The sequence below is a fragment of the Paenibacillus rigui genome, assembly GCF_002234615.1.
Classification (GTDB): domain Bacteria; phylum Bacillota; class Bacilli; order Paenibacillales; family NBRC-103111; genus Paenibacillus_S; species Paenibacillus_S rigui.
In genome coordinates, this window is record NZ_NMQW01000002.1 from 230,686 (window position 1) to 288,356 (window position 57,671).

A 57,671-nucleotide genomic window follows, 5' to 3' on the forward strand; every position below is an offset into this window, starting at 1 on the left:
CCTTCTGTTTCTCCGAACGTTGTCTCAGCCTTTCCGAGACGATTCTAATTGCATAGCCGTCGCGGTTATCCTGCTCCGCCTGCAGCTGAAGCAGCTTCGGACCGGCGCCGGGGTTCAGACAGCCGTTGAAGTCCGTTATGACCTGAAACGTATTAGGGTAGGCTTCCTCTGTCACCGCGTCGGCATCTTCCCAGAAGCCGATCACTTCATGAGGCACTCGCAGGGTTCTTAACGTCTCATGAAACAAGGCGATACCCAGATGCGCTTGCTCCATTTTATCATACATGGACGCTGAACAATCAACCAATAAGCCAAAGACCGCATCCATTTGAGCGGAAGGATTGTTCTTTTTATAAAACAATCGCGGTAACGGCTCCCATGCGGCCCGGATGAGCTTTTTCCCCAGTCGTCCCGAGATGAGCTCCCCCCGGCGCGCAATCTGCTTTTGCTCCATTGTCATCTGGATGGTCCGCTTCAGCTTCGATACCATCGGACTAATCTTCAGAAGCACCTCCTGATAGCGCAGAAGCGCCTCCGCATCCGGCTTTTCGGCAGCACGGTACACAGGCACCGCCTTGCGGTTCAGCCTGCCGTAAGGCTCTCCAGGGCCTCCGCTCTCCCCTGTTTCCATGCGTTCTACTGCAGGAGGCATAGGCTGATTCGGCTCGTTCTGCTTCACGGCTTTGGACGAGCCCTGCACGATGCCTAACGCTTGGTCGCTGCTGTCGGACTCCCGAACATGATTGCTGATCAGGTCGGTCTTCGAGCCCTCCTCTATATCGAAGCGCAGCAGGCTTTCTTCCTGCTTCTCCGTCTCCCGGTGCCAGGTCGGAAGCCTTTCCCCTGGCTGCAGCGGCTCCTCCCGCTCCCCGTCAGCCGGGAGGACCGATTCCCGTTTAAGCTTCTTCTTGCGCTTTAATTCGCCTATGTATTCCCAGCTAAGCGGCTCTGCGGTGCCGTTCTCCGGCAGCATCGCGAAATAGCTGATTCGGCAGTCGCCGCCCAAGGCATCGGCCGCCTCCAGCAGCTCCACCACCAGGCGGCTGCGCTCCGCGACGTCCGCCGTGCTGTGCAGCGCTGCGTCCGCTGCGTCCCAGCGCAGCCGCTCCAGCGCGGGCAGCAGCTCCGGCACGCTGCCCGGCGCCTCGTTCTGCAGCGCTTCGCCGCCGGCCAAGGCTGCGGCCATCGCGCACAGCAGCGCATCGGCCGGCTCGCCGCGGTACCCGTGGGCGTCGCGCTTCGCGGCGAAGTGCTGCGCATACAGCCGGCTGCGCAGCTCCAGCGCACGCCGCGTGCCCGGCCGCTGGCGGAGGCACAGGTGCGCGAGCCGCGTTTCCTCGCACAGCGCAAACAGCTGCTTGGCCAGCAGAGGGCGCTTGAGCCCGTGGGTCCAGGCCAAATATTCGGCAATAACCCGGGAGTCCGTAAACCAGGCGCTGCCGATGCCTCGAAGGTACACGTCCGACTTCATCCCGGCAAGCTTGACAGCTTCCGGGTAATCGCTCCAGAAGGAGCTGACCGCAATCAGCCGGGCCCGGTCATCGTAAAAGGAATGGTAGGAAATCTCCAGCTTCAGCTCCTGCCAGCCCGTCAACGCCTTCCCCAGATCCAGAAGCTGCATACGCAAAAAAGCATCGACTTCATTCTCAAGAAAACGCATCGCTTTCTCCTATCCGATTATCCAAAGTACGTCTCCGCCAAATTGGCTACCAGCGCCTGCTCGCGTTCATCGTCCAGCTTGTCGTTAATCGCTCTCTGGATCGCGCGGAGCGGAGGTAAATAGGCAGCCAGGTCACACGCATCCAGCATCGCCCGGACGGATGCCGCTTCGTCAGACAACTGACCCGAACGGATTTGCTCCTGCAGATCGGCCGATAGCCGGACGAATCGTCTTAGCAGCTCATCATCCTTCAGCAAGGAGCGCTCCTTTAATAGCTCCAGCAGCTTATCCCCTTGCAGGTAAGGCACATCCATCACAACGAAACGGTTTTTCAACGCCTCATTCATCGGCACCGTGCCGACATAACCGATATTGACGGCCGCGATAACGCCGAAGCCTTTTTTGGCCCGGACCACCTCGCCGGTAAACGGATTCGTAATCGTTCTTCGATGATCAAGCACCCCATTAATTAAAGGAAGCGTCTCGGGCTTAGCCATGTTGACCTCGTCAATATAAAGCCAGTGCCCTTCCGTCATCGCTTTCACCAAGGGTCCCGGGATAAACCGAACGACAGACTGACCCGCCTCCTGGTCCAGCGTCTTGAACCCAACCAGCCCTTCTGCATCAAGGTCCACCGAGCAGTTGACCGAATGCATAGGCTGACCGAACAGGTAGGACAGCGTTTCGGCCAGGCGTGTTTTGCCCGAACCGGTCGGGCCCTTCAGAAGCACGTTTTTCCCCAACTGCATGGCGACAATCGCATCCCCCAGGATATGATCGTCCGACGGTCGGTAGCCATCGCTGCCAATCAGACTGAGCTGCTCGGCGTCGAGTGAGGTCATGCGGAAGTCCCTCCGCTCCAAAATCGTTTGCAATAAAGATTTGGGCAGCTTTGCCGTTGCCCAATGCTCTGATACCAGCGTCATAACAAAGTACCCTCATTTCTAAGCTTGCATTACAGTTTCCTATCGTTGTTATACTGTACTCCCGCGAATATTTCAACCTGATTTGCAAAAAAAAGAGCCTGGAAACGGAACAATTATCCGATTCATGGCTCTTTGGTGAATAGATGCCCTGTGCTTGGGCGAATGATGACTTATAGAGAAACATGCGAAATGGTTCGCTACGATGTATAATCATTTGATGGACTGCAGACACACCGCTTCATACATATACAAATCGTGTATTATGGAGCATACATCTCTAGCCTGACTCACAGGAAAAATGAGCGTTTGCATTTAGGGCTTACTTTTGTCAAGTAACTTATGTTAAACTATATGTAGAAGGAGATGGTGTCATGACCGATCATCAGCTTTGTCCTAAATTCGAAGCCGCTTTTGAAATTTTGGGTAAACGTTGGACAGGGTTAATTATTAAATCCTTATTGCCCGGTCCAAGGCGTTTTAAAGATATTTCCGAGATGATCCCCGGAATGAGTGACCGGATGCTCGCCGAGCGCTTCAAGGAGCTTGAAGCCTGTGGTCTCATTCACCGCCATGTTTATCCGGAAACGCCTGTACGTATTGAATACGAGCTGACCGAGAAAGGCAAGGCCTTGGAGCCTGTTATGAAAGAAGTACAGAACTGGGGGGAAAGCTGGGTGAATTAACCCCAGCTTTCTTCAGTCTTTATACCCCGTATCAAGCAAAGGTAACCGGGTCCGCAATATAGCTGACAGGATAGAAAAACATCGGTTGGCCGCATTGCGGGCATTTCATCCGTACCCCCGCCGTATTCCATTCATTCATCATCATCGCAAACGAAAAAGACGATTCATGGTTGATCGTCTGGATAACATCCGAATGATGCACATAGTCACAATGGGCTGTACTGCAGCATGCGCGTACTTTATAACAGCTGTTCATCAGGGATTTTCCTTTCCATAGGAACTGAAATGGACTTCCATTTCCAATCTATGGTATTCCCTGAGAATAGCTTTTTTATGCGTAAGGCATTCCGTTTATTGGCTCTGCTTCTTCTTTTGACCTCGTTGGTCCCTCATCACATGGAGCACCAATTCATCGAGCTCCCTGCTTTTTTGCAACACATGGGGATTGGTTAATTCACGACCCTGCCGAAAAACCAATTCGTTTAAAGCACCAATACATAAGCTGATTTCTCTGCTTATTTGATCTTTGACATCCATTGGGCTCCCCCCTTTTTTTCTTACAATCCGGTAACTTATAGTTTCATTATGTAAAAATATGTTTAGAAAAGTTGTAGAGCGTACATTGAAATTGTATTGTTTTTCCTCATACTTTTCTAACATAGCATGCAAGCTATTTACGCTTTGTTTCTTGGGAATTACCCTTGTTATAGACAGACTAAACTAACGTGCCAGGGAGGAATTCATGTCCACTGTATTGCTTATTGAAGACGATCAAAGTATTGCTGATATGATCTCCATCTATTTGTCCGAGGAAGGCTATGTGGTATACAGCGCCGCTGACGGAAAACAGGGATTACGGTTGTTTGAAAAACAGGGCCCTCACGTCGTCATCCTGGATATTATGCTCCCCGATACGAATGGAGTAGATCTGTGCAGACAGCTGCGGGCTGTCTCTGTGGTGCCTATCTTAATCATTTCCGCCAAAAGTGAGGTTTCCGAGCGTGTCAAAGCACTGATGCTTGGGGCTGACGATTTTTTGTGCAAACCGTTCAGCATTCGCGAGCTTGCCGCCAGAATTCAAGCCCTGCTCCGGCGGTCTACTAAGAGCAAAGTTGGATCTGTTCCGAATACGGATAGCAAGGAGCAGCACCGTTCGATCGTAGTTGATATGGACAAAAGATGCGTTTATTTGCATCGGGTGCCCATCGAGACAACGTATTCCGAATTTGAAATGATGAAATATTTTTGGCTTCATCCGGGCAAAGTGTTTTCCCGCGATGAGCTCTTAAGCAAAATTCGAGGGATCGATTCCCTCGTAACCGAACGTTCCGTCGACGTGCACATCACGAACCTGCGCAAAAAAATAGAGCAGGATCCGAAGGAGCCCAAGCATATCCAAACCGTCCGGGGCGTAGGATATAAATTCGAGCATTAGGCAGAAGTCGCTTAGTTCTTTCCGGCTTACAAGCAAAACTCCTGATCCGCATCATCGGTTAACAACTCAAGCAGCTTGAGGGCACCGTACCGGTCAGGAGTTTGTTGTTGTTGCTTATCTTCTTGTATTATGATCGCTTGGAAACACACGCTGGATCATCGTATTGAATTCGTTCATATACGCGGATACATCGACGCCGTTCTGAGCCTCTTTGGCATAAAATCGGATCCGCTGAACAAAGTTCGGATTAGCGGATACGAACACTTTTTGAACCGCCGGCTGGGTCATGTTGAGTACTTGCCCTGTGATCCGCGAGCTTAACGAGTAGGTCAACCCTCCAGGCTCCGACCAGTTGATGCGGTTGGCTCCCTTATCCGTGCCGAACAGGCCGATACCGCCCTTTGGCGTAATTTGATGTGCCATCATATCCGGATGCGCTTCCGTATCTACCTGATGTCCGTCCATCACCAAGGCAACGTAAGCATTCGTATTCGTTATCAGAACCTGGGCTTCACTTACTCCCGGCAGCTGGTCCAGGTGATTTGAAATTTCAGGGGCAAACCGGAACGTCTTGCTCAAATGGTGATTCGTCATATCCAGCTGTTGAAATGCTCCAGGGTTATCAGGCTTTACCGTACGCGCCTGTTCCTCAACATACTTGGATTTTACACCCAGTGAGTTATCCTCGTTGTTCCGGCTATCCCTGTCGAACAACGCATGCTGATCCGCTCGTTCGGCGCCGGCCCCCAAGTTTTTGTCCTGCTTCCCGTTACAGCCTGCCGCCAAGGCTAATAGGGCTGTGACCATGGCCACGCGCCAGCCCGCCTTTTTCCATAACTGCCTATGTACCATCCTTCGCATCCTCCTTATCCAAAATCACAGTTTCCACCCGTACCTTGTTAGGATGATTCCCGCGTAGGAAAATATGCGCTGGCGGTCATATAAAAAAAGAACTGCCTCGTAGAAGAAGACAGTTCTTGTGATTCCGGTTACTCCGATGATTCGCCTTTACCCAGCGTCCGGTCCAGCTCTTCCAGCAGCTTGCGAACCGCATCTTCAGATCTTTCTGACGATTGCTTGAACTTCAGCAGCTGCTCCTTGACGCTCATACCAAGCGCCTCGTGATCCGCCTCCTGCTCCGTGTAGGACGGATCGAACCACACATAATCGCCGTCCGGACCGTTGCGCAAGAAAGACTTATTCCATGCCTCCGGATACGTGTACGATTGTTCTCCAAAAATAATTCCAAGTACATCATCGCTGTCCAGCGGCATCAGATGGTGGAAGGTCTCCTCTCCTGTGCTCTCGGGTCCCAAGGCTGCGATCTGCTTGTGCAAATAGGCATAATGCAAATAATGCTCTCCCGTTTCCGTATCCTTCGCAACCTCGTACAGCTCTAACACTTCATCTGTAAGCGATTTGACGGTTTCCAGACGGTTCTGCAGAAGCTCGGAAGGGATTCTTTTCATCTCTTGAAAAGAGATTGTCATACGCTCCGCTCCTATTCTTTGAATGGTTCGTGATTTCTACTATAGATCACATACTCTTTTTCCGTGAGCTATGTCTGCTACAGGTTCCCTTTTCCACGGTTGACCGCAGGATCGTTAAGGCGAAGCGAGCGCCGCGGCAGCCGCCATTTGAACACGACGGACAGCATGCGCAATATGACCACAATCACGAACAATCCCAATAGATGATAGGATCCTTGGAACCAGCCCAAACCGATCATAAGACCTGCAACCATGCCCCACACCGCATAGATCTCATCGCGCAGCACAAGCGGCTTCCGCCCGGCCAGCACATCGCGGATGATCCCCCCGCCGATTCCCGTCATGACAGCGGCCACGATGACCGCACTGATCGGATGATTCATGTTGGCCGCGTAAAGAGCGCCTTGAATGGAAAATGCCGATAAACCAATCGCATCAAACAAGGATTCCCACGTTTTCCAACGCCGAATCCAACTGACCGGCACGATAAAAACCAGTCCCGCCGCAATGATGGCGATCTTCAAATACATCCCTTGCTCCCACAGCGTCGTTACCGGTACACCGATCAGTAAATTCCGGACAACCCCGCCCCCGAAAGCGGTAACCAATGCCAGCACGAATACGCCGAGAATATCATAATCCTCTTCCATGGCCACAACCGCCCCACTGACAGCAAAGGCTACGGTGCCAATAATACTAAATAATTGTAAGTTGATTTGCAGCAGCTCATCCATGTTCTACTTATTCAGCCCAGTCCAGCTTCACGACTTCTCCCGTACGTGATGATTCATAGATTGCTTCCAGCACCAGACTGTTAGTCAGACCGGACAGTGCGGACGTCAGAGGCTCTTTCCCCTCACGGATACACTCCAGAAAGTGACGGCTCATGCGTGCCCGTGAACCCTCATCCTCTTGCGGTAGCGCTAACTCCACATCGGCCGTACGATCAAACAATTCCGTATGCAGCTTGCCGGTATTGCCATGCAGGGATGCTCCGCCCTCGCTGCCCATCAAATAAATGTAAGGCTTGCTGTCCAGCATCTCCGTATGTGCGGCCCAGCTGACATCCAGCGACAAGGTACTGCCGTTGTCAAGCTTGATCAACGCCGTAGCCAAATCCTCGACATCATAGGAACCGGACCAGTTCGGCTTGCCCCAAGTCCCGATCCCCCGTTTTTTCGGACCGAACTCCGCATATGTAGTGCCGAATACGGATACCGGCTTCGGACTTCCCATCAAATGCAAGGAAAGATCCAGCATATGTACGCCGATATCAATCAGAGGTCCGCCTCCGGACAACGATTTCTGTGTAAACCAAGTGCCCCACCCGGGGATACCTTTACGGCGCAGCCAGCCGGTTTTTACATTATAAATATGGCCCAAAGCGCCCTTATCGATTTGTTCCTTCACCAGAAGGTTCATCGTTTCCCAGCGCATTTGGTGCGCAAGCATTAACGTTTTATTCGAGGAGCGGTACGCTTTCATAATGTCCTTAGCCGACGCGGCATTCAAGGCCATAGGCTTTTCCAATAGCACATGCTTGCCTGCCTGAAGCGCTTGTATCGCAATTGGAGCATGCATTTCGTTAGGCACTGCCACAACCACCGCATCGATATTCGGATCCTGAAGCAGCTGTTCATGATTGCTGTACACGTTAGGAATTCCGTACTCCTTCGCTCTTTGTTCCGCCAAAGGCAAATAGGCGTCTGTCACCGCCGTTACGGCTGCATCCGGCATTTTAACAAATTCACCGATATGGATGTTGCCGATATTGCCGGCGCCGATGACGCCGATATGAATTTTGCTGCTCATGGCCGTTCGTTCCTCCATCATTAAGTCAATTTTCATCGATCAAACTGTACAATACTATACCATATCGAGCCCGAATTTTGCCATAAGCCGACAAAAAAAGAACGGGAGGAACCGCCGTTTCTCCGGTCCTGCCGCCCTTACAATATGCCCATATCCTTGGCCTTTTGCGCCGCTTCTTTACTGCTCTTGCCCCCAAGCTTACGCAATATGTTGCCCACGTGCACCTTGACCGTGCGGATGGACACGACAAACTTATCGGCAATTTGCGTTTGGGTATGCCCTTTCTCAATCAGATCCAGCACTTGAATTTCCGTTGGCGTCAACAAATCGCGGAGCTCCTTGACCCGCACTTCATGCTCAAGCTTCTTTAACCGTTTGAACTCTTCCCTCATTTGAGCTGCCGCTGTAGGATGGATTGGGCTCCGATTAGCATAAGCGTTACGGATCGCCTGAGGAATTTCCGTAAAATTCGATTTCACCATATAATCTACGGCTCCAGCCTTGAACGCTTCGAATATCAGTTCCTTCTCTTCCATCGATGTGAGCATGATGACCCTTGCTCCTGTACATTGAACAATTTCGGCAGCCGCCCATATGCCTTCCGGGCTGTTCGACATCATAATGTCCATCAGCACGACATCCGCTTCCACCTGTTCAAGCAGCTGCACCGCATCGGCCCCGGATGACGCCTGGCCTACGATCTCCATGTCCGGCTGCTTGTTCAAATAACTGATTAGGCCCCTCAGCCAGTCTTGATCGTCCTCGGTGATCACTACCCGGATTCGGTTCATCCGCTGCCGACTCCTTTCCTTTTGGAAAAATTAATAAATACCGATGTGCCTGCCCCAGGCTTGCTGTGCACGGTCATCGTACCTTTATGCTTTTGAATGACATGATAGCTGTATGACATGCCCAGGCCGAAGTTCAGCTTCTGACCGGACTTGGTCGTATAAAAAGGGTCAAACATGCGCTTCAGCTGCTTTTTATCCATCCCCGTACCGGAATCTTTCATTTCAATACTGATGCTGCGCTTGGATTCTGTGAGCCGGACGATCAAACGTCCTCCTTGAGGCATCGCCTCGACGGCATTCGTCAATATATTCGAGAACACCTCTGCCAATTGGGCGCGGTCCCCCCATATGCTCCCGTCATATTGAAGTTCCTTCTCAAGCTCAATGTGCCGCAAGGACGGGGCGAGCATCAGCAAGCTTTGCTCCAACAGCTCCGAAGGCTTCAGCTCCTCCAGCTGCAGCTCGACCTCCTGCGTCTGTCCTTGTATACGATATATCATATCATATATATGCTGGGAGGCATTCAGAATGACATTGACGTCTTCAATCAGCTGCTCCGGATCGCTGCTGCCGGCTTCCGATTTAATTTTATCACCGAACAGGCGGATTTTGCCCACATCATTTTTGATGGCATGGTTTAATATACTCGTACCCGAGGTGATCGCCCTCAGTGTGTAATCAAGCTTTTGATTGCGGATCGAGATCTGCAGCCCCATAAACCCGTAACGCATGCTGGACACGAGGATCACCGCCAAAGTAAAGCCAATGACCGCCGCATTATAACGCCACCATTCGTAAAGCCCAAAGTAGCCCGGCAGCACATACATCGTAAACAAGGCAAACAGCAGCGTCGGTGCGGCAGCCAGAGAGGTTAGCATTCTCGCTTTTCGCAAAAAGGAGTTTTTCTCGATCACGGTTGCATGAATTAACAAACCGATCCCGCCGCAAATATAAGGTGCCGCCCACAGGGTTACATAACGGTAGGGGATCGGATCTCCCACTGCATGGGGAACTGCAAAGGACCCCGCTACAGGAACAAGCAATACCCAAGGATACCAAGTGCGAAAGCGTTCCTTTGTCAGCCATACCGGATGATAAACCGAAGCAAACATGACAAATGTGAAAGGCAGCCCATAGTAGCATACAAGAGAGCTTACACTTTCCGCCTTTGCCAGCATGACCGCGATCGGATCGGTTAACCACCCTTTTGCTTGAATGAAAGGGATCCAATCATCGGCAAGCACGGCTGACAAGCCACCGGAACCCCCGGTAAACGCAATGCTTGCAATCCAACGGGTGGTCGGGCGCTTCGGATCCGTTACCAAAAGCAGCAGACCGATCGTCCATAAGCCAATGAGAACAAACAGCATAAAGCTTGGACACATCCGTTTCTATTCAAAATGACGTAGCTATACTAAACCGTAATCTTGCTTTAGTAGAACGAGCTCCTCCAAGCAGCGCTCCGCCCACTCTTTGTAGGGGGACTGCTTCATGGCATCCATTTCCTCCTGAAGCGACCGGTCTAAGGAAGTCTTATAATCGGGAACGTCTCCCTCATAGGGCTGAATCGTGTACAGCGGCATTAAAGCAATTTCTCTAAAAGCCAATGCACGGCGTTGGTGAAAAAATGGCACATTCGGGTTCATCGGATTGTGCAGATCGCCTTGGCTCGGGTGCTTCACGACTGCCAAAATTTGAACGGCCGCCTTGGAGGGGGAGCTTTGCTCAACAACCTCTCCGATATACTCGCCTGTTTTATACTGTGCGGTTACCAAGCTTCCAATCGATAGTGAAACAGAGTCACTCATCTGTCTTCCTCCTGCTCTAGTATTGTGAATTAGCTAATTGCCCGTTGAAACCATCTTAGCAGCTCGTCTACTCCCTGCATCCGGTATTTTTTCTCAATCAGCTGGCGATTCTCTGCACGGACAATGCAAGGGACGCTTTCCACCTGCCAGCTGCGGGCCAGCGTCGGACAAAAATTCACATTGCACTTGACGATTGGCAGCTCGGGCTGCATCGCAATAACAACTTGAAGCATCCGCTCGGTTACTTTGCACGTTCCGCATAGCGGGGTATATAAATAAACGAACTTCAGCCCTTCTTCCTCATTCATCCAACGGCTCAGCTGCTGCTCCGTCCACTCCTCCATTCGCTGATTGCCCCCTTATTCCATTACTGCTGTAAAGCCTCAAGCCTCTCCAGGCTAAGCGTTAAATGATCGATTAAGCTGGGAATGTCGTCAATTTGACGTTCATCCAGCTTTCTTGCAAATTGAACAATCAGTCGGCTTGTCAGCGCATTCGCCTGCTCCCCATACGGCATAAGAACCGTTTGGGAGATAACGGGGCCTTCTCCCCAAATATTGCGCAGGGCCAGCTCGGCAGCGGCACAATCCCGCATCATCTCTTCAATACGGAATTCGAAGGTCAGCTCCAGGCTGCAGCCCGGCTGTTTGCCGGTCTCGGACAGCAGCTCCGCCGACAAATCCGCAAGGGACGCCTGCAGCATGAAGCTTCCTTTAACGGAACCCGTCGGCCGTAATACCGCAGCCATGCCAAAGGCTCTCGACATCGTTGACAGCTCAACGCGATCCGTTCGATGAACAATTTGCAGAGATCCGTTCATGTCCATATCATACATCGCGCCTTCAAACACAACCTTCAGGTTATCAAATATAGTCGGGTCAAACATCCTAATTCTCCTTTGTTCCTTCGAGATCCCCAAACGGGTATACTCATTTTTTCACTTGCTTCCGCATGGACAAATCAGTACAATGAAATCATCCAATGCAAGGAAGGTGTACCTATGTCAGACGTTACTCCAACGAACGAGTCCGGGCAAGAGCCTAAGAAAGTCAGCCTGGCTGATGCGATTAAGAACAAGCTGGCCCAGAAGAAGCAAGCGCAAGCCGACAACAAATCGGGTTCGCAGCAGCGCGCAGGTAACAGTGCCGTCATGAGAAGCCAGAATAACAAAAAGCCGAACAACCAACGTCGCCGTACAGGTGGCAGCTAACCGGTTGTTACAAAGAAGGATGAGCTTGAATTTCAGGCTCATCCTTTTTTTACTACATTACAATCTATAAGCTTCCGAGGTCATCGGATCAACGGCAGCACCTTTGAAGGGCACGAAGAAAACCGATGATCCGATGCAATTGTCAGACATTAAGCGTACATTTGCTCGCGTAATTGTTTGATATCTTCACTTTCCAGATACTCGTCGTACGTCATCATTTTATCAATCAGCCCGTTCGGCGTAATTTCAAAAATGCGGTTCGCCACCGTTTGAATGAACTGATGGTCATGGGATACGAACAGCATGGTACCGTCGAAATCGACCATTCCGTTGTTCAACGCAGTGATGGATTCCAAATCCAGATGGTTCGTCGGCTCATCCAGGATCAGTACATTGGCGCCGCTCATCATCATTTTGGACAGCATGCAGCGAACCTTCTCGCCCCCGGACAATACACTTGCTTTCTTCAACGCTTCTTCTCCGGAGAAGAGCATCCGTCCCAAAAATCCGCGAAGATAGGACTCATCCTGATCCTTCGAGTATTGACGCAGCCAATCCACCAGATTGATGTCGGTGTTGAAGTACTCTGAATTATCCTTAGGGAAGTAGGCTTGTGTCGTTGTAACCCCCCAAGAATATTCACCTGAATCTGCAGCCAGCTCATTCATCAGGATTTGGAACAAGGTCGTTTTGGCATGACCGTTCGGTCCGACCAACGCCACTTTGTCGCCTTTATTCAGCGTAAAGCTGATATTGTTCAACAACGCTTCGCCGTCCAGCGTTTTGTTCAATTTATCGACCGTCAAAATCTGCTTGCCCGCTTCACGCTCCGGCTGGAACTTGATGAACGGGTATTTACGCGTAGAAGGCTTGATATCCTCCAGCGTCAGCTTCTCCAGCTGCTTCTTACGGGAGGTCGCCTGCTTCGATTTGGAAGCATTCGCACTAAAGCGTTGAATAAACGCTTCCAGTTCCTTACGCTTCTCTTCCGTTTTCTTGTTGGCATCACGTACCAGCTTGAGCGCCAATTGACTGGACTCATACCAGAAATCGTAGTTGCCCACATACAGCTGCAGCTTGCTGAAATCGATATCCGCAATATGCGTACACACTTGATTCAAGAAGTGACGGTCATGGGATACAACGATAACAGTGCCTTCATACCGGGCCAAGAAATTTTCAAGCCAGTTGATCGATTCAATGTCCAAATGGTTCGTCGGCTCATCGAGCAGCAAAATGTTCGGGTTGCCGAACAAGGCTTGTGCAAGCAGGACGCGGACTTTCTCATTACCGCCCAATTCTTTCATTTTTTGCTCATGAAGCTCTCTTCCGATTCCCAAGCCGATCAACAGCTCAGCCGCATCGGATTCCGCCTGCCAGCCGTCCAGATCCTGGAATTCTCCTTCCAGCTCAGCAGCGCGCATTCCGTCTTCTTCAGAGAAATCCGGCTTCGCGTAGATTGCATTCTTCTCTTCCATGATCTCAAACAAACGGGCATGACCCATCATAACCGTTCTCAAAACTTCCACTTCATCATATTCAAAATGGTTCTGCTTCAACACCGCCATCCGCTCGCCTGGCGTAATGCTGACTTCCCCTTTGTTCGGCTCCAGCTCACCGGACAAAATTTTCAGAAAAGTCGATTTCCCGGCTCCGTTCGCCCCGATCAACCCGTAGCAGTTCCCCGGTGTAAATTTGACGTTGACATCCTCGAACAAAGCTCTTTTCCCATATCGTAACGTGACGCCAGTTACTGTAATCATCTATCGAACCTACTCTCATAAAATATTGCGATTTCCGCTAAAGCTTCCAATCACATATTATAACATAAAACAAGGGCTGATTCCCAATGGTTTTCATGAATTTGTGGAATGAAGCCGATACTAAACGGTATTGAAACATACCGCCGCTTTATTTGTTGCCGGCGATGGATTCCACAAGCTCGGACAGCTCCGTCCAACGCTCCATCGCTTGCTCCAGCTGACCGTTCAGCTGCTGCTCCTCGGCGTAAAGCTCCTGCACCTTGCCGTAATCGCTTCCGGCACGTTCAATTTGCCGCTTGACCTCGGCAAGACGCTCCTCGAGACCGGCAATTTTATCCTCGATCTCGTCCCATTCCTTCTGCTCCTTGAAGCTCAGCTTGCGTGCGCGCGTCGTTTCCCGGCGTTCCCCGGAGCCGCTTTCAGCGGAGGAGGCACCGTTTCCTTGCTGTGCCGACGGCTTGCGTTCCGCTTGAGCGTTCTGCTCCTCCAGCCGTGACGCTTCCATGTACTCTGTATAATTGCCCATAAAACGCTCCACGCGGCCGCCGCCCGCAAAAGCAAACAGATGATCTGCCGTGCGATCCAAAAAATAGCGGTCATGGGATACCGTGATGACAGCGCCCGGGAAATCTTCCAAATACTCTTCCAGAATGGTTAACGTCTGGATATCCAGATCGTTTGTCGGCTCATCGAGCAGAAGCACATTCGGCTCGCCCATCAGTGTCCGGAGCAGATAGAGTCTGCGGCGTTCTCCGCCCGACAATCTGCCGATTTGCGTCCACTGCAGTGCCGGCGGGAAAAGGAACCGCTCCAGCATTTGGGCAGCGGTGATCGCTTCGCCGCTAGCCGTGCGGATCACCTCGGCGGCTTCTTTAATATATTCGATCACGCGCTGCTTCTCGTCCATTTCCACCGCTTCCTGCGTATAATACGCGAGCTTGACAGTGGTTCCGATCTCAATGGTTCCCTCATCCGGCTGCAATCTGCCCGCGAGCATGTTGAGGAAGGTGGACTTCCCGCTGCCGTTCGGACCGATGATGCCGATTCGATCATCGGGCAAAACAATATAGCTGAAATCGTCGACCATCTTGCGTCCCTCGAACGATTTGGTGACTCCCTCGAGCTCGATTACTTTTTTGCCGAGCCGGCTTGCTCCAAGCGCCATCTCCAGCTGTGCCGATGGGCCGTCGACCTTCCGGTCTCGCAGCTCCACAACCCGGTCGATACGCGCCTTCTGCTTCGTTGTACGCGCTTTGGCACCGCGGCGAAGCCAGGCCAGTTCCCGGCGCAGCAGATTTTGCCGTTTGTCTTCCTCCGAGGCCTCACGCTCCAGCCGCTCCGCTTTTTTCTCCAGAAATGCGGCATAGTTGCCATCATAGCTGTACAGCTTACCGCGATCCAGTTCAAGAATGCGGTTTGTGACACGGTCCAGGAAATAGCGGTCATGCGTGACGAGCAGCAGAGCCCCCTTCCATTTGGATAAAAATTGCTCGAGCCACTCCACCGTCGCATGATCGATATGATTCGTAGGCTCATCGAGAATGAGCAGATCGGCAGGCTGAATCAGCACTCGGGCCATAGCGACCCGTTTGCGCTGACCACCGGACAAAACACCGACCTTCTGCGAGAAATCCGTAATGCCCAGCTTCGTGAGCACCATCTTGGCCGTTGTGTTCGCTTCCCATGCGTTGAGTGCATCCATCCGCTGCTGGACGGCAAACAAGCGGGCCTGGCGCTTCTCGTCCTCGGGCGCTTCCTGCAGCGCACCCAGCGCCGTTTCATAATCGCGCAGCGTCTGCATCAGCGGCGTATCTCCATAAAACACCTGCTCCAGTACGGTAGATTCCGTGTCGAATTCGGGATTTTGCGGCAAATACTCAACTCGAAAATGATTGGCATGCACCAGCTTACCCGAATCAACCGATTCCAGCCCGGCCAACGCCTTCAGCAGGGAGGACTTGCCTGTTCCGTTCACACCGACCAGACCTATCCGCTGCTTCTCGTTGATCTGGAAGGAGATATCGTCAAACAACACCTTCTCCCCATAGCTTTTTTGGAAATGCTCAACCGTTAATATATTCAATGATGACAACCCCTTTATTTCTTTGGTAAATCAAGCAAAAGCAAGGCTTACGATTCACAAGGTTCAGTTGCATAAGCCGCCAGAAGTGCGATCGTGTTCCAGAGCGCCTCGCTGTGTGTCCGTTCCATACTGTGGGATGCGTGAACGCCCGGACCGATTAATGCCGCACGAATGTTGCTGCCGCCTCTCAAAGCTGCCGAAGCGTCAGACCCATACTGAGGATAAATATCTACAGCATATCGAAGTCCATCGCGTTCCGCCAAACGGATCAACTGAGACGTCATCCGGTAGTCGTATGGGCCGGACGAGTCTTTGGCGCAAATCGACACATCCCATTCCGTGCATGATAAATCGTCCCCCATAGCCCCCATATCGACAGCCAACAGTTCATCGATCTCCGGAGGGAGGAATGCTGCGCCGTGCCCTACTTCTTCATAGGTACTGATGAACAACTTCAATGGATGGGCCGGTAGGATGCTCTCACGCTTCAACAGCTCCAGCAGTCCGTATAGTGACGCAACCCCCGCTTTGTCATCGAGATGGCGGGACTTAATGAAGCCATTGTCCTTGAATTGGGCACGAGGGTCGAAAGAGATAAAATCGCCGACGCCGATGCCGAGCTTTTTGACATCCTCTGCTGATTTTACATCCTCATCCAGCCGAATTTCCATGACCGCTTCCTCACGCTTCAATTCTCTCGCATCGGCATACACATGAACCGATGGCTTCGTTGTGAGAATTGTGCCGTCATAAGTTCGTCCATCCCGCGTATGTACACGGCAGTACTCGTTTTCTACGGCTCCCATCATATAACCGCCAACGGAAGTGAATCGCAGTGTGCCGCTTGCTTTAATCGAGCGAACTATTGCCCCAAGGGTATCGACATGAGCCGAAAGTCCAATGACGCGCGAATCATCCTTTCCGGGAACGGTAATGACGCCCCCGCCCTTTTTGGTAAAGCTCATCGAATAGCCGAGCTTCTCCGTTTGCTCCGCAATGAGCTTCATGATATCGTGGGTAAATCCGCTTGGACTTGGTGTAAGGAGCAAGCGCTCTAAAATCTCCAGCACATAAGTGCGGTTAATCCGGTTTTTCATCATTTACAGCTCCTATTCAGCTATTTGCTATCAGTCTTGTTTTCATGTAAGCTAACAGTTGAACAAAATCGAGGAGGTATTTACCAATGTCTGAAGCTTTGCCCCCAAAAACCTGTACCATTGATCGTCTAGTAACGAAAGACGACGACGTGGAAAAAGTGATTCGCGGTGAAAAAACGGCGACTCGCCGTAACGGTCGTTATGCCGATATCGGTGAAATTATGGAGCTGAAAGGTCAGAAGTTCGAAGTGTACAAAGTTTATCAGCAATCGCTCGGTGAATTGACGGATCAAGATGTTCAAGCCGAGGGCTTCGATAACCTGGAAGGCTACAAAAATTATATTCTCTCCATGCATGCCGGCATGCCGTGGCTTCCGCAAATGAAGGTATGGGTTCACGAATTCCGCGCTTTGTAATACAAAAAACAGTGTAGTCTTCAATGAAATGAATGCTACACTGTTTTATTCACCTTTTCAAGTTTGGAGGCCGTATCTCTTGTATCCTTGGCTCGTCTTTATACATGCGGTCAGTGCAGTTGTCTCGATCGGGCCATTTATTGTGCTCATACCATTGCTCACAAAACTGCGGACGGCAGAAGCTCAAGTCCTATCCTCTTACCTGGACACGTTTCATTTCGTCGTACGCTTATCCAAGCATTCCGGGCACGTGCTCGTGTTTTCCGGACTTTTACTCTTATGGCTTGGAGGCTGGCCTTGGGACACCCCATGGATTGCGGGTACATTCATCGTCCTGTTCGCTTCATTATTCTTCATGGCCCGCGCTTTCTCACCGACTATCCGCCGACTCCGGCAGCCCGATCATGACCGTGCTCCGCTCGTCCGTAAGCTATCAAAAGCACTGTACTTATATATGTTCATTTTATTCGTCATGTTATGGCTCATGATTATGAAACCGGCTTTATGGTGAACAAGTCACCGAAGCCGGTTTATTTGTGTGAAAAGATATTAAGACTGGTAATCGACGCAGATGCTTGTGCCATCCAGCACTTGCTTCATGTGAGCCTTCACTTCTACGTGGATCGGATGATTGTCGTACGTCTGCAAATCTTCGAAGGAATCAAATCGGGTGGTCAGGGCGATGTCATAGGATCTTTCCTGACGAAGCTCATCGATTCCTACTTCAATATGCTTCAAGACAGAAATTTTGCCTTCCATGTTCTTCAGTACTTGAGCCGTTGCCTGAATCGCTTCCGGACTGCGGTCCTTTAGTTTGAAAAATACGATATGAGTTACCATGGATCATCTTCCCCTTATCTGCTGTGAATTTGGAATATTGAAAAAGGACTATTGGTGAACGGGGTCATGAGACCAGGATTCGACGTCCCACACCTTCGTTACCCAATCCTCATAAAAATCAGGTTCGTGACAAACGAGCAGGATGGTCCCTTTGTATTCCTGCAAAGCCCGCTTCAGCTCTTCCTTAGCCACAATATCCAGATGATTCGTCGGCTCGTCAAACAAAATCCAGTTGCTTTCCCGCATGAGAAGCTTGCACAAACGAACCTTCGCCTGCTCACCACCGCTCAGCATACTCATCGGTCGTGTAATATGCTCATTCGTTAAGCCGCAGCGGGCTAAAGCGGCACGAACCTCGTGTTGATTCATATGGGAAAATTCATTCCATACATCATCGATCGGCGTCTGGTTCTGTGCTTTCACTTCTTGTTCAAAGTAGGCCGGGTATAAATAATCACCCAGGTACGTTTTCCCGCTGTAAGAAGGGATTTTGCCGAGAATGGTTTTGAGCAGCGTCGATTTGCCGACTCCGTTGCAGCCCACGATAGCAATCTTGTCTCCCCGCTCGATCGTCACATTCATCTTGGGTAAAAGAGCCCGGTCATAGCCGATTTCCAGGTCCTTGCCTTCAAAAACAGTCTTCCCGCTCGCACGGGTTTCCTTAAATACAAACGTAGGCTTGGGAGCCGTCTCGGGACGATCGATTCTTTCGATTCGCTCAAGCTGCTTCTCCCGACTCTTCGCTCGAGTGGAGGTCGAGTAACGCGCTTTATTCCGTTGAATGAAATCTTCCTGCTTCTTGATATATTCCTGCTGCTTCTCATACGCGTCAATATGCTGCTGCTTATTGATGTCGGCCATCTGTAGAAACTTCTCATAGTTTGCACTGTACCGTGTCAATTTGGAAAATTCCAAATGGTAAATAACATTGACCACTTTGTTCATAAATTCCGTATCATGGGAAATCAGAATGAAAGCATACGGGTAGTTTTGCAAGTAATTCGTTAACCACTCGATATGCTCCACATCCAAATAGTTCGTCGGCTCATCCAGAAGCAGTGCTGTAGGCTGCTCTAGGAGCAGCTTGGCCAAAAGCACCTTCGTCCGCTGCCCACCGCTCAGTTGGGATACATCACGGTCCAGTCCGATAGCGTTAAGTCCAAGACCGTTAGCCATCTCCTCGACTTTGACATCGAGTAAATAAAAGCCGCTGCTTTCAAGCCGATCCTGTATTTCTCCCATCTGCTCCAGCAATAATTCAAGCTGGTCCGGATCAGCTTCTGCCATCTGTTCCGTAATACGCATCATTTCCTTCTCCTGCTCATAGAGAGGAAGGAACGCATCCTTCAGCACATCGCGAATGGTTTGTCCCGGTGTCAGCTTCGTGTGCTGGTCCAGATAGCTATACTGAACGCGAGGCGTCCATTCGACCCGTCCTTCATCTTTTAGCAGCTGTCCTGTCAATATATTCATCAGTGTCGATTTACCTACGCCGTTGGCACCAACTAAGCCGACATGCTCACCGGCCAGCAATCGGAAGGATACTTGTTTGAATAGTACCCGGCCGCCGAAGCTGTGGCTTAGACCTTCTACAGTCAACAAACTCATTGCCTTATTATGTTCTCCTGTCATTTGATATCGAATAGACAGTTTATTATATCACTTTCTCCAGGTCACGGGGAGTAGCATGTGCAAATTTTTCATTCGATGCCAAATACGCTGACCTGCAGACAAATGGGAATGAAGCGGACGCAGCAGCATCACGCTGATATTGTCTATCGCTTGGCTGTCCAGCGCCGAATCCACCAGTCTTTCGCTAAGCTGCTGCAAGTCAGACTTGGAAAGCTCCGCCTGCCGCAGGATAGAGGCAATTCTCGAATTCGGAAGCCGATCGTACAAGCCGTCACTGCACAATAAGAACAAGTGATTCGGATCGTAAAACCCTCTTCTCTTTACAAGCTTAGGGCAATCCTGCAAACCCAGGCTTTGCAGCAATACATGCCGTTTCGCATGGTTGCGTGCCGCTTCCCTGGATATCCGCCGTTTGCGTACCTGCTCGGCGGTCCAGGTTTGATCCTTCGTCAATTGCATGAACGGGGAGAGCCTTGAACCAAATTGATAAATACGGCAGTCCCCCACATGACATACATAATAAGTTTCGCGCAGCAGAAACAGCAGGGTCAGTGTCGTTCCCATCTGAGTCCCCGCTTCTTTACCAAGCTGCAGCAGCTGTATATTGATATCATAAAATAGACGCTCTACCGATGCATCCAGCTGTGACCATATATCTTTCAGCTCCAGTATTCCGCTGAGCCGGGTATCCAGCCACTGCCTGACACCCTCAATCGCACAATCACTTGCCAAGCTGCCATCACCGATGCCACCCATCCCATCCGCAATGACTGCTACGGCATAAGGCTCCCCCTCATTGGTAGCCCCGATCCGAAGGAGGGAGCGGTCATCATTCCGAGTTCCAAACCAGCCGGCGTGTGTTGCCACACCATATTGCCAATGCACGGCGAATGTTGTTTTCAACCTTACGACCCCATTTTAAATTGAAATTCCGTCGTTATCAGCTTTACTATATCACCTTCCTTAAGAGAATACATCTGGTACGGCACTAATAATTCACCATTAACATAGGTTCCGTTTCGGGAACCCAAATCTTTTACATGAAAACAACCGTCCTCCCTTACAATTTCCATGTGCATTCTGGATACTCCCACTTCGTCATGCTCGAAATCAACCTCTTGTCCCCCTCTCCCCACGACGAAAATATCCTTGTGGAGAATAACCTTATTCTCAGTACCTTGCTCCTTATATAGCAGATACGGAAAAGCTGAAGCGGACGATACAGAAGCCGGCTTTAGCAGTACGGTTGCTTCTCTTTCATTAAGCAGCGTTGTCCGATTCTCAATCAGATGGTAATAGGAGCTGCCTTCCTGAGATTTCGTTGCAGTGTGAGCAGGCTCCACCGACGCATTCAAGCGGGCTTGGAGTCGAGTATTCGCGGCCTCAGAGGCAGCCGTTGCTTCATTGACTGGAAACACAGGGAGCCTTGCATCAAGAACCGGAACCGGCTCCGAAACGCCGGAGCCCGATAAGCCTGGTACAGAACTAACCGCAAGCTCCTTACTCTTGTCCGCCGTCTTCCATAGAAACAAAACAATGTATACCAAGTCTCCCAACAGCAGCGTCAGTCCGGAACAGATCAAGAGCCATGATTCCGTGCTGTGCTCTAAGTACAACCTCCAAATGAGGCATAAGCTAAGAGCACCGATAAGAAATGCCGGCAGTCTTCGTTTTTTCATGACAGGTTCATCAGGAGAAGCTGCTTGTACTGAAGAATGCGATTCGTCCAAAGAAAAGGAATGAAACAAGGATAGAGGATCAGGCGCAGGTGAGGTCCCTATCTCTTTCTTCATTTTAAGGGATGGAACAGCATCTCCCATTTCTTCCCCAGTATTTGCATATTTCGTTGAATCAGGGTAGATGACAGCCTGTCTTACAGGTATTCGCTCCGCTTCTCCACCTCCATAGGGATCAGCACCTGGAGAATACAAATATTCAGGATTCCATTCCGGACTGCTGGTTGGCTGGCCCGATTTAATGGTTTTGCCCTTCTTCTCTCCCCCCAGCTGGGTCATATGCTTCAACAATATTCCTTTTAGTGTCGGTAAATTAAACGTATCGTCCATAAGATAGCTCATCACTTCCTGATAGCCGCTGCCCTGCAGCTCCGTCACTTTATGCACGAGCCTGGACAGCAGATGCTGCAAATCCACTTGTATGGCGTGTTTATCTATCAGGGTTTGTTTAGGCAAATAAGTTAAATACAGATCCGTCAGATGGTCACCACAATAAATATACTCTTCTTTTAGAACGTAGTACCCGTCTTGAAGCATGTAGTTTCCGCTTTCCAGCAACACCTCGACAATGCTATACAGCAGCTCGAACATTTGCTTGATAGAGATCATTTCTGCACGAAGAACATAGTTCAGTTTTCTTTTCCCGCTAATATTGTAAAAAAGCTTTACGGATTGATCGAGTTCTTCTACCTGCAGATCCAGAAGTTTTGGAATTTTATTGTTCAACAGCATCGTTAGCTGAAATGCCGATAGTTCCTCCCGCTTCAGACCTTCTTTAGCAGATAGCACCATAAAGTGGCCGTTTCTCGTTATATAATCCACCTGTAGACCATATATGGACGGCTGCATGGATATACCCTCCCTTTTTCTTAGACAACATTCATATATACGGTTACAGCTGCAGGCAGCACGGCCCACATCATCGGAAATCGTAAATGGTGAGAGGAAGTACTATAGGACTTCCAGTGGGAAACACTTCGAAAAGATATCAATTGCAAAAGGACGAAATAGATGCGGGCAAAGCACGCTCTTCCTTCTTTGCGCCACAATAATATGATGATTGCAGCAACAGCTGCATACCATAAGGAAAACATCAAGCTTTGGATAACAAAGACGCCGCCGTTCAAGGCACCGATGGCTGCGAACAGCTTCACATCTCCAGCACCTACCGCCCGGACAATGTACAAAATCATCATGGGAACCAGGCCCAGGCTTGTCCCAAGAAGAGCTTCCTTCAAACCAGGCCAACCGGATAGCCAACCGTGCAGCGCAATACCCAAAAGCCACCCTCCCGCTGTGATTGTATTCGGAATTTTTTGTACCCGCACATCATTTACGAAGGCTGCAACCAGCATGATAGCTGTAATCCAAATGTATATCATCCTGTCCCCCCGATCCACGCCCGTTCGAGCGCTCTTTTCCTGATAACCATCACCTTATGAAAAAAAGGGACAATAAGCGGCACCTCGTACTGTGCTTCGATTCCGATAAACACCTGATCTTTTTTGTTCAAATCCGGCAGAATGACATGGATAACCTTAATTTTATCCGATCGAAGACGGGATTTATTAGCATACAATACTACGATAGGCGTCACAGCATCGTTTAAAAGCGGTTTATACGCTGCCTCTATGCTCTGCTTGGCTTCCTCTGTTCCCGCCTGAGCTGACGCTTCAAGCTGTTGCCGATGCATGCGTTCCCACTCCATCAGCTTAATGACCGGATCCGGAATAAATCTTTCGTAATCTTCCACAAATTGCTCGCTATCCTCCGCTGTTTGCTTCACAGATTCAATTTGACCTAAGGCCCTATCCATCCAACTATTTGCCGCACTTTGCTCCCATTTTCCTTTGGCTTGCTGATACAGCAAATCAACAGGATACATGTGGGTAGCAACGACCTTTGTCGTTTCAGATACCGCGGATTGAAGCGCCATTTCAGCGATGGATACTTGGACGAAAGCAATCAGCATAAAAATAAACGACAAAAACAAAGGCAGCACCAATGCGGCTTCCAATACAATACTTCCCTCATCGCTCCTTATTTTTCTGAGCCTGCCCGAGTGTCTGTGTTTGAACCTGTTCAGTACGCCATCACTCCTGTTTTTGTTAAATAACAACGTCCAGCCTTCACTTGACAACGATGCAGCCCCGTCTCACCCAAGATTCTCATGATCCCGGGGAGAAACCACAGCTTGACCGATGTTGTCGAAGTCCCCGAGACATACGTACTGCCCTGCTGAAGCTCCACTCCTGTATTCAATTGAATAAGCGATTGCATACGGGCCAAAAGCACCTGATCCCGGCTGTGGAGAAGAAAAAAGATACGCAGATAGTCCTTATAATTCAAATCAAGCAGATCGCCAAACTTGGAGGACAACGGCACGGCTTCCCCTGCAACAAGCTTCGTCATATCAAGTTGAGCTCGAATAGCCCCCTCAGAGACGGCTGCAAGAAATACGAGCAATGGCGATCCCACATTCAACGCTTCATTGCGCGGCTCCAACAACGCTTCAGCCGTACGAATCGCAAGACGGAAAGCAAACATCTCGGCATACGCTTTCGAGTAATTTCCGGCACATGAACTGCTGCCATACAATAGATATTCGAGCTCCTGCTTCACAAGCGCATGAGTTTCAGGCTGGGAAGGCTCATTCGACGTTCGGAGTTTGCCGTTCCGGTCCTTCTCCAATCCTAAAGTGCGATAGCTGAACTTGCTTACTGCAAACTCATCCACATAAAACTCGTCCCTGACATCCACCAGAAGATCCGAAAACGAGGAAATCAGTTTCATGGCGCTGAAGCCTGCCTTATCCGCATTGTCAAAATCTAAATTAGGTACAGGCTGTGCGAGATCCTTGCCCTGGTTCAATTCCATATAGGTCTGGTAATAGCCCTTGCTTCCGCTTGAAGGGTCTCCTTGAAGCTCCTTGTACAAAGCATCGAAGGGGTCCGACGAGCTTATTAAGCTGCAATTGTTTAAGGCCCGCGTCACTTGATCCAAGGCCGGCTGCGCCTTGGCACGCTGCTCCTGCTTTGCTTTGGCTACTTGGGCTGCATGCTGGGTGCGCGCCGCTTCCTTCGTCCCTTGTGCCGCAAAAAGCTCATCAGCTTGCCGTGCAAAAGCTTGAATGGTATCATCCGCGTTGCGGTAGCTCTGCGAGTCGAAAAAGATGACCCGGCTGAGTTGGGCTTGCAGCCCGGTAAACAGCGCGACGGCGGAAGCCGCTTTACTGCCGTAATCGTCCAATTCCTGACGACTCATCAACGGTATGGCCTGGAACACTTTATTTGCAGCATAATCCGCTCCCGTTGAGTTTGCTTTCAATTCAGCGTTCAGCTTGTCATTCACACTTTTCGCCTCATTTAAGGCGGTATCGAACTTATTTAGCAGCTCCTTAAGCTCCGATGCGTCAGAGGTAGACTTCAATTTCAACATCGCCAGCAGCTCTGCATATTTAATTAAATCATCCAGCAGCTGTTCCAAATCACTTATCTTGGATTGTACGTCCGCAGCCTGTTCTTCAAGACGATCCTTTGTTTCGTACAACCTATCGAGCGTGTTAGACGCGTTCGAACCGGCGCTTACTAATGAACGGATATCCTTCTTTACGTCCTTAATATCAGCTTTCAGCTCCTTCAGCTGCTGATCGGCGTCTTTCAAGGCTTGCTTCGTTTCATCAACCGTATGGATGCCAATTTTACCGCTTAGCTCATTTAAATCCGCCAACTGTCTTTGATAAAACGGGTGGATTGCCGTTGCTTTCTGATGAATTGCGGTCCATTCTTTCCACGCCAGATCCAGTTGGGTGTCCCTTTGATCCAATAAGGCTTCAACTTGTGCGGAGCGTTCAGCAAATCTTGAGCCTTGATCCATGGTAAAAGCCAGCCCAGTTTTCTTGAACTTGTCCGCAATTTCAAGTGAATATGCGAGAGGAGCGCGATATTTCATTTCCTCGAGCACCTGCTTTTTAAAAACTGTATGATTCGCAAGTGAATACATCGGAGTCAAGCTCGAGCTGTCCTTCTCCAACCGTTGGTCTATATACTGAAATGTATTGTTCCGCACCGATGCGGACATATTCCCGTCAACGGTCTCAAGAAAAAGCTTGTTCGACGTGTCCAGCTCCTCGGTCAAGCCATACAATCCATACGCATGCAATGAAGGAGAAAAAGCGGAGAGGCTGGACCTCACGCCTGTTTTGACGGCATTTTCCGCCTCTTTCTCCGCCACTTTAATTCTTGAAAAATCAATCAGCAGTGCACAAAACAAAAAGATCGGGACCAAGATCAACACAAAATAAAGCGAGATCGCCCCTTGCTGCTCTGCCAGCCATCGCTTCAGCAGCTTCAAATCTTCTCCATCCCCCTCCGATGTTCTCATTCGTGCAGTACAACAACGATCCCCTTTCTTTCCAATTCTGAGCGGAGCCCTTGCGTCAGTTTTACCTGATCCTTCTTGGACAGCTTGAAAAAATGCCAAACAACTCCCTTTACCTGGGTTCCATTTCTAAGTAACTGCTCATCTTTCGGCATTTGAATTGTCCGCAGCTGATTTTCATTAAACGTATAAAATGCTTGATGGGCCACCCGATTCGCGTCCATTGCATCCACCGTGCGCTTCGTTGAAGCATCCACCTGGATGGTCTCTTCTTTTCCATTAACCAGGGTCCTTAAGTAGTTTGCAGCACTATCGTGACTTGTAATGACTGCGCGAGGCTCCGGAATAGACTGAGGCTCGACCATCGCAAGAAGGGCATCCTTCGGCTTTATTCTCCCCTGAATCTCCTGAACTACGGTACGTGTGAAGTCGATCAGACGGATCCATTCCACAGGATCAACTACCTGGGCGTCCGCATCCGAGGCCACCTGCTGTTTAACTCTCTCACGAGCGTATACCGGGGAATGGAAAGGCTTTTCCAGCTGCACCGCCACTTTTTTGAAAATTCCATTGTTCTGGTACATCATGCTTCCGTCCCATTCCGAGGATACCAAGGCTCCGGCATGTTGAAGCTTTCCTTCTGGCCCCCGGTCATTGGATATCCCTGTAGTAGGAAGAGCTACTTTGGCCCCTGCATGGGGGATCAGCCAACGAAACAAGTCCGACATGCTGTCATTGTGAAGCCGCCAATACAATCCGTCCGTTTCACTGATATTAAAAGCACCCGTCACGGGATCCTTCCTACTGTTATCCCATACAAACGCTGCCCGGTCGGCAGCCAGTCCTGCCGTTTGATAGGCAGAAGAAGTCTGGAAGACATAAAGCCCCAAAAAGAGAAGAAGAATCGTGCTCAGCAATATGACGGGCAGCACGAGGCTCGCCTCCAACGTAAAAGTGCCTTTCTCGCAGCAAACCAGCTTCCGCAATCGAAGCCCCTTTAATTCGCGACGTACATCCACAGCAGATCGTTTGCCCCTCATCGCTTACGGGGCTTGCGGGCTTATTTTCGTTGCATCGCTCTCTATAGATCCGGACTGTCCGGTTATTTGACTATTTGCATTTGTAAATAAGCTTTCTACCCATTTCATGATCCATTTCCTGAAAGCAATAGCTATAATAACAAGCACAGCAACAATTAGCAGAATTTCCAATGTGCCCAAGCCATCCTCCTCTTTCCAAAAGCGCTTCATCCCTTCATTTAACCATTTCATCATTTATTCCCCTCTCCATGTGTACATTTGAACTTATGTTTTATTTTTCTACATTTCTTGCCGCAGCTAGTGGCTCATCATAATCACAGCAGGAGAAGCTACAACGATCATAACGACGAGAAAAATAAGAACCATCGGAAATACCATCTTAGAGGATGCTTCCTCCCCCAAGGTTTTGGCCAATGATTTTCGTTTTTCCCATAACACCGTAGACAGCTCCTTTAATGACATGACAAGCTCGTTCCCCCCTCTCTTGTAATTCAATAGCAGTGTGGTCGTAAACAAGGATACTTCCTGCAAGCTGCAGCGTTTGCTGAAATCTTCCATCGCTTTGGCAAAAGATGCATTCATACTGACTTGGTAAGCTGCTTGGGACAGCTCTGTCAACAATGGACTGGTATCCACTGCCGCTTTATTATTACGCTCCACACAGCGAAGCAAAGCTTTCTGCACCGTTTCACCCGCATTGACCAGAAGAACAATCTGATTAATAACTTCAGGAAGCTCCAACAGCATTTGACGTTTTTTCTTTTGCAACCTGCCGGCCAGCTCTTTGTATAGCGCAAAGGGAATTAGGCATATGAGACAAACTCCATAAAAAAGCAGTTCTGCGTTGCCATCGGCTGCCCATTCTAACAATGTGGTTCCCATGAGTACGACCAGACCAAGGGAAAGATTTTTGACCATGAAGCATTTGGTTTGCACAAGCGCGCTTTTACTCCCGTACAGGCCAACCATTAACTGATGTACTCTCGATAACGGCTCAGATAACCGTTCCGCCACCTGCAGCTTGTCCAGCAGCCAGAGCGAGACCGGCGCCATTATAGCTAGTGAAAGACTTTTACGATGCTCGTTCACGAAGCCGATGTACCGGGGGCGTGCCAAACCATACAAGCTGCTAAAGAAAAACAATTCAAGCCCGAATAATATAAGCACCCACACAATGAAACATCACACCTTTATATTCATAATCATTTTCGTTAAAGCATAGCAGCCGATTAAAACGATGAGAGCAACCGTCATAATCATCACTCCAATTCCTTGATAAACCGGCTCCATGTAATCGGGGGAACTAAAGCTGAGAACCGCAATAACTATTAATGGTGCGAAAGTGAGTACCCTGGACTCGAATCGTTTCTGAGCCATCATCACTTGGATGTCCTGTTGAATATCCAGCTTTTCTTGGATAATGGATGCGGTACGGCGAATCACTTGCACCATGTTGCCACCGGTTCGTTTGCAGGTCATGAATACCTCGGTAAATTGTTGAATATCCTCAATGCCAGACCGTTCGCTCCAGTCCTTCAATGCATATTCAATCGTATCTCCGTTTTCGACTCTTCTGCGAATCGTTTCCAGCTCCTTGATAATGAACGTCCGCGGGTCCGGATACAGCAGCTGCATGTCCATTAATGCTTCGTCAAAAGCCGATTCTACGGATTTACCGGCCCCGAGTGCCGATGATAATGAAGACAGCATTTGTTTAAATTGCAGCCGAAGCTGCGTCTTTTGCTTCCGAACCAGCTCTTTTTTACGTATAACCGGGTAGTATAGGCCCGCGATCGAGATTACAGCTGCCGCAGCACCATTCTTGTAGAAAAGATAACCTATGATACCGAGAACAACGATACCTATGACGGAATACCAAAACTTTTCTCGGCCGCTCATCCGATAAATTTCGTATTGCATCAGACCGGAAGAGTAATGCGTATCCTCTGTTACCGCTGGACTTCCTCCCTTGTGCTTTTGCTTCTGTTGAAGCCTCTGATAAACATAAAGGGCCAGCCAACTTAAACCTGCCGTCAGCAGGATCATCACGATATAATCCAGTTCGATGCGGCCTCCTTTTGAATTCGATGAACTTGCAACGTTTATTGCTAGTTGCTAGAGGGGAATCCCCGCCATTTCAAGCTTACTTGTATGCTGTAGCCGGTTCCCGGTCGGAACCAGCTCCCCAACCACCTTTCCTCCTTCTTCCTCCCCCCTTTCTACAAAGATAAATAGTGGATTTAACTGTACTTCACCGTTCTCCACACCGATAATTTCACTAATCTCCGTGACTCTGCGGGAACGGTCCCTCAATCTTGTCAGATGAATCATGACATCGATCGCGGAGCAGATTTGCTTGCGAACCACCTTAACAGGAAGCTCTGCTCCGCTCAATACCATCGTTTCCAAACGGCTCAGCATGTCGCTTGTCGAGTTGGCATGGCCCGTAGACAAGCTGCCATCGTGCCCTGTGTTCATAGCAGCTAACATGTCCAACGCTTCGGCTCCTCTCACTTCGCCGACAACAATCCGATTTGGCCGCATACGCAGCGAGGAACGGATCAGATCACGGATCGTAATTTCACCTTTTCCCTCTGTGTTTGCGTTGCGTGTCTCCATTCTTACCAGGTTCGGTACGGTACGGATTTGCAGCTCCGCAGAATCCTCAATTGTGATGAGGCGCTCTTCCTGCGGAATAAACTGGGAAAGCGCATTGAGAAACGTTGTTTTACCGGACCCGGTTCCCCCGCCGATGAACAGGTTGTATTTGGCCAGGACCAGCTTTTTGAGAAACTCAGCTCCCTCCTGACTTAGAGCTCCATTATGAATTAAATCGTCGAGGGTTAAAGGGCGCTCGGGAAACTTCCGGATTGTCATCGCGGGTCCTTCCAGTGCAATCGGAGGCAGAACGACATTGACCCTGGAGCCATCCAGCAGTCTGGCATCAACAATCGGACTCGATTCGTTCACAGCCCGGTTTACCTTGGCTACAATCGCTTGAATAACATCCTCCAGCTTTTCTCTGCTCTCAAAGGCTACTTCCGTCAGAGTGACCCTTCCCTCCTGTTCAATAAAGATCCTATCATGACGATTGATCATTATCTCCGTAACCGACGGATCGTCTACAAGCGGCTGGAGAACGTCCAGGCCCCTGAATGAATGGAATAATCGCATAACCAGCTGATGCCTTTGCCCTGCCGTCATGTAGTCCTGGAAAGGATATGAAAACACCTCCTGCTCTATTATTTCCTGCAGCTGTACATCTGTTAACGAGACAGATAAATCGAATTTACTTTGAATCAGCTGCTTCAGCTGCTTCACGATCTCATCCAAGCCCATGTGCTTTCTCCTTCGCTGAGGTGCTCGTTACCCACGGCCATTCCGCGATCTTTTCACTGAAGGCACAGCGAATCTGAACATTCTCCACGGTACCGCATGCCTTCCATTCGGGTATATAAGGCAAATAACCTGCAATAGGAAGCGGCCACTCGGTCGCAGCCGTTCTTAAGCTGCCGTTGAATTTATTGACGATCAGCTGCACGGCTGCCGGACCCTTCCCAGCTCCTGTAGGACTGCCCTCACCCCATTGCCGCCACCGCAGCTTCAATTTGTCCAAATGAATACGGTCATCCAATGCAAGCCAGATAATCCGATCGCTTTGGTTTAACGACGCATTTACCCTTGGGACCATGCATGAATCCAAATCGATCAATAGGTAATCATATGCACCGGACTTCCAGATCGAGTGGATCAGTGTCTCCGTATCCTGCTCCGACATATGCTCCACTTCCTTGGGCTCGAACCCGCCTGGAAAATAATCGAAGCCCATCACCCTATGCTTCCGTTTGTATCTCTCAATACGGGCCATCTGCAGCTTCGGATCGGTTTTGCCATAATACAGCATTCTTGCCAGATGATTTTCCGGCCCTGCCTCTCCAGGCTCCATCCATGATAACGAAGGAAGCTGCTCCAAATTCAAGTAAAATACTTTACGCCCCTGCATCACCAGCTCTCTGGCCAGATGGACCGCTGTCAATGTTTTGCCCGTTCCTCCTGCCGCCGAATAGAGAGAAATCACTTGAGAGGCTCGGTTGCCTGTAATCATACGTTTGGAGGAATACTCGTTATAATGGGAGATCATATGGGAAAGCAATAGGTTCAGCGGCTGATACTTGCAAAGAACCGGATATTCCAAAATATCCGTAGCCGCGGCTGTGTCACTTAATAGGATTAAGCATCCCAGCTGTTGTTGGAAAACTTTATCCGGCAATGGCATCAATCCCTCATGCACCAACAGGATGTAAGGTTCGACGGCCTTATCGATAAAAGCAAACCCTCTCTCTTTAATTGAGAATGCGGTAAAAGTAAAGGTTTGCCCATATTCCGAAGATCGGATATAAGCGGAAAACATCTCAATAAAATACGGGTCTTCATCCACAACGACAAGCCTCATTTTACCCATATAGCCCCTTCTCCATTTCTAAATGCTGAACTCCATCCTGCCCAATCATCCGTTTCTATAAAACCCCCTTGAGCTGTAATATTCCGGTTACGACAAGTAGTACAGAAATAATTGCAGTGATAACGGCGGCTTTCACCTGGTTTGAAATAGTCCACTCCCCTCCTCGCAGAAAACGCAAAAAAAGCACCGGCTGAACAGGAACGAATCCTTGAACAGCGGTGCTTCCGCTTGCGAATATGAATGTAAACTAGATTATAGCACAACAATTGGAAAATTCAACTATTTTTATTTGTCAATTCACTTGATCTTCGTTTCCTCACCATTTGCAGCAATCCGCTTACTATAAACAGCACAATACCAATCTCGATTGCATGATCCGCCAGATTGAGAATTCCTTTTCCCGAGCGAGAAGTTAAAAAATCGGTAACTTGACCGAACAAAATCCTGTCGATTCCGTTCCCGGCCGCGCCCCCCGCCAAAAAACCAAAGCTGAGATCGGCCATGACACCTTTCAGCACACCTTGTCGACGATAATAAATGACAACTGTGACAAAAAGAATCGCGGCAACCGCAAAAAGCCGTCCATACCCTTGAAACAAACTATGGGCCATCCCGCTATTTTCATAGTGAGTAAGCTCCATTCCCCAAAGCGGAATCGTTTCTCCAATCTCAACATTCATACGGATTAAAATCTTCGTCATTTGATCGATAGCCACAACAAGCCCTGCGATGATATAAAATAGCATAGCGACTCCTTCTCTTCTCCTGTAGATTAAAAGTGCCCACCAACGACTGCATGAAAAAAGCACGCACCTGAATCATCGAAGGTGCATGCTCTTATAGGATGATTTCCATTTATTTAATTACCAAAACAGGAATCTTGGACTGCTGCACAATATTATGGCTTACACTACCCAAGAACAGCTCCCTGATGGCCCCAAGTCCACGGCTTCCCATTACGATTAAATCAAATTGATGGTTTTCCGCATATTGCAGAACCGTATGGGACGGATCTCCGTTCTGAAGCACATACTTTGCTTTTATATCCTCAGGAACCAGTTCCTTTGCTTTCTTCAAAGTTTCTTGAGCACCTTCCAAAAAAGCTTTCTTGGCATCAACAGCATACGAATCACCGATCACTGTCGGATAATGGAAGGCATGAATAATTTCTAATTCGGGAATATGGTTGGCTGATGCTTGTTCCTTAACCAAATAGACCGCTTTCTCTAAAGCTTTCTTGGAAAGATTAGAGCCGTCAAACGCAACAAGGATTTTATTGAATAACATCTTGGATCCCCCCATTTGCGACTGGTTTGATACATCTCCATTATACCATAGTTTGATTTATTATGACAAAAAACGCTTTAAATTATGAGTGCAGCGGAAACAAAATACGGAATTCCGTCCCATGCCCAACCTCACTTCGAATATCGATCTTTCCCGTCATGCTTTTAATGATATTAAACGAAACCATTGTACCAAGTCCTGTCCCTTTTTCCTTATTTGAAAAGTAGGGTGTACCTAGGCGGCGAATTTGTTCGTTCGTCATGCCGTTTCCGTTATCCATAATTAAAACAACTATACTATCCTTGTCCCGCTTGGCAGTAATTCTTAATTGTCCGCCTTGGTGAAGCATCGCTTCGATTCCGTTTTTGGCCAAATTAATCAGACTTTGTCTGAATTTGGACCGGTCCCCCACGATGAGCAAATCTTGTTCAAACTCTACTATGATTTCAACATTGTTCAATAAGGCATACGAATTTAATACTTTCCCGACATATTCCAGCTCCGCCCCAATATCTAATTTATCGGTATTTTCCGGCTGCGGTTTGGCTAAGGACAGGTAATCATTAATGATTTGCTCTGCACGATCCAGCTCTTCCAAGCAAATACTCCCATACTGAGCTTTTTTCTGCGCGGTTAAATCGGCTTGCGTCAGCAGTTGAATGAAGCCGCGTACCGAGGTTAAAGGATTTCGGATTTCATGGGCTACCGAAGCGGAAATGACACTGACGATTTTCATTTTTTCCGATTCGATCAATTCCTTACGCATTCTTGCATTTTTAATAATGGATTCGATAATATACACGGTCAAGCCCATAAATATCGATTGAATGATATAAAAAATGATGGCATCAAACAATCTGTAATTCGGGTCAAATATGTAATTGCTTACGATACCAACCGTCTTGCATATAAAGGCGATGGCAGAGGTGACAATAATCTTATGAACCAGACGTAAACTATGGTATCTTTTCTCTATAAAGAACACCAATACGAGCGCAAGTGATGCGGAAATAAGATTTAAATAAGCACCTTGCCCCGCGTATATAAACCGCACGGATAGAAGTGTAATAAATAGAAGCAGCATCACGATTCGGTTGCTGTACAAGCAGGCCAGTATAAAAGGGATGACACGAAAATCAAACATCAGCCCCTGCTGGACGGTGACATGAAAAATCAAGCACAGAACGGACGAACTGGCGAATAATACATAAAGAAATAGATTTTTAACGAAGGGCTTGTCTTCTGTTCTATCTGAATTTATGAACGGATAGAAAATAAGTGGAAACATAATAAAGAAGACGTTTAATAATAACCCCTCTACGGCGTAGTTAAACATCGACGGCACCAACTTCGGTCAAAATGCGTTGCATAACAGTAACCTTGATATGTGATGAGAAGGTTTACTTGCTGCGTCCACATATATCACATTATTCTCTTAAAGCTTCTCGAAGTCTGCTGGACATGTAGCTGTTCTCTTTATGGCTTTGAGCTGCACGGAGCTTTTTTAATTGTTCCTGCAATTTTGTTTTGTCTGCTTGCAGCTGTTCGATCTGTTTCAATAAGTGCGGCTGCTGCTCCCAGGCTTCAATACAGGCTATGAACTCACTACTTTGTGCCTCTGATGCTTGAAATTGCTCCTTAACGGCTTGCTTAAGTGCTTCGCCTCGTGTTTTGCGTTCCTCAATCATTCATAACCACCTCCAAAAATTACTGCTTGCAATCAAGCTTTCCTTGTTAATTCAAGTTTTGCAACGCGATGCTTCTGTCATGCTGCCCCGGCTTACCCGCTTCTACGACATCCACTATCATTCCTGAGGAATTGATAAAAAAAGTTACCGGATAGCTCCTCACCTTATAGGCATGAATCGTATCCAAACCGTCTTTATCATGAGCGATTGTAAAAGACAACTGCTGCTCCAAGGGATCATGGGTTACATGGGGAAAACAAACCGATATGATCTGCACTTGTGCCGCTGCTTCTTGCTTCGCCAAATCCTGCAGGTTCATGAAATCTTTGCGACAAGGCTCCATGGATGCATCGCAGAAATGTAGCATCTGAGGATGTCCTGTCCCTCCAATTTGCACTATGTTATTGTTTTGATCCCGCAGCTTAATTATCGGTGCCTTTTTCCCTACTGCCAGCGGTGGAGGAAGCTCTTGCTTCCCCGCCATGGATTGCCTTACAGTTTTCGAATCTACAGTAACTAGGCCAATCGCACCACATATGACCGCGAAACCAAGCAGCATGGCCGGAATACGCGCCTGGTTAACAAGCTTTTTCCACTTCCTTACTGCCTTTTCCTGCGGAATGATTCCCCAGCCTTCATATCTCCCGCCCGCACCTGAGATCATATCATAAAGAACTTTCGTCGTTTCATTCAATACAGGTTCACTTAAGACCAGATGGTGGCTAACATGCAGCTTATGCTTATGGCTAACTCCTTGAGGATCATTCTCGATATGCTCTACCCGGTAGTCCAGACTCATTAACTTCTCTTTGACCTCATCAAGTTCCTGCTTGCTTACAAAACCAAGCTGATGATGGACACGCTGTGAAACCCCTGTCTTGTAGCCTTCGTATTGCAGCGATCTCACAATTTGACTGTTTCTTGCAAACATTTTTTCTTCTTGGGATGGCAGCAAACTGGTATAAAAATCCCAGTCCCCGTCTTCTCTTACTTGAACATAATGCCGATAAGACCTATAGCCTTCCAATGTATTCAAAATAACGGATTTAGCTGTGCTCCCATCCTGCACGTAAAATATAAATTCGAGTCTTGCAGCTGAATCGATTCGGCCTACAAAAATCCCCGTACCGGACGCCTCGAATATTTGCTCCAGCTTCTCTTCGATTTCATTCAATTCCTTTTGAATCCGTTTGGCCTGTTCTTCGTTTTCTGCAATATGGTATGTATTTATAAAAAGAAACAGCAGCTGTGAATACCCCGATGACGTCATGTGCTGCTTTCCGTGTAAATCAAGAAAAATATGAATTTGTTCATTCTCGCTGCTTCTTTGAAATAAGATCCAATTTCTCTCCATGGGGCACCAACTTACCTTAGTATAATCACATTTTCACGCCATAAAATGGTAGATCTATCATTGTAATGGGTTCAAATAATTGATATATTATGTTTCGGCAAAAGAACTTCAACTTGTTAGGTGAATGACATGGACGAATCCCACAAATTTTATGAAGAGTTACGAATGAAATACCAAAAGGAAGATAGAGCCAGGCTGCTGATGCAGCAGCTCCGTACGTTCCAAGAAGTGAAAAAACACAAAAAGTGGTGGCAGAAGCTTCCACTGACGAGCAAAACCAAAACCAAACCGATTAGCTGGGATATCAAGCAAAGCTAATTGAGTTCACCACCCGTGAGCATGCGTGTAAAGGTATCCAATGCATGCGACTTCCACTTGCGGGGATGCATTATCATGTGAAGAAAGAAACTAAGTTCCGGATGCTGGAAGGGAATCGTACTCAAGGTTCCCCTAGCCACTTCCTCCTCAACAGCAATCCGGGGAAGCAGAGCAATGCCAAGTCCGTTAATGACACACTGTTTAATGGCCTCCAAACTGCCCAGTTCAAATCCGACCCTAAAGGTCACCCCTTGATCCTTGAGTAATTTTTCAAACGTGCTCCGGTAAATACAGCTTCCTTCTGATACGATAAATTCACTTCCGTTCAAATCCTCCAGCTTCACGACTGTCTCTCGTGTGAGCAGATGATCATATGGAGCAACCAGAACTAGCGGCTCTTCCCGAATCGTTACGCACGTCAAGGAAGAATCCGTGAATTTCTGATCCAGCAGCAATCCAACGTCATATTCCCCCTCCTTTACTTTGGACAGGATTACAGCTTCGCTTTCCGGATACAGTTGAATACTGAGACCCGATACCCGCTGCTTCAGCTGCTGCAAATAGGGTGGCAAGTAATACGCGGCGAGCGAATCAATGGTCCCGATTGTAAAGGATCCGCTGGATTTCTGAGTTATGGTCTCTTTGGATTGGGCGTACAATTCAAGCATCGGGATAACAAATTTCAAAAGCTCCTCCCCAGGCGGGGTTAGTCGCATGCTTCTTCCATAACGTTCAAATAAAGGCACACCGTATTCTTTCTCCAGCTTCTGAATTTGTGTCGTAATACTGGATTGGGCGTAGCCTAATTCCTCAGCAACCCGGGTAAAGCTTTGCTTTCTCGCAACCTCACGAAATGTATGAAAATAGGTTAAATCCATCACTCAAACCCCTTCAACTATCAATTTTATTGAAGTTAATTATCACTAATTATAGATAACAGTAATGTTAATTTCTATGTTAAGGTGAACTTATTCATAGAAGCACTTACTTTTCTTGAGGGGATGAAGGATATGTTAACTGAACAACAGCTCTCGGGCGTTTATGTGCCTACAATTACTCCATTTGATACGGAAGGGAGGCTTGACATCGAGTCCTTCCAAAAGCATCTTCAAAGCCTGATTGCATCCGGTATCGATGGAGTTGTGGTTCATGGCACGACCGGCGAATCACCAACCGTTCGCAGTGCTGAAATCGAACAGCTCATGCAGGCTGCGACTGCAGCGGCAGGTCCATCCGGACTTCCAATTGTGCTCGGCACGGGGACGAACGATACTGCATCCACAATAAAAAATACGGAGCGGGCCGCTGTGCTTGGCGCGCAAGCCGTGCTCGTCGTAGTTCCTTATTACAACCGCCCCTCGCAGCAGGGGATCATTGAGCATTTTCGTCAAGTTGCACAAGTAGGCATTCCCGTTATTGCCTATGAGATTCCTTATCGGACAGGGGTTAAACTGGATGTAAATACCGTGCGAACGATTCTGGAATTGAACGGGGTTATCGGTCTAAAGGATTGCTCAGGCAGTACTCAGTTAATCACCGAGCTGTCTCAGAGGGGCTCTAAGCCTGTATTATGCGGAGAAGATTCATTAATGTATGCATCGTTAGCTCTAGGGGCTAAAGGGATCATGGCGGCTGCAGCGAACGTAAAAACCGACCGGTTCGTCAAGCTGTATAACCAGTTCATTAACGGAAATACCCAGGAAGCGAAGGAAACGTTTGACGAGCTTTATCCTCTGATTCAACTCTTGTTCGCAGAGCCGAATCCGGGACCTTTAAAATGGATTTTGGCGCAGCAGGGGATGATTACTTCAAGTACAGTCAGACTTCCGTTGGTACAAATTACCGCTGAACTCCAAAAACAGTTGGAACGAATGATTTAATAATAGCGACGGGCTCCTGCATATTCCGGAGTATTCATAGCAATAATCTCTACACTGCGTTCCGTCTTGGGTGAATGAATCATCTGCCCGCTGCCAATATACATGGCAACATGATGAACCTTACCTTTACCGTTGTTATACGCATAAAACAATAAATCGCCAGGCATCAGGTCAGCAGTCTCAACCTTCCTTCCCGAGGCTGCTTGATCCTTGGCGTCTCTCGGAATCCAAATTCCATAATAACGATGAATCGTGTACATGAGGCCGGAGCAATCAAATCCGAAGCCGGAGGTCCCTGACCATAAATAAGGGAGGTTAAGAAATTGCTTGGCGGTTTGCACCAATTGATCTCCGCTCACATGTGGAATGTCTCCCTTGAACGCCGTTTGTTTGTGTGCTGCTGGAGCAGGTTCAATACGTCCATCCTGCACCTTCAGCCATTTCAGCTTCTCTGCACCCGGCACCGCTACTCCAAGGCGCTCTTGCTCTCTTGCCACTAAAGGCAATGTTGTGTTAAAACTAGCTACCTTATACACCATATCCGTGTAAGCGCCGTCATAAAGAGCAGTTGTAGGAGCCGAGATCGTGACGAGAGGACATCTCTCATAAATCACTCGCTGTTCGGTCAACTGCTCCTTTGGCAGCCAGCCTGTGTAACCTCTGGCATCCTTCGGTGTAGCTTGCTCTGGTATCGCTACCTTAACCCAATCCCCCCTGCGGTCCAACACAATGACCTTCGTCCCTAACAGCGCTTGGGTCTCCAGCCTTCCAACAAGCCAAAGCTTATCGGCAATGGCCATGGATCGTATCCAGTCCATTATATCAGCTGATGCCCCTATACTGGCTCGATCAATCAGTCTCGTTTCGCCCGGTGAAACCCACAAGGTAGCTACTGGAACAGAGATCACCCATTCGGGCTGTCCAGCTGCCGATACTTCCGCACATTCGTGCTGAGTCTTATGCAAATCGTGGTCTTGCATAACCGATGCTCCTGCCGCTGTGGCAATGGCTTCCGGTACGATTGTCTTCTCATCTGCAGCCTTCGCTGTTATGGAAGCTTCATTCGCGACGACATGCGGAATCGGAGATTGTCCTCCGGCAGGCATAGAATGCGGCATCCGAGAGCTGGAAGGCAAGAAGAGAATGCCCATTGCTGCAATAACCAGAAATAGACCTAAAGGTACTAGCAGCCTTTTCAATCAGCATTCTCCTCCCTTCTCTTCCAATCATAGCTAGCCAACCGCTGCTGCCAGCTCCCAGCAATGCTTCGGTTTATCGTAACGGTGCATCACCGTTTCCTGCATCCAGAGAATAGACCATCCGGCCAATAGCCTATGAAGCTGATCCCGATCAAAGAACCGTTTCAATCTCCCATCGCACTCGTACAGGTTCGGTTCTATCACACGACCTTGTCCCGCTCCGTATGCCGTATCCTTCGTTGAATTCACCCTGCACAACAGAGCACCGCCCGGTTCAAGTACCCTTTGGAGCTCAGCAAGGATAGAGAGCGTTTGGGACCATGTAAAATAATGCAAGCTTAAATCAGCAACGATGACTGAAGCTGAGTCCGTAGGGAACGGCAGGGGCTCCAGCAGATTGAGCTGGCGAGTTTGGACTGCTGGAACGGCCTCTGCAACGTTGTGCAAGGCTTCCTCCGACAAGTCACAAGCGATGACCTTGTATCCCCTGTCTGTTAAATACATCGTATCCCAGCCGCTGCCGCAGCCAAGATCCAGGATCGCTTTATCCTTCGAGCGTTCCAGAAGCTTGGAATGCTTATCGAGCCAATTATCATTTCCTTCAGGCTCGCCCCGCCTGGAGGCTTTATAAATATCGTTCCAGTATTGAAGCTCATTCCGCCCGTTTTGCAAAAAAATCCCCTCCTTTCCATTGAAGGCCACTGAAAAAGCTGCGAGCTGCATGGACGGATCCTTCTTCCGATCGCTGTTGTCCCCGGATTTTCTTAATTTCAACCCGCTTATAGCGGTCAAAATCCGGGACAAAAGTGTACGCTTACGCTTCTACAGAACGATTCCGTCCACTCCGCCCGTTTTCATTGGCCTCCTTTCATTGGCGTCATAACTAGCCTTTAATGAGGAACAACGTTAATTCTTCCCTGTTGTGGAACAATTGTTTTGCCTTTTGCAGCATCAGTTCCGGCTGAACGTCCTCCACAAGCTCACGTACTGTCTGGAAAGGCTTCTTATGCATCAGCTTAACCGTAATAATTGCAGTACCGCCCGGGATCAGTGAGTATAATAATCCTTTGACCAATCTCGACATTTGTCTTGGACTCCAGCTCATATCGCAAACGAGCAGATCAAAGCTTTGCGGTGCAAATTTGACATCGCCAGCGTTTTTTTGAATGAACTTCAGCTTCGGATTGCGCAGCAGACTTGCGTCCAGCTTGGCCGGATCGACCGCCGTCACCTGTAAGCCGCGTTCCAGCAAGAAGGACGTCCAACCGCCCGGTGCGGCCCCGATATCAATTGCGGAGCGGTATTGGCTAAAATCGAGTCCGAACGCCCGCTCCGCTTCCAATAGCTTGAACTTGGCGCGGGAAATTTGACCGTCCTCCTTGCGGAACCGGATCGCGCCGCCCGACCAGTCTGACAAATTATGCTCGGGCTTGGAAAGGCCTAAATATACGCGTTCCTCAGTAAGAAACAGCGACAGCGTCCATTGCGCGTCTTTGACCACAGGAACCGCTTGGAATCGTTCCTCCAACACAGCGTCGATGATCTGCTTGCAAGCTCCAGGCGCGAGTGCGGATCCGACCTGCTCGGTTTTGCGGATTTGAACGGCTGTTGGGGCCCCCGCGGGAAGCGCTAGCTCCGATGACATCACCATTTGGCGCAGTTGATCCGGTGTGCCTGCATTCCAATCCATCACTTCGTCGACCGGCTGCATATGCCTTAAAAACATCGGCTCCTGCTCTACCAATCTGCGTGTGGCCTCCGACTTGTCGACGTTCAAGGTAAATATAAATATTTCGGCTGGCACAATCGTCACAAATTTCGCGCCCGCACCAAATAACCTGCGTATTTCCTCTTGCGCATGCTGTCCGTAACCATGATTGGCGGTTCCGATAAAAGTACTTTCCTTCGTATGCTGCATCATTGTGGGTTGTTCCATTGCTACCTTTCCTTCCATCCTCTTACAGCACCTTGATCCAGGGGCGGTCCTGAAACCATTCCAAAGCGACAGAGACCTGGAACGCCTTTAACAAATTTTCTTCCGTCAATACATCCTTCTTTGCTCCAGAAGCAATCAGTTCTCCTTGGTCAATTAACGCAACATGGGTAAACATCGGCATGATTTCCTCGATATGGTGTGTAACATACAGTACGGTGATATTTTGCTCGCTCAGCTCGTTAACCGTCTCAAGCAGACGCTCCCGCTCGAACAAATCGAGGCCTGAGCACGGCTCGTCCATAATCAAAATTTGCGGGCTTGTCATAAGGGCGCGAGCCAGCATAATTTTCTTCCGTTCCCCTTGCGACAACGTTCCCAACGGATTGTCGGCCAAATGACGAAGCTTCATCCGATCCAGCATTCGCAAAGCTTTTTCCTTCACCTCAGGTGAAATTTCTTCGTAAAAACGCAAGAAAGCGTACTCCCCCGTAGCTATGACCTCCCATACCGGGTCGCCGGGATTGAGCTTTTCGTACAGGGACTGGCTGATATAGCCGATTTTTTTACGAATTTCGCGGACATCGCATTGGCCATAAATTTGATTTAGAACTTCAACGGTCCCGCGGCTCGGAAATTGGTAGCCATTAATGAATTCGAGAATTGTCGTTTTTCCGGAACCGTTTTTCCCGAGAATGACCCAATGCTCGCCTGCTTTGACCTCAATATTAATATTGGATAAAATATGGCGTTCCTCGCGGATAAAATCAATATTTTCTAAAGATAAGACCTTCACAATCGATCACAACCTATTCTTGTCCATTTTGGCAATGTATTGAAGTTTTTCGTCCGGAATCGGACCATTGAAAAGCTGAGCAGCGTCAGGCTTGTTCGGATACAAGAGCTGGTACATGCTCCATCTCCCGGTTATGCTTGACGTGTGGAGGTACAGCTCCTGCGGATAACGCTGCGATGCAACAATATATCGCGCTACTTCCAGCCCTGTCGGCTGCCCCCATCCGAGGTCATAGTCCAAAGAGAGAACGCTGACCTCACATTCCTGAAGAAGGAGAATACATTCCTCGACATTTCTGGCCCAGACAAAGCCCAACGGGCATGCTCTGAGATCATCGAGAAATACATGAATACCCTTCATAAGCAGCCCCCCTAATTGTCCGCAAGCTTGCGTATCAAAGCAATCTCAGGGGCATGGGTCATCCCCTTGGGTACAGGTGTTTCCAATACAAGCGGCAGATCCCGCCCACGAGCCCATTGCAAAAACTCGCGGAACCGTTCCTCTCCGATCTCCCCGAAACCAATCATCGCATGGCGATCTTTATATTGACAGCTCGGATAAACGGAATCGTTCATATGTATTGCCAATAAATCATTGAAGTAGCCTAATGACTCCGCTTTGCTTGCCAGCATCGACCAGCCGCCCTCCGCAGCAGGCCATAATCCGCAAGCAAAAGCATGGCATGTATCCAAACAAAAGCCGATATGGGCGCGATGCGCAGACAGCTTACGGATTTGTACAAGCTCTTCAAGCGTCGTTCCCATCAAGGAGCCTTCTCCCGCTTGATTCTCAATCAGCAGCTTGGCCTCCCCTTGCCAATCCGAAAGAACTTCATGTAAACATTGTATAATATTTTTGTAGCCTTGTAACGTATCTTGACCTTTATATTTGCCAAAATGAACGACAACCCCGATGGAGCCGCATGCATCCGCGATGGCCAGATCGTTGCGAAGCGACTGTACGGTTGCTTTAATTAACGCCGGCTCCTCCGCAGCCAAATTCGTAGGATAGGGGGAATGGGCAATCGACGATATCCCGTTCTCACGGCAAAATCGGGCACATGCTTCCGCGTCTTGACGGTTCCATAGCTTAATGCCCAAGCTGCGGGGGTTTTTCGGGAAATACTGAAATGCATTCGCCTGCAGCTTCAAGGCCGTTTTCGCCGCTTCCAAATATCCGTTCCGTATGCTAATGTGGCACCCTATATGCATCGTTTTCCTCCTGTTTATTGCTGGCAGTTGGGGCAGCAAAATGATTTTTTGGAAGAAACCTCATTGCGCATGATCAAGTGGCCACAGCGATAGCAGGACTCTCCCTCCCGATCGTACACCTGGCAGCGGCTGTCATAGCCGCCCGTAAGCACATCTCCCGCATAAAGGGGCATATCCATATATCCCCCGTAGCGTATTGCCTCCGACAGCACATGTCTCATCGAACGATAAAGCTGATCAACTTCAATCGCGCTTAATTCGGCGCAACGGCGTTCAGGCAAGAGCCCGGCATCAAAGCAAATTTCGTCGGAGTAGCAGTTACCAATGCCTGCCATCACATGCTGATCGACCAAAGTCGCTTTCAAGGTTCCCCTTTGCTTCCCGATTGCTCCCTTAAAATGGTTGAGAGTAAAGCCTGGCTCCATCGGCTCCGGCCCCAGCTTTTGAAGCACCTGGGCTGCTGATTCCGGATGTTCATACAGATGGATATATCCCAATCGGAGACCTATACAATAAAGCAGCATATTCCCGAAGCGAAGCGTCACCTGTACCGTGCGGTCAGGCTTCTGCTCTTCCGTCCCGCAAAATAATACACCACCCAGCATTAAATGGAGCAAAAGCAGCTTGGAATTAGACAAATGGAACAGCAAATGCTTCCCACGCCGTTCGATATAACGAATCGAATTTCCAAGCAGCGCTTGCTGAAACTGTTCAACGGGAACATTAATTGACTTCTCCCGCGTAACCTCTACCATGGTTATCGTATGCCCGTTCAAACGGGTACCGAGCAGCAGCTTATAGTTTTCCATCTCCGGCAGCTCCGGCATCGTCGCATTCCGCCTTTACGCAAGCAATATGAAATAAGAGACATGACCCTTCAACGATTTCTCATTACACGTGAACTCAGTTGAATTGCCTTGTCTCTCTGTATTTCCATATTAAGGGCGATTTATGCCCAATAAGCAGCCGGTCAAAATAAGCTGTCCATGCGATACTGCATGTCTCCATCTGCAGCGGGCTTGCGCGGTTTGCGCTGACGGGCCGGTGTGCTTTCAATAGATCCGGAGTCCCGGCTTTGCGCTCGCTCCACTTTGTTGCGAAGCCGCACGAGCCGCTTCTCTATGGCTTTAAGCAGCTCCGCCTGCTTCCGCTCCTCCTCGGATAATCCTTGTCCCCGCTTCGTTCTGCCGAGCTTCCGCTGCGGACGAAGAAGCGATTGCCTCTGCCAAGCTTTGTTCATCGCTTGATCCGCATAAAACAATGCCAGCTCCGGCCGTTTCTCCCGGTGCTCATAGTGCATTGCCAGCTCCAAATACGGTTCGAGGGATGCCGTGCTCCTCTCGCCTCTTTGTTCCACATAAAGCAGCCATAGCCCGCATGCTTCCGTGTACCTGTGCTGCTGCTTGTACCATTGTGCGGCAGGCAGAACATAATCCATTGCCGCCTCCCGCTCCGATGGCGAAGCATACAAATTGGCGATTAACTGTTCCAATACTTGCTCCGCGTAGATGGCCGACCCGACCTTACTCAGCCATAAACCAAGCCGATACTGTTCTTCCAGCTGCATTTCCGACAGACGAAACCGTCCATTTAGGACATGCGAGAAATGAACCGCTAATCCGGCCAACGACAAAATATCGAGCTCATTGTGCTCAAATACGCCGCTCAGTATCCGAACATCCCGCTCCGCCAAATATTGAAAATACAAGGTCGGGGCGAGCGAGCCCGGCACATCCTCGTGACGGTTGACATGCAGCCGCTCTTCTTCCACCTTCCCCAGCTTGCATGAAGGAAGCGTATGCTTCCACAGGCTGCGTGACGGATATAAAAAGTCCAGATGCCCTGCAATGTCAGGCTCCGCAGGCATCCGATTCAGAATATAGCGGTTCTTAATCAGAGGCCAATCGAACGTTTTACCGTTATAGGAAACGAGATAAGGATGCTGCTTCAGCTTCCCCTCCAAATAATGAAGCATAGCGAATTCCTCGCCCGGATGGCGAATGAACATTTGTTCCACGATGAATTGCCGGCCTTTATAAAATCCGATGCCGATCATAAACGGAACATTCCCCGCCCCGACACCAAGCCCTGTCGTCTCCGTATCCAAAAACAGCAGCTTCTCATACGGCAGTCCTTCGGCTTCGGCCTCCACATCCCCTGGCAGCAAAATGGACATGAGCTTATCGGATTGCTCCATGATTTCATCAAGGCTGTATCGGCCATGCTGAAAAGAGCCATCAAAGATGCGGCGCCGGAGCACGAAAGAACCCTGCTCGTTGTGCTCCATATGAGCCCCTATCTCCGTCCATTCACTCTGCTGTGCTGTCTCGGCGCTGCTTTCCAGCCTGGCGGCCGGTAAACTGCTATCGGATTGCGGAGGCAGCTCCCCTTTGTTTGCAATCACGTCGGTTTCAGCACCATTCCCAGCCGCGTACCATGCTCCAGACGTCTCTCCTCCGGCATCTATTGCCGGCAAGCTCCCTGCTGTCGGCTTTTTATGCCGTAGAAGCCGTTCGCGCAGCCCGCTCATCGTCCGAATTCCCTATATTTAATGCTATGAATTATAGATTGTATCATCACATGACATTACCCCAATTTGTAAAGTCTCTAGCTTTTTATCGTTCAAGATGACAACGCCCGTCAAAGCTGATTCAGCAGCTGGATGCTTTTTAGCTTCGCGTCAATGCCTTCGATCTCGGTGCCGATACAGGAAGGGCATCCATCCGAGCATGGACATTTTTGGATCAAACGGCGAGCCGCCGCTTTGACTTCATCGAATCTTTTAAACACGTCTTCCGCCAGTCCGATCCCGCCTGGATAATGATCGTATAAAAATACCGTAGGCAGCTGCGTGTGGGCAGCACGGATCTGTGAAACGACGTGAATGTCGTTACGATCGCACATGACAAGAACAGGTACGATATGCTTCAATACATTGGAAATGCCCAACAAAAGCTGTTCAAGCGTTTTAGACCCGAGCTCAGGGTCCGTTTCCTTTAACTCGAACCAAGTCGCACTGGTATGCAATTCCTCTTCAGGCAAATGAATAGGACCGTAGCCGATGTTTTCAAAAGTCGTCAGCTTGATTTTCTTAAACATCGTAGGCAGCGCGTTTACAACGACATCGCCGTAGTAAACGGCCGTCGTTTCCCGCTGCTTGGATTTATCGATTTCGAGCACTTTTAGCTGTACGGCTAAATTCGCATCCGTATAATACTCTACGTCTACTTCCCTCACATAAGCTTTCTTGTGCTCCCAGTCCAGCTTCTCCACCTGGAACTGGACCCCTTCGTGCAAATAAATAGCCTCATCGTGAAGCAAAGTCATGGCGCTGAAACGGTCCATTTCTCCGATGATCCGCACATTGGCAATGTCGGACTGATCGACGATGACGACATTTTCTTGAGACGCGGAGCGCAAGCTAATTTCACTGGCCGGAAACGATTGATTAGCCCAGTAAAAAGTATCGCCATTTTTATGCAGTACGCTTTCCTCCACTAGGAATTCCATAATTTCCGTTACATCGAGAGGTCCGAACTCCTCGGTTCCCTTAAACGGAATTTCGTAGGCCGCACACCTTAAATGATCTACGAGAATAATGAGATTTTCCGGGTTAATACGAGCCGACTCGGGAGATCTGTCGAAAAAATATTCCGGATTTTGCACCACATATTGATCAATCGGCGTTGAACTCGCTACCATCACAACAAGGGCTTCTCCGTGTCTTCTGCCGGCCCGGCCTGCCTGCTGCCAAGTGCTTGCCACGCTTCCGGGATAGCCTGTCATCACGCATACCTGAAGCTGTCCAATATCAACCCCGAGCTCCAAAGCATTCGTACTCACGACGCCTAAAATTTCACCGTCCCGAAGCCCTTTCTCGATCTCCCTCCGCTGCTTGGGCAAATAGCCTCCACGGTAACCCCTTATGGACTTCGTTCCGATTTCTTTTTTTACCAGCTCCTGCAAATGACTTAAAATAATTTCGACCCTCACCCGGCTTCTGGCAAAAACGATCGTCTGGATTTTGTTTTTGAGAAATTCCATGGCCAGCCTGTTTACTTCTACCGTTGCGCTTTTTCGTATGTTCAGAGGCTGATTGACTATCGGCGGGTTGTAAAATACAAAATGCTTTCTTCCCCTCGGCGCACCGTTGTCATCAATTAACCTCATCGGTTGACCGGTTAACTGCTCCGCTAGCTCTCTCGGGTTCGCTATCGTAGCGGATGTGCAAATAAACACGGGATTGCTCCCGTAAAAACGGCATATCCGTTTCAATCTCCGTATCACATTCGCCACATGACTTCCGAACACCCCGCGATACGTATGCAGCTCATCGATGACGATGTATTTCAAATTACCGAAAAGACTAACCCATTTGGTATGATGCGGCAGTATAGCGGAATGAAGCATATCCGGATTCGTGATAACGATATGTCCGGCCTTTCTTACGATCTGCCGAATCGCCGGCGAGGTGTCCCCATCATAAGTAAAGCTCTTAATATCGATTCCCATTTCTTCTATAATTTCATTCAGCTCGCTTTTTTGATCCTGTGCCAATGCCTTGGTAGGGAACAGATAAAGTGCGCGGCTGCTGTCATCCTCGGCTATCGCCTGTAAGACGGGCAGGTTGTAGCACAACGTTTTTCCGGACGCCGTCGGGGTAACTGCAACAATGCTCTCCCCTTTTTGCACTGTTACATATGCTGAATATTGATGTGTATAAAGTTCATGAATCCCTCTCTTGACCAGCGCAGACTTAATCCGAGGGTCGACGCTTTCGGGAATCGGCTTCGTTCTGGCTTCCTGCGGCTCAATTTCATGCCAGTTAATAATATTCTCATTGGACCGTAATTCGTGAATCAGATCCGACAATTGCTTTTTCTTCATCATGAGTATCCCTTCTTAGGATAAATATACTTTCATTATAGCGAATGTACGTTCGGCGGACAACCAGCAATTAAGAACAGCTCGTCCGACAAAATAATTCGCCGTTCCGCACAAATAACCCTGACAAGGAGAGCAAAACTCCTTATCAGGGCTCATGTATGTTATCAATAACGATATATTTTAGCTGCAGCTATGGAGAAATACATAAAATCAGACGGAAAGCGTCGAAAGGTGTAGGAAATCTTCGATCTGCCCTATGGGTTAAACCGTGAAACCATGTCGTTTCCTGCGCTTTCCCGGGAAAAGTTTGTTTACAGCAAATCCGAGGAATCATCGTAATCATAACGCAAGCCGTCGTGCGCCTCAGCCTTCTGCTTCGAGCCAAACAGCAAGGCGGCCTCCGCATTGTTTTGGAGCTTGCTCAATACTTCACGGTATTGGCTCACTTTCGATTCCTTGTTCTCCGTGTTCATGGCTAAGCGCAAAGCTTGTTCGATTACGGCAACATCCTGACTCGTAAAATCCATGCCGCATCCCCTCCTGTGCGTCTATTTACTACTTGACTATTCTCTCCCAAAAACTTCTCTTTCATTCCATTTCAAGGATCAAATAAAGAAACGAGGCCAGAATGACCTCGCTGCTCAAACTATACGTACGGCGGATCCCACGCCTTCTTTCTCCAGCCAAAAGAGGTATGAACCACATTCAAATTGCTGTCCAGCTCCACATCCACGCCGAAAGGCAGCTCGTTTTTATGCCAGAACCGAACGTCCCGCCATTCTACGACATAACCATTGTTTCGTTCCTTGCAGCGGACATACACCCTTTGTGCAAAGTACAGAAACGCCCTAACTCCATCCGTCGTTTTGGTCGCCTCAACCACCAACGGGTCCGCCTCTTTCCCGTATCTTTCCTGTACGAAGAGCCGCTTGCCCTGCAGCGTTCCGGTACAAAAATACGACTCTGTCTCTACTACAAACTGCCACCGGAACCAATGAAGCCCAGGCAATACATGATAAACTCCCGCTTCGCCAACCGTTCGACGCACCAGGCTCACAGCTCTGCCATGCAGCCAGGTACGAAAAGCAATGTAGGCGAAGGTCAAGCCGTAGATGATGAGAAAAAGAGGTCCGGGAGGCAGGCTCGTCAAGCACCATAGACCTATACCTAACGCATGGAGACCAAACAAAAACGGTTCAAACAGCGCAAGCACATCCAAATGCTGCCACTTGCTGGAGAAGGGACGAAAGCACTGCACACCATAAACATTAAACCAATCCATAAACACATGAAGCATAACGGCGATCAGGCACCATACAAACACATGGACCGCATGCTCCCAGACCCCAAATCCTGCTGCTATCGGCGGTGTTAATAATAGGGGCCACAGCACCAAAGCCGGAAGCGAGTGGGTAAAGCCGCGGTGTATGCGGATATAGGTGGGGTAGCCCTTTATCCGTGCCATCGTGTCCAGATCGGGAGCATGGGATCCTACCATAGTTGCGGCGAGTATCGCATGGAACAATTCCGGCTGACTGCTAACCATAGGATCTATCATGGCGGCTCCCGCCAAGGTCGCTCCGAACAACAAATGACTTCCCGTATCCATCGCAAGCATCCTCCTCTGTGTAATCTGAGATGAGCTTAAATGCAAACTTAGGCCGTATACGTTTTTTGCTGCTCCGAAGCATCCGTTGCGGCCCCCGGTACCAGCTGCGTCTCTTGGTCATGCTTCAATTTCGCAGTACCAGAGAACATTTGTTCCTCTCCCCAACGCTCGTCAGCATTGAACCAATAAAACCATTGGTCAGGCACTTTCCGAATGGCTTGCTCCATAAACCGATTGAGCAGCAAAGTAGCCTCTCCGCGCTGTTTGCGTTCATAGCTTGCATATAAATGCAGGGGCTGTTCGAAGACCAGCCGATGGCGGAAGCCTTGTTCCCTGAAGCCATAAAAGGGGATTACCGGAACCTGATTCTCAATGGATAACAAGGCAGCTCCATCTGGCGAACGTGTGCTTTTACCGAACATTCGCGATACAGGAAAGGCGGGACGCCAAAAATCACCTAGAATAAACACAACTCCATTCCCGGCAAGATGTTTCTTCAGCTTGCGCAGCAGCTCGAGCGGCGGCGTATTATCGTAATCCAGGCCCGGGCACCCCATCCGTTCGAATAAATCATAGAGCGGCCTAAGCTCACTGCTGCCTCCGGTCGCAATCGTGAGACAAGGGTACTTTTGGCATAAATACCAATAGTAATAAAAAAAGTTGCCCTCATGGGGTGTATACACAATCGCACCGCGCCCTAATTGCAGCGCTTCCTGAAGATGATCCTCGCCTTCGATCTGAAACCTCCACGCAGCACTCCCTGGGAGGCGTTTGGATTCCAGTACAATTTCATAAAGCGTAATGACCAAATTCTGAAAATATCCGAGCCGGAGGCGGTGCAGCCTTCCCTTTTCCCGCTCCACTCCCAGCGCCTCACGCAAGTTATCCAGGATCCTGCTTCTAAGCTTACGCCCTGCTGCTGCGTACAGTAACACCCCCAGTACCCCGCACAAAAAAAGCATGCAAGGTCTTGGGATCCACCCGCTCCAACGGGAAAGCTGCGCAAGCCGCTTGGGATTCGCTGTCATGCTGCCGATCCATTCGTACACCTTTCATACCTCATTTCCTAATGGTCCCTAAGGTTTGTTTATATCATTAATTGTTCAAAAAATGCTTCTTGTATCTCCGTGTAACGCGATCCTTCTCCAGCACGATCAAAAAATCGACTGTATCGAAAATCGCATCATATGCAGGTTCCCCGCCGATTTCGGCCCCCAGCCATTGATACCCTTTCATCAGCGGCGGCAGCCTGCGGAACAATTCCTTCTCGCTGCATTCAAGCTCAACGGTTTGAAGGCCCTGAATCCGGTGACTTGGCAGCGGCTCGATACCATATCGGTCCGTTATGACCTGCTTCGCACGCAGCATGCTATAAATGGCATTTAACTCCATTAACGATTGAAAATGAACGCTGGCGCAGCCGATCAAATAGTGATGGTTTCGCTCCGTAATATAAGAAGCGATCCCCTCCCAAAGCATTTGAATCGCCTTGCCACCCCGGTAATCCGGATGAATACAGCTCCTTCCCAGCTCCAAGGATTGCGCTTTGCGTTCCTCATAACCGGCAAGCGTGAATTCTGTTTCCGAGTAAAATCCGATCCCTGTTAACGCTCTGTCCCCAGGCAGCAGACGATAAGTACCAATGACCTGATCGAGCTCCACATCCTTGACGATCAGATGATCACAGTAAGCATCGTACACATCCTGCTCGAGTCCGTTCTCGTTGAGAAGACGCATATTTTTTTCTTCTTCCACAAACACCTGATACCTTAAACGCATCGCCTGCTCGATTTCTTCCGAACGGGAAGCCAGCATGACGGACAAATGTGACTGCTGTGAGGTGACCTGCGTTGCAGTTGGATTCATTGTCAACACGCCTTTCTCAGGTAAAATAGTTACTCGCCCTTACCTGTTTTAGCGTAGCAGATGATTATTAAGGCGGCGTTTGCGCGTTGTTAATGTTTTGTAAGGAATGGCCGCTGCTGCCACCCTTACCTGAAAAAAAGGCAGCCATCCCCTAAGGACAGCTGCCTGTTGATTGACTTACTGAGGATGATTGACCTACTGATGCAAACCTCGCTGAAACTTACCGTAATATGCTGTACAGCGGGATAAATAAAACCGATGTCAGAATAGCCGCAACGCCCATCGCAAAGCCGCTGATGCTTCCCTGTACCTCCGAATCCCGAATAACACGGGCCGTCCCGATGCCATGCGATGCCGTTCCAATGGCCGTACCTATCGATATATCGTCACGCACCCCAGCCCAGCGAAGCAGCTCCGGTCCGATCATGCTCCCGATTAAACCGGTTAGCACAGTGAGTACCACCGTAAGCTCGGGAATACCACCGGCTTGCCTTGAAATTTCTAAAGCAACCGGTGACGTGACCGATTTCGGCATCATGGTGAGCATCATTTGCAGGTTGCCTCCCAGGCACCAGACTAGCGCACCGGAGAGCAGCAGAGCACTCACCGAGCCTGCAGTAATACCGCCGAGGATGGAAACGAAGCTCGAACGAATGCGCTGTGCATTTTTATAAAGCGGTATGCCTAAAGCCACTGTGGCCGGCCCCAGCATGAACTCCAGCATCTCTCCGCCTCTGGCATACGTGTCATAGGGGATGTCGGCGAGAATCAGAATAGCAATAATAGCCGCCGCGCTGATGAAGAGAGGATGCAGCCACGCCCATCTCCTTTGGAGTATGAGCGCTAGTGCATAGCAAATAACAGATAGCGCCACGCCGAACAATGGCTGTTGAATCCATGCGTCAGCTTTCATGGTTGCTTCGCTCCCTTCCCCTGATCAGCTTAACTGTCCATCCCGAAATCAACAAAACCCCCACACTGCTCCCGAATAAGCTGGCGAGCATCATAACCGCATGCGCTCCGATGTAGTGAAAAAACACCATCGTTCCCACCACAAAAGGGATGAAAAACAGCAGCATATGCCTGATTAAAAACGCTCCCGCCTCCTCTACCCATTCCAGCTTCACTACCTTGAGAAATAAGCTGACTGTAAATAATATGAGACCGATGACATTCGCGGGTAAAGGGATATGCATCGATGAATGCAATACAGTCCCTAATAAATAAAATCCAATTAATACGGCAAAACCGAGCACCTCAGTTTCTCCTTTCCAACATTTACAGCCTTCACAGTTATGAAATGCTCAAATACCATACATAATCCATGCGATTTTGTGGGATTGTATACAGGTGTGTGAAATCCGCATACTCATTGAACCTACCCATAAAAGGAGACGTGAAACGTTTATGGCAAAACCAGACAACCGCGCGGATAACGTGGAACATTTGCAGAACAGTATCAATAACACCATTAAAAACATGGAAGAAACGGAAGACTATTTGGCAGAGCATGCCGATGAAATCAGCCCTCAGGAAAAAGATACGCTGCTTGACAAAAACGAGCGCCGTGAAAAAAGCTTGGACGGCTTCCGCAGCGAAATTAAAGACGAATCCAACAACCAATCCTAGCTGCAATGAAGCCCTGAGCTTCCTTGCGGCACACAGGAGCCCCATCTTGATGGATGGGGCTTCGCTTTTGTATTCTTACGACTGTGCGCTTCTTCTTGGAACATCAAAGCTCCAATGATCCCGGGCGAGGAAGGTTTGCTCATGAATTTGCTTCGCTTCTCTCAAAAGCAGCTCAGCCTCGGCCCCTTGGTATCTGGAGCTGATATGGGTCAGGATGAGAGACCCCACTCCCCCCTCATTTGCTGTTCTAGCCGCATCCATCGCTGTGGAGTGATCATATTCTCTTGCTAAATGCTTCTTCTGTTCAGCGAATGTCGCCTCATGAACAAGCACATCCGCCCCGACTGCAAGCTTGAGGGAATAATCACAAGGCTGCGTATCCCCCAGAATCGTAACGATCCGCCCTGGGTAGGAGGGTCCGATAAAATCCCGGGCCTTCAATTCCGTTCCGTCCTCTAAGGTAACATCCAAGCCCTGCTTGATCTTCCCAAAAATCGGCCCGGACGAAATCCCTAGCGCCTTCAGCTTCTCCGCTTGGAGCTTACCTGTTAGCGGCTTTTCCTCAATGCGGAAGCCGAAGCTATCCACTCTGTGCACAAGCGGTGCGAGCCGAACCAGAAACTGATCGTCCTCGAAGATCACCGTTTCCTCGTATACCTTCTTATGCTCCTGCACCTTTAATTCATACGTTAAATGAGCTTCGCTTATATCCAGTGCCATCCGAATGAACGCTTCTGTTCCCTCCGGACCGTATACTGTTAAAGGAGTATCTCCACCCTGATAGGAACGGCTGGTTAACAACCCCGGCAAACCGTACAAATGGTCCCCGTGCAGGTGGGTGATAAAAAGCTTCTCCAGCTTACCGATCCGAATGGGTGAGCGCAGTACTTGATGCTGGGTGCCTTCCCCGCAATCAAACATCCAGTAGGTGTTCCGCTCCGCCAGCAGATTCAGAACGACGGACGTCACATTGCGCTCTTTCGAGGGCATGCCCGCACCTGTCCCGAGAAAATATAGTTCCACTTTCATGTCTCCGTTTCATTTTGTCATGTAATTTATGTAATAGGGAAAGGAGTGGAGCCCTGTAAGAACTCCACCCCGTTTTTTATAGTATTAACTTTTATCCACATTAAAATAACGTGCTTCCGGATGAGCGAAGACAATCGCCGATACCGACGCTTCCGGCTCCATCATGCTGCCCTCTGTTAGCTCTACACCGATATCTTCCGGATGCATCAGAGCGAAGAGCTGCTGCTGGTCATCCAAATTCGGGCAGGCCGGGTAACCGAAGGAGAAGCGCTGTCCCCGATATTTGGCTCCGAAGCGTTCCTGCATGGTCATGCCGGCAGGATCCGGGAATCCCCATACATCCCGCATCATCTCATGGACGCGTTCAGCCAAAGCTTCCGCCGTTTCCAAGGCTGTCGATTGGAACGCATGGGAACGAAGGTAGTCCCCTTTCTCGCGCCATTCAGCCGCTCTCTCGTTAATGCCGTGTCCTGCAGTCACTACGAGGAAGCCGATGTAATCCATCTCACCGCTATCCGTTGACCGCAGGTAATCCGCCAAGCACAGGAACGGCTCCGTCTGCTGCCGCGGGAATGTGAACTTTTGAAGCACCTTGCTGTGATCGTTAGGATCATAAACCAATACATCGTCGCCAGATGATTGTGCAGGGAAGAAACGGTACATCCCGTGTGCCTTGATAATTCCGTCTCTTTGGGCTTCAGCCAAAATTTGATCCACCGTTTCTTTCAGCTGAACGGCTTTCGGATCCTTCTCGGCAAGCAGCTTATCCACTTTACCTTTTAAACCCAAGTGATGGCCCAGTAGCATCTGCATATTGATGTAAGGCATAATGTGACTCATAGGGTAATCGCGAATCACATGCCGTTCGAGATCCGGTGGAACCTGAACAGGTACGGTCCGATCAATTGTCGAATTTTTCACTCGCGTCAGCACAGGCATGGACTGTTCTTTCTTCCCTGAATCCATAACATCCGAGTCAAGACTTTCGCGAAGCTCCCTCACGAGCTGCTCTCTTTGTTTAGGATCGCTTAGCTTGTTCGCTATATCCAGTCCATCCATTGCATCTTTAGCGTACAGAACCATTCCTTCATATTCAGGAGCTATACGGGTTTTGGTAAACTTCCGGGTCAGCGCCGCTCCACCAACCATAATCGGCACTTCAATGCCCGCATTTTTCAAATCCTGGGCTGTAATGACCATTTGCTGGGCAGACTTGACGAGCAGGCCCGAGAGACCGATGACGTCCGCTTTTTCTTTACGGTAAGCCTCAATCAATTGCTCAGGCGGAACCTTGATGCCCAGGTTGATGATTTTATAACCGTTATTGGAAAGAATAATTTCAACCAGGTTTTTCCCGATGTCATGAACATCCCCTTTTACGGTGGCCAAAATAATTTTCCCCTTCACGGCGCTTTCCGTTTTCTCCATGAATTGCTCCAAATGAGCAACCGAAGCTTTCATAACCTCCGCGCTTTGCAGCACCTCGGCCACAATCAGCTCGTTGTTGTTAAACAGTCTTCCGACCTCTTCCATCCCCTTCATCAAGGGGCCGTTAATGATCTCAAGCGGAGCATATTTCTTCATAGCCTCATCCAAGTCGGGGATTAAGCCTTCTTTTGTACCTTCCACCACATAAGACGCAAGGCGTTCCTCAAGAGTCAGGTTCGAAATGATTTCTTTCTTCTCCACCTTTTTCTCACGGAAATGAGCGACAAAGTTGGCTAAGGTTTCATCCGTCGTGTTAAAAATCAGCTGCTCCGCAAGCTCTCTCTCATGCTCCGGGATTGACGCATAGCGCTCTAGGTTCTGCGTATTGACGATCGCATAATCGAGACCTACTTTCGTACAGTGGTACAAGTACACGGAGTTCAGTACCTCACGGCCTGCCGGAGGCAAGCCGAACGAAATATTGCTAAGTCCTAGAATCGTTTTACATTCCGGATATTTTTCTTTGATCATCCGTATGCCTTCAATGGTTTCTACAGCGGAACCGATATACTGCGGATCCCCTGAGCCGACCGGGAACATGTTCGGGTCAAAAATGATATCGGATGGATTCAATCCATATTTTTTGGTTAATAGTTCGTAGGCGCGATCTGCAACCTCCATCTTCGCTTGACGCGATACAGCTTGCCCGCGTTCGTCAATGAGGATCATGACCACCGCAGCACCGTATTTATGAATAAGCGGAACTATACTTTGGAATTTGGTTTCCCCGTCCTCCAGATTGATGGAGTTAATGATGGCTTTACCTTGGGAATATTTAAGCCCCAATTCGATGATATGGTCATAGGTAGAGTCAATCATGAGAGGAACTTTGACTTTCTTGACGACTTCCTTCAAAAAGTTTTCCATCGCGTAAGCTTCATCAATGTCCGTATCCTGCACGTTAATGTCAATCACATAAGCGCCGTTCTTTACCTGAGCCCGGGCAATCTCCGCACCTTCCTCGAACTTGCCTTCCTTCATCAACCGTTTGAACATTCTTGAGCCGGATATATTCGTACGCTCACCTACCATGTAAGGCCGGTTGGCGTCTTCAATGTAAACCGTCTCAATACCTGATACGGCAGGCAGATGTCCTTCCGCACTTTGTCTTGGCTGATATGCGGATAAGGTTTCCGCCATCGCCCGGATATGATCCGGTGTCGTTCCACAGCAGCCCCCTGCAATATTCAACCAGCCCTGCTCTGCAAAACCTGCCAATTTCTTGGCTAACGATTCTGGGGATTCGTGATATTTGCCGTTCTCATCCGGAAGGCCCGCATTCGGGTAGCAGCTGACAGCCGTAGTAGCCAGCTCAGACAAGGTACGGATATGATCACGCATAAATTCAGGACCTGTAGCGCAGTTCAAACCGATTGAAATCGGCTTCAGATGCTCCAAAGAAATATAGAAAGATTCAATATTTTGACCCGCAAGCGTCGTACCCATGGGCTCAATCGTACCGGATATCATGAGCGGCAGTTCAATACCCGTTGTTTCCATGGCGTTACGAATCCCAATGCTTCCTGCTTTAACATTGAGTGTATCTTGCGATGTCTCCAGCAGCAGTGCATCCACGCCGGACTCGATTAAAGCTAAAGCCTGCTCATAGTAACTATCTACCAGCTCATCGAACGTTACACCGCCAGTTACGGACAACGTTTTGGTCGTAGGCCCCAACGCACCCGCAACATAACGCGGCCACTCAGGAGTACTAAATTTGTTAGCCGCTTCGACAGCAAGCTTGGCAGCAATCAAGTTCAACTCACGTGCCCGGTCCTGTAAATCATATTCGGCAAGAACCACACTAGTGGCACCGAAAGTGTTCGTTTCAATAATATCCGCACCAGCAGCAAAATAAGCCTCGTGAATTTTGGAGATGACATCCGGTCTTGTAACAACCAAGTACTCGTTACAGCCATCAAGATCTTCCCCACCAAAGTCAGCCTCCGTCAGGTTCTCCTGCTGAATCATCGTACCCATGGCGCCGTCCAAAATCATAATCTTTTTCTTCAATTGCTCTTGCAAAGATGGCTTGTTCATCGTATCGTTTCTTCCTTTCACCGACATCCGTCCGACAGGTCTCTTTAATGTATTTTAACCATTGTTAACGTATAATGTAACCTTAAGTGTACCAGAAAGCTACCATGATGAAAAGCAATTCGACACGTTTCTTTATTGAATTATTAATTCCTATCGGATTAATGGAATATACCCCATCGACAGATGCGCCTTA

The 57,671-nt window shown here is 49.0% G+C and carries 60 protein-coding genes (1 of these 60 running past the window's edge); 8 read left to right on the forward strand and 52 right to left on the reverse strand.

Annotated elements, in window-relative coordinates:
• Both CF651_RS01750 and CF651_RS01755 read right to left on the reverse strand, forming a co-directional pair.
• On the reverse strand, positions 1 to 1,660 hold the 5' portion of the coding sequence (locus tag CF651_RS01750; RefSeq protein ID WP_094013109.1) for a vWA domain-containing protein. The gene continues 266 nt to the left of window position 1, outside the view; only the first 1,660 of its 1,926 coding nucleotides appear in the window; its start codon is at positions 1,658 to 1,660; its stop codon lies beyond the left edge, outside the window.
• A 17-nt stretch (positions 1,661 to 1,677) separates the two neighbouring features.
• On the reverse strand, positions 1,678 to 2,586 hold the full coding sequence (locus CF651_RS01755) for an ATP-binding protein (RefSeq protein ID WP_094013110.1): 909 nt from the start codon (positions 2,584 to 2,586) through the stop codon (positions 1,678 to 1,680).
• Between the two features lie 371 nt (positions 2,587 to 2,957).
• On the opposite strand from CF651_RS01755, the gene CF651_RS01760 reads away from it, so the two are divergent.
• Positions 2,958 to 3,269, forward strand: coding sequence for a winged helix-turn-helix transcriptional regulator (locus tag CF651_RS01760; RefSeq protein WP_094013111.1), 312 nt, complete (start codon positions 2,958 to 2,960; stop codon positions 3,267 to 3,269).
• Between the two features lie 31 nt (positions 3,270 to 3,300).
• On the opposite strand, the gene CF651_RS01765 is transcribed toward CF651_RS01760, so the two are convergent.
• Positions 3,301 to 3,525 carry a hypothetical protein gene (locus CF651_RS01765; protein ID WP_094013112.1) on the reverse strand — a complete coding sequence of 75 codons (225 nt, stop codon included), beginning with the start codon at positions 3,523 to 3,525 and terminating at the stop codon, positions 3,301 to 3,303.
• Positions 3,526 to 3,620: 95 nt separating this feature from the next.
• Complete coding sequence (locus CF651_RS01770) at positions 3,621 to 3,806, reverse strand: Spo0E family sporulation regulatory protein-aspartic acid phosphatase (protein ID WP_094013113.1); 186 nt, start codon at positions 3,804 to 3,806, stop codon at positions 3,621 to 3,623.
• 205 nt (positions 3,807 to 4,011) lie between these two features.
• Between CF651_RS01770 and CF651_RS01775 the strand changes: the two genes are divergently transcribed.
• Complete coding sequence (locus CF651_RS01775; RefSeq protein ID WP_094013114.1) at positions 4,012 to 4,704, forward strand: response regulator transcription factor; 693 nt, start codon at positions 4,012 to 4,014, stop codon at positions 4,702 to 4,704.
• A 114-nt stretch (positions 4,705 to 4,818) separates the two neighbouring features.
• On the opposite strand, the gene CF651_RS01780 is transcribed toward CF651_RS01775, so the two are convergent.
• The 9 genes from CF651_RS01780 to CF651_RS01820 all read right to left on the reverse strand — a co-directional run bounded on the left by CF651_RS01780 (position 4,819) and on the right by CF651_RS01820 (position 11,491).
• The gene (locus CF651_RS01780; protein WP_179232648.1) at positions 4,819 to 5,556 is read right to left on the reverse strand and encodes a YhcN/YlaJ family sporulation lipoprotein; all 738 of its coding nucleotides are present in this window, start codon (positions 5,554 to 5,556) and stop codon (positions 4,819 to 4,821) included.
• Between the two features lie 137 nt (positions 5,557 to 5,693).
• On the reverse strand, positions 5,694 to 6,194 hold the full coding sequence (locus CF651_RS01785; protein WP_094013116.1) for a hypothetical protein: 501 nt from the start codon (positions 6,192 to 6,194) through the stop codon (positions 5,694 to 5,696).
• 77 nt (positions 6,195 to 6,271) lie between these two features.
• The gene (locus CF651_RS01790) at positions 6,272 to 6,928 is read right to left on the reverse strand and encodes a trimeric intracellular cation channel family protein (RefSeq protein ID WP_094013117.1); all 657 of its coding nucleotides are present in this window, start codon (positions 6,926 to 6,928) and stop codon (positions 6,272 to 6,274) included.
• 7 nt (positions 6,929 to 6,935) lie between these two features.
• Positions 6,936 to 8,006, reverse strand: a complete 1,071-nt coding sequence (locus CF651_RS01795) for a Gfo/Idh/MocA family protein (protein ID WP_094013118.1) — start codon at positions 8,004 to 8,006, stop codon at positions 6,936 to 6,938.
• 137 nt (positions 8,007 to 8,143) lie between these two features.
• Complete coding sequence (locus CF651_RS01800; protein WP_094013119.1) at positions 8,144 to 8,797, reverse strand: response regulator transcription factor; 654 nt, start codon at positions 8,795 to 8,797, stop codon at positions 8,144 to 8,146.
• Entirely contained in the window at positions 8,794 to 10,167 is a 1,374-nt protein-coding gene (locus CF651_RS01805) for a sensor histidine kinase (RefSeq protein ID WP_094013120.1), read from the reverse strand. Before CF651_RS01805 ends, CF651_RS01800 begins: the two co-directional genes overlap by 4 nt.
• 39 nt (positions 10,168 to 10,206) lie before the next feature.
• A complete protein-coding gene (gene kapB, locus CF651_RS01810) occupies positions 10,207 to 10,605 on the reverse strand; it encodes a kinase-associated lipoprotein KapB (protein WP_094013121.1) in 399 nt (132 codons plus the stop codon).
• 29 nt (positions 10,606 to 10,634) lie between these two features.
• Entirely contained in the window at positions 10,635 to 10,949 is a 315-nt protein-coding gene (locus CF651_RS01815; RefSeq protein ID WP_094013122.1) for a thioredoxin family protein, read from the reverse strand.
• A 23-nt stretch (positions 10,950 to 10,972) separates the two neighbouring features.
• Positions 10,973 to 11,491, reverse strand: a complete 519-nt coding sequence (locus CF651_RS01820) for a hypothetical protein (RefSeq protein ID WP_094013123.1) — start codon at positions 11,489 to 11,491, stop codon at positions 10,973 to 10,975.
• Positions 11,492 to 11,605: 114 nt separating this feature from the next.
• Between CF651_RS01820 and CF651_RS01825 the strand changes: the two genes are divergently transcribed.
• The gene (locus CF651_RS01825) at positions 11,606 to 11,815 is read left to right on the forward strand and encodes a hypothetical protein (protein WP_094013124.1); all 210 of its coding nucleotides are present in this window, start codon (positions 11,606 to 11,608) and stop codon (positions 11,813 to 11,815) included.
• A 149-nt stretch (positions 11,816 to 11,964) separates the two neighbouring features.
• On the opposite strand, the gene CF651_RS01830 is transcribed toward CF651_RS01825, so the two are convergent.
• The 3 genes from CF651_RS01830 to CF651_RS01840 form a co-directional block, all read right to left on the reverse strand.
• Positions 11,965 to 13,578 carry an ABC-F family ATP-binding cassette domain-containing protein gene (locus CF651_RS01830; protein ID WP_094013125.1) on the reverse strand — a complete coding sequence of 538 codons (1,614 nt, stop codon included), beginning with the start codon at positions 13,576 to 13,578 and terminating at the stop codon, positions 11,965 to 11,967.
• 148 nt (positions 13,579 to 13,726) lie between these two features.
• Positions 13,727 to 15,661, reverse strand: coding sequence for an ABC-F family ATP-binding cassette domain-containing protein (locus CF651_RS01835; RefSeq protein WP_094013126.1), 1,935 nt, complete (start codon positions 15,659 to 15,661; stop codon positions 13,727 to 13,729).
• 47 nt (positions 15,662 to 15,708) lie between these two features.
• Positions 15,709 to 16,758 (reverse strand): M42 family metallopeptidase, encoded by a 1,050-nt coding sequence (locus tag CF651_RS01840; RefSeq protein ID WP_094013127.1) that lies wholly within the window; start codon positions 16,756 to 16,758, stop codon positions 15,709 to 15,711.
• 86 nt (positions 16,759 to 16,844) lie between these two features.
• Here CF651_RS01840 and CF651_RS01845 point away from each other — a divergent pair, with 86 nt between their 5' ends.
• Both CF651_RS01845 and CF651_RS01850 read left to right on the forward strand, forming a co-directional pair.
• Entirely contained in the window at positions 16,845 to 17,174 is a 330-nt protein-coding gene (locus CF651_RS01845) for an ASCH domain-containing protein (protein WP_094013128.1), read from the forward strand.
• Positions 17,175 to 17,202: 28 nt separating this feature from the next.
• Positions 17,203 to 17,685 carry a DUF2269 family protein gene (locus CF651_RS01850; RefSeq protein WP_094013129.1) on the forward strand — a complete coding sequence of 161 codons (483 nt, stop codon included), beginning with the start codon at positions 17,203 to 17,205 and terminating at the stop codon, positions 17,683 to 17,685.
• A gap of 38 nt (positions 17,686 to 17,723) precedes the next feature.
• On the opposite strand, the gene CF651_RS01855 is transcribed toward CF651_RS01850, so the two are convergent.
• The 18 genes from CF651_RS01855 to CF651_RS01940 form a co-directional block, all read right to left on the reverse strand.
• A complete protein-coding gene (locus CF651_RS01855) occupies positions 17,724 to 18,014 on the reverse strand; it encodes a Dabb family protein (RefSeq protein ID WP_094013130.1) in 291 nt (96 codons plus the stop codon).
• 48 nt (positions 18,015 to 18,062) lie between these two features.
• The gene (locus CF651_RS01860; protein WP_094013131.1) at positions 18,063 to 19,622 is read right to left on the reverse strand and encodes an ABC-F family ATP-binding cassette domain-containing protein; all 1,560 of its coding nucleotides are present in this window, start codon (positions 19,620 to 19,622) and stop codon (positions 18,063 to 18,065) included.
• Between the two features lie 51 nt (positions 19,623 to 19,673).
• Positions 19,674 to 20,549: a PP2C family protein-serine/threonine phosphatase gene (locus CF651_RS01865; RefSeq protein WP_094013132.1), complete on the reverse strand. Its 876-nt coding sequence runs from the start codon at positions 20,547 to 20,549 to the stop codon at positions 19,674 to 19,676.
• Positions 20,550 to 20,551: 2 nt separating this feature from the next.
• Complete coding sequence (locus CF651_RS01870) at positions 20,552 to 22,231, reverse strand: DUF6382 domain-containing protein (RefSeq protein WP_094013133.1); 1,680 nt, start codon at positions 22,229 to 22,231, stop codon at positions 20,552 to 20,554.
• Between the two features lie 20 nt (positions 22,232 to 22,251).
• Complete coding sequence (locus tag CF651_RS01875; protein ID WP_094013134.1) at positions 22,252 to 22,764, reverse strand: A24 family peptidase; 513 nt, start codon at positions 22,762 to 22,764, stop codon at positions 22,252 to 22,254.
• A complete protein-coding gene (locus CF651_RS01880; protein WP_245855610.1) occupies positions 22,761 to 23,399 on the reverse strand; it encodes a TadE/TadG family type IV pilus assembly protein in 639 nt (212 codons plus the stop codon). Before CF651_RS01880 ends, CF651_RS01875 begins: the two co-directional genes overlap by 4 nt.
• A 65-nt stretch (positions 23,400 to 23,464) precedes the next feature.
• The gene (locus tag CF651_RS01885; protein ID WP_245855611.1) at positions 23,465 to 25,735 is read right to left on the reverse strand and encodes a hypothetical protein; all 2,271 of its coding nucleotides are present in this window, start codon (positions 25,733 to 25,735) and stop codon (positions 23,465 to 23,467) included.
• A gap of 26 nt (positions 25,736 to 25,761) precedes the next feature.
• On the reverse strand, positions 25,762 to 26,781 hold the full coding sequence (locus tag CF651_RS01890; protein ID WP_245855614.1) for a hypothetical protein: 1,020 nt from the start codon (positions 26,779 to 26,781) through the stop codon (positions 25,762 to 25,764).
• A 24-nt stretch (positions 26,782 to 26,805) separates the two neighbouring features.
• The gene (locus tag CF651_RS01895) at positions 26,806 to 27,036 is read right to left on the reverse strand and encodes a Flp1 family type IVb pilin (protein ID WP_094013136.1); all 231 of its coding nucleotides are present in this window, start codon (positions 27,034 to 27,036) and stop codon (positions 26,806 to 26,808) included.
• A 63-nt stretch (positions 27,037 to 27,099) separates the two neighbouring features.
• Positions 27,100 to 27,975 (reverse strand): type II secretion system F family protein, encoded by an 876-nt coding sequence (locus tag CF651_RS01900; RefSeq protein WP_245855615.1) that lies wholly within the window; start codon positions 27,973 to 27,975, stop codon positions 27,100 to 27,102.
• A 9-nt stretch (positions 27,976 to 27,984) separates the two neighbouring features.
• Positions 27,985 to 28,848 carry a type II secretion system F family protein gene (locus tag CF651_RS01905; protein ID WP_245855617.1) on the reverse strand — a complete coding sequence of 288 codons (864 nt, stop codon included), beginning with the start codon at positions 28,846 to 28,848 and terminating at the stop codon, positions 27,985 to 27,987.
• A gap of 69 nt (positions 28,849 to 28,917) precedes the next feature.
• Entirely contained in the window at positions 28,918 to 30,141 is a 1,224-nt protein-coding gene (locus CF651_RS01910; protein WP_094013137.1) for a TadA family conjugal transfer-associated ATPase, read from the reverse strand.
• Entirely contained in the window at positions 30,128 to 31,264 is a 1,137-nt protein-coding gene (locus tag CF651_RS01915; protein ID WP_094013138.1) for a P-loop NTPase family protein, read from the reverse strand. The genes CF651_RS01910 and CF651_RS01915 overlap by 14 nt, the downstream gene beginning before the upstream one ends.
• A gap of 275 nt (positions 31,265 to 31,539) precedes the next feature.
• Positions 31,540 to 32,010: a signal peptidase II gene (lspA, locus tag CF651_RS01920; protein WP_094013139.1), complete on the reverse strand. Its 471-nt coding sequence runs from the start codon at positions 32,008 to 32,010 to the stop codon at positions 31,540 to 31,542.
• Positions 32,011 to 32,119: 109 nt separating this feature from the next.
• Positions 32,120 to 32,551, reverse strand: coding sequence for a universal stress protein (locus CF651_RS01925; protein ID WP_094013140.1), 432 nt, complete (start codon positions 32,549 to 32,551; stop codon positions 32,120 to 32,122).
• Between the two features lie 82 nt (positions 32,552 to 32,633).
• Positions 32,634 to 33,887, reverse strand: a complete 1,254-nt coding sequence (locus tag CF651_RS01930; RefSeq protein ID WP_094013141.1) for a sensor histidine kinase — start codon at positions 33,885 to 33,887, stop codon at positions 32,634 to 32,636.
• 91 nt (positions 33,888 to 33,978) lie between these two features.
• A complete protein-coding gene (locus tag CF651_RS01935; RefSeq protein ID WP_094013142.1) occupies positions 33,979 to 34,239 on the reverse strand; it encodes a hypothetical protein in 261 nt (86 codons plus the stop codon).
• 46 nt (positions 34,240 to 34,285) lie between these two features.
• Complete coding sequence (locus tag CF651_RS01940; protein WP_094013143.1) at positions 34,286 to 35,593, reverse strand: DUF695 domain-containing protein; 1,308 nt, start codon at positions 35,591 to 35,593, stop codon at positions 34,286 to 34,288.
• A gap of 165 nt (positions 35,594 to 35,758) precedes the next feature.
• Between CF651_RS01940 and CF651_RS32120 the strand changes: the two genes are divergently transcribed.
• Complete coding sequence (locus CF651_RS32120) at positions 35,759 to 35,911, forward strand: hypothetical protein (RefSeq protein ID WP_179232649.1); 153 nt, start codon at positions 35,759 to 35,761, stop codon at positions 35,909 to 35,911.
• Here CF651_RS32120 and CF651_RS01950 read toward each other — a convergent pair.
• A complete protein-coding gene (locus tag CF651_RS01950; protein ID WP_094013145.1) occupies positions 35,908 to 36,789 on the reverse strand; it encodes a LysR family transcriptional regulator in 882 nt (293 codons plus the stop codon). The two genes, CF651_RS32120 and CF651_RS01950, sit on opposite strands and share 4 nt — an antisense overlap.
• Positions 36,790 to 36,921: 132 nt before the next feature.
• Between CF651_RS01950 and dapA the strand changes: the two genes are divergently transcribed.
• Positions 36,922 to 37,791 (forward strand): 4-hydroxy-tetrahydrodipicolinate synthase, encoded by an 870-nt coding sequence (gene dapA, locus CF651_RS01955; protein WP_094013146.1) that lies wholly within the window; start codon positions 36,922 to 36,924, stop codon positions 37,789 to 37,791.
• On the opposite strand, the gene CF651_RS01960 is transcribed toward dapA, so the two are convergent.
• From CF651_RS01960 to CF651_RS02030, 15 genes are all read right to left on the reverse strand, one after another.
• Positions 37,788 to 38,990 carry a C40 family peptidase gene (locus tag CF651_RS01960; protein ID WP_094013147.1) on the reverse strand — a complete coding sequence of 401 codons (1,203 nt, stop codon included), beginning with the start codon at positions 38,988 to 38,990 and terminating at the stop codon, positions 37,788 to 37,790. The two genes, dapA and CF651_RS01960, sit on opposite strands and share 4 nt — an antisense overlap.
• 33 nt (positions 38,991 to 39,023) lie before the next feature.
• On the reverse strand, positions 39,024 to 39,662 hold the full coding sequence (locus CF651_RS01965) for a class I SAM-dependent methyltransferase (protein WP_245855619.1): 639 nt from the start codon (positions 39,660 to 39,662) through the stop codon (positions 39,024 to 39,026).
• A gap of 211 nt (positions 39,663 to 39,873) precedes the next feature.
• Complete coding sequence (locus CF651_RS01970) at positions 39,874 to 40,926, reverse strand: SAM-dependent methyltransferase (RefSeq protein ID WP_245855621.1); 1,053 nt, start codon at positions 40,924 to 40,926, stop codon at positions 39,874 to 39,876.
• A 22-nt stretch (positions 40,927 to 40,948) separates the two neighbouring features.
• Positions 40,949 to 41,722, reverse strand: a complete 774-nt coding sequence (locus tag CF651_RS01975; RefSeq protein ID WP_094013149.1) for an ABC transporter ATP-binding protein — start codon at positions 41,720 to 41,722, stop codon at positions 40,949 to 40,951.
• 3 nt (positions 41,723 to 41,725) lie between these two features.
• Complete coding sequence (locus tag CF651_RS01980; RefSeq protein WP_094013150.1) at positions 41,726 to 42,079, reverse strand: cyclic-phosphate processing receiver domain-containing protein; 354 nt, start codon at positions 42,077 to 42,079, stop codon at positions 41,726 to 41,728.
• A gap of 11 nt (positions 42,080 to 42,090) precedes the next feature.
• A complete protein-coding gene (locus CF651_RS01985; protein ID WP_094013151.1) occupies positions 42,091 to 42,930 on the reverse strand; it encodes a deoxyribonuclease IV in 840 nt (279 codons plus the stop codon).
• Between the two features lie 14 nt (positions 42,931 to 42,944).
• On the reverse strand, positions 42,945 to 43,757 hold the full coding sequence (locus CF651_RS01990) for an Fpg/Nei family DNA glycosylase (RefSeq protein WP_094013152.1): 813 nt from the start codon (positions 43,755 to 43,757) through the stop codon (positions 42,945 to 42,947).
• 143 nt (positions 43,758 to 43,900) lie between these two features.
• Positions 43,901 to 45,460 (reverse strand): ribonuclease H-like domain-containing protein, encoded by a 1,560-nt coding sequence (locus tag CF651_RS01995; RefSeq protein ID WP_094013153.1) that lies wholly within the window; start codon positions 45,458 to 45,460, stop codon positions 43,901 to 43,903.
• A 110-nt stretch (positions 45,461 to 45,570) separates the two neighbouring features.
• Positions 45,571 to 47,817, reverse strand: coding sequence for a DEAD/DEAH box helicase (locus tag CF651_RS02000; RefSeq protein ID WP_094013501.1), 2,247 nt, complete (start codon positions 47,815 to 47,817; stop codon positions 45,571 to 45,573).
• A gap of 311 nt (positions 47,818 to 48,128) precedes the next feature.
• Positions 48,129 to 48,344 carry a hypothetical protein gene (locus CF651_RS02005; RefSeq protein WP_094013154.1) on the reverse strand — a complete coding sequence of 72 codons (216 nt, stop codon included), beginning with the start codon at positions 48,342 to 48,344 and terminating at the stop codon, positions 48,129 to 48,131.
• Between the two features lie 119 nt (positions 48,345 to 48,463).
• The gene (locus tag CF651_RS02010; RefSeq protein WP_094013155.1) at positions 48,464 to 49,426 is read right to left on the reverse strand and encodes a metal-dependent hydrolase; all 963 of its coding nucleotides are present in this window, start codon (positions 49,424 to 49,426) and stop codon (positions 48,464 to 48,466) included.
• Between the two features lie 47 nt (positions 49,427 to 49,473).
• Positions 49,474 to 50,475, reverse strand: a complete 1,002-nt coding sequence (locus CF651_RS02015) for a lysophospholipid acyltransferase family protein (protein WP_245855622.1) — start codon at positions 50,473 to 50,475, stop codon at positions 49,474 to 49,476.
• A 46-nt stretch (positions 50,476 to 50,521) separates the two neighbouring features.
• The gene (locus CF651_RS02020) at positions 50,522 to 51,292 is read right to left on the reverse strand and encodes a GNAT family N-acetyltransferase (RefSeq protein WP_094013156.1); all 771 of its coding nucleotides are present in this window, start codon (positions 51,290 to 51,292) and stop codon (positions 50,522 to 50,524) included.
• A 220-nt stretch (positions 51,293 to 51,512) separates the two neighbouring features.
• On the reverse strand, positions 51,513 to 52,205 hold the full coding sequence (locus tag CF651_RS02025; RefSeq protein ID WP_094013157.1) for an LrgB family protein: 693 nt from the start codon (positions 52,203 to 52,205) through the stop codon (positions 51,513 to 51,515).
• The gene (locus tag CF651_RS02030) at positions 52,195 to 52,548 is read right to left on the reverse strand and encodes a CidA/LrgA family protein (protein ID WP_094013158.1); all 354 of its coding nucleotides are present in this window, start codon (positions 52,546 to 52,548) and stop codon (positions 52,195 to 52,197) included. The genes CF651_RS02025 and CF651_RS02030 overlap by 11 nt, the downstream gene beginning before the upstream one ends.
• A gap of 151 nt (positions 52,549 to 52,699) precedes the next feature.
• On the opposite strand from CF651_RS02030, the gene tlp reads away from it, so the two are divergent.
• The gene (gene tlp / locus CF651_RS02035) at positions 52,700 to 52,921 is read left to right on the forward strand and encodes a small acid-soluble spore protein Tlp (protein ID WP_094013159.1); all 222 of its coding nucleotides are present in this window, start codon (positions 52,700 to 52,702) and stop codon (positions 52,919 to 52,921) included.
• Between the two features lie 75 nt (positions 52,922 to 52,996).
• On the opposite strand, the gene rnz is transcribed toward tlp, so the two are convergent.
• Positions 52,997 to 53,944, reverse strand: a complete 948-nt coding sequence (gene rnz, locus CF651_RS02040) for a ribonuclease Z (protein ID WP_094013160.1) — start codon at positions 53,942 to 53,944, stop codon at positions 52,997 to 52,999.
• A gap of 90 nt (positions 53,945 to 54,034) precedes the next feature.
• A complete protein-coding gene (gene metH / locus CF651_RS02045) occupies positions 54,035 to 57,478 on the reverse strand; it encodes a methionine synthase (RefSeq protein ID WP_094013503.1) in 3,444 nt (1,147 codons plus the stop codon).
• Positions 57,479 to 57,671 lie beyond the last annotated feature (193 nt).

Bases quoted from the DNA above. Each gene is read 5' to 3' on its own strand.
- CF651_RS01755 (WP_094013110.1), bottom strand. From the start codon at position 2,586: ATGACGCTGGTATCAGAGCATTGGGCAACGGCAAAGCTGCCCAAATCT.
- CF651_RS01760 (WP_094013111.1), top strand. From the start codon at position 2,958: ATGACCGATCATCAGCTTTGTCCTAAATTCGAAGCCGCTTTTGAAATT.
- CF651_RS01765 (WP_094013112.1), bottom strand. From the start codon at position 3,525: ATGAACAGCTGTTATAAAGTACGCGCATGCTGCAGTACAGCCCATTGT.
- CF651_RS01770 (WP_094013113.1), bottom strand. From the start codon at position 3,806: ATGGATGTCAAAGATCAAATAAGCAGAGAAATCAGCTTATGTATTGGT.
- CF651_RS01775 (WP_094013114.1), top strand. From the start codon at position 4,012: ATGTCCACTGTATTGCTTATTGAAGACGATCAAAGTATTGCTGATATG.
- CF651_RS01780 (WP_179232648.1), bottom strand. From the start codon at position 5,556: ATGGTACATAGGCAGTTATGGAAAAAGGCGGGCTGGCGCGTGGCCATG.
- CF651_RS01785 (WP_094013116.1), bottom strand. From the start codon at position 6,194: ATGACAATCTCTTTTCAAGAGATGAAAAGAATCCCTTCCGAGCTTCTG.
- CF651_RS01790 (WP_094013117.1), bottom strand. From the start codon at position 6,928: ATGGATGAGCTGCTGCAAATCAACTTACAATTATTTAGTATTATTGGC.
- CF651_RS01795 (WP_094013118.1), bottom strand. From the start codon at position 8,006: ATGAGCAGCAAAATTCATATCGGCGTCATCGGCGCCGGCAATATCGGC.
- CF651_RS01800 (WP_094013119.1), bottom strand. From the start codon at position 8,797: ATGAACCGAATCCGGGTAGTGATCACCGAGGACGATCAAGACTGGCTG.
- CF651_RS01805 (WP_094013120.1), bottom strand. From the start codon at position 10,167: ATGCTGTTTGTTCTCATTGGCTTATGGACGATCGGTCTGCTGCTTTTG.
- kapB (WP_094013121.1), bottom strand. From the start codon at position 10,605: ATGAGTGACTCTGTTTCACTATCGATTGGAAGCTTGGTAACCGCACAG.
- CF651_RS01815 (WP_094013122.1), bottom strand. From the start codon at position 10,949: ATGGAGGAGTGGACGGAGCAGCAGCTGAGCCGTTGGATGAATGAGGAA.
- CF651_RS01820 (WP_094013123.1), bottom strand. From the start codon at position 11,491: ATGTTTGACCCGACTATATTTGATAACCTGAAGGTTGTGTTTGAAGGC.
- CF651_RS01825 (WP_094013124.1), top strand. From the start codon at position 11,606: ATGTCAGACGTTACTCCAACGAACGAGTCCGGGCAAGAGCCTAAGAAA.
- CF651_RS01830 (WP_094013125.1), bottom strand. From the start codon at position 13,578: ATGATTACAGTAACTGGCGTCACGTTACGATATGGGAAAAGAGCTTTG.
- CF651_RS01840 (WP_094013127.1), bottom strand. From the start codon at position 16,758: ATGAAAAACCGGATTAACCGCACTTATGTGCTGGAGATTTTAGAGCGC.
- CF651_RS01845 (WP_094013128.1), top strand. From the start codon at position 16,845: ATGTCTGAAGCTTTGCCCCCAAAAACCTGTACCATTGATCGTCTAGTA.
- CF651_RS01850 (WP_094013129.1), top strand. From the start codon at position 17,203: ATGAATGCTACACTGTTTTATTCACCTTTTCAAGTTTGGAGGCCGTAT.
- CF651_RS01855 (WP_094013130.1), bottom strand. From the start codon at position 18,014: ATGGTAACTCATATCGTATTTTTCAAACTAAAGGACCGCAGTCCGGAA.
- CF651_RS01860 (WP_094013131.1), bottom strand. From the start codon at position 19,622: ATGAGTTTGTTGACTGTAGAAGGTCTAAGCCACAGCTTCGGCGGCCGG.
- CF651_RS01870 (WP_094013133.1), bottom strand. From the start codon at position 22,231: ATGCAGCCGTCCATATATGGTCTACAGGTGGATTATATAACGAGAAAC.
- CF651_RS01875 (WP_094013134.1), bottom strand. From the start codon at position 22,764: ATGATATACATTTGGATTACAGCTATCATGCTGGTTGCAGCCTTCGTA.
- CF651_RS01895 (WP_094013136.1), bottom strand. From the start codon at position 27,036: ATGATGAAATGGTTAAATGAAGGGATGAAGCGCTTTTGGAAAGAGGAG.
- CF651_RS01905 (WP_245855617.1), bottom strand. From the start codon at position 28,848: ATGATCCTGCTGACGGCAGGTTTAAGTTGGCTGGCCCTTTATGTTTAT.
- CF651_RS01910 (WP_094013137.1), bottom strand. From the start codon at position 30,141: ATGGGCTTGGATGAGATCGTGAAGCAGCTGAAGCAGCTGATTCAAAGT.
- CF651_RS01915 (WP_094013138.1), bottom strand. From the start codon at position 31,264: ATGGGTAAAATGAGGCTTGTCGTTGTGGATGAAGACCCGTATTTTATT.
- lspA (WP_094013139.1), bottom strand. From the start codon at position 32,010: ATGCTATTTTATATCATCGCAGGGCTTGTTGTGGCTATCGATCAAATG.
- CF651_RS01925 (WP_094013140.1), bottom strand. From the start codon at position 32,551: ATGTTATTCAATAAAATCCTTGTTGCGTTTGACGGCTCTAATCTTTCC.
- CF651_RS01930 (WP_094013141.1), bottom strand. From the start codon at position 33,887: ATGTTTAACTACGCCGTAGAGGGGTTATTATTAAACGTCTTCTTTATT.
- CF651_RS01935 (WP_094013142.1), bottom strand. From the start codon at position 34,239: ATGATTGAGGAACGCAAAACACGAGGCGAAGCACTTAAGCAAGCCGTT.
- CF651_RS01940 (WP_094013143.1), bottom strand. From the start codon at position 35,593: ATGGAGAGAAATTGGATCTTATTTCAAAGAAGCAGCGAGAATGAACAA.
- CF651_RS32120 (WP_179232649.1), top strand. From the start codon at position 35,759: ATGAAATACCAAAAGGAAGATAGAGCCAGGCTGCTGATGCAGCAGCTC.
- CF651_RS01950 (WP_094013145.1), bottom strand. From the start codon at position 36,789: ATGGATTTAACCTATTTTCATACATTTCGTGAGGTTGCGAGAAAGCAA.
- dapA (WP_094013146.1), top strand. From the start codon at position 36,922: ATGTTAACTGAACAACAGCTCTCGGGCGTTTATGTGCCTACAATTACT.
- CF651_RS01970 (WP_245855621.1), bottom strand. From the start codon at position 40,926: ATGGAACAACCCACAATGATGCAGCATACGAAGGAAAGTACTTTTATC.
- CF651_RS01980 (WP_094013150.1), bottom strand. From the start codon at position 42,079: ATGAAGGGTATTCATGTATTTCTCGATGATCTCAGAGCATGCCCGTTG.
- CF651_RS01985 (WP_094013151.1), bottom strand. From the start codon at position 42,930: ATGCATATAGGGTGCCACATTAGCATACGGAACGGATATTTGGAAGCG.
- CF651_RS01990 (WP_094013152.1), bottom strand. From the start codon at position 43,757: ATGCCGGAGCTGCCGGAGATGGAAAACTATAAGCTGCTGCTCGGTACC.
- CF651_RS01995 (WP_094013153.1), bottom strand. From the start codon at position 45,460: ATGAGCGGGCTGCGCGAACGGCTTCTACGGCATAAAAAGCCGACAGCA.
- CF651_RS02000 (WP_094013501.1), bottom strand. From the start codon at position 47,817: ATGAAGAAAAAGCAATTGTCGGATCTGATTCACGAATTACGGTCCAAT.
- CF651_RS02005 (WP_094013154.1), bottom strand. From the start codon at position 48,344: ATGGATTTTACGAGTCAGGATGTTGCCGTAATCGAACAAGCTTTGCGC.
- CF651_RS02010 (WP_094013155.1), bottom strand. From the start codon at position 49,426: ATGGATACGGGAAGTCATTTGTTGTTCGGAGCGACCTTGGCGGGAGCC.
- CF651_RS02020 (WP_094013156.1), bottom strand. From the start codon at position 51,292: ATGAATCCAACTGCAACGCAGGTCACCTCACAGCAGTCACATTTGTCC.
- CF651_RS02025 (WP_094013157.1), bottom strand. From the start codon at position 52,205: ATGAAAGCTGACGCATGGATTCAACAGCCATTGTTCGGCGTGGCGCTA.
- tlp (WP_094013159.1), top strand. From the start codon at position 52,700: ATGGCAAAACCAGACAACCGCGCGGATAACGTGGAACATTTGCAGAAC.
- metH (WP_094013503.1), bottom strand. From the start codon at position 57,478: ATGAACAAGCCATCTTTGCAAGAGCAATTGAAGAAAAAGATTATGATT.